The sequence below is a fragment of the Burkholderia sp. AU33423 genome, assembly GCF_002223135.1.
Classification (GTDB): domain Bacteria; phylum Pseudomonadota; class Gammaproteobacteria; order Burkholderiales; family Burkholderiaceae; genus Burkholderia; species Burkholderia lata_D.
Map to the genome: position 1 here is coordinate 113,892 of NZ_NKFH01000010.1, position 56,794 is coordinate 170,685.

General features: G+C 67.2%; 51 protein-coding genes and 1 pseudogene (2 of these 52 only partly in view). 20 read left to right on the plus strand and 32 right to left on the minus strand.

The window, feature by feature from the left end:
• The 4 genes in view from CFB50_RS35915 to CFB50_RS35930 are tightly spaced (each overlapping or abutting the next) and all read right to left on the minus strand, a layout consistent with a single transcriptional unit that may run on beyond the window.
• Positions 1-93, minus strand: the 5' end (the start) of a protein-coding gene (locus CFB50_RS35915; protein ID WP_089449156.1) for an endonuclease/exonuclease/phosphatase family protein. 717 nt of this gene lie to the left of the window's left edge; 93 of the gene's 810 nt are visible here — the first part of the coding sequence; the start codon lies at positions 91-93; its stop codon lies beyond the left edge, outside the window.
• Positions 84-2,282 (minus strand): VTT domain-containing protein, encoded by a 2,199-nt coding sequence (locus tag CFB50_RS35920; protein ID WP_089449157.1) that lies wholly within the window; start codon positions 2,280-2,282, stop codon positions 84-86. Before CFB50_RS35920 ends, CFB50_RS35915 begins: the two co-directional genes overlap by 10 nt.
• A complete protein-coding gene (locus CFB50_RS35925) occupies positions 2,279-2,617 on the minus strand; it encodes a hypothetical protein (protein ID WP_089449158.1) in 339 nt (112 codons plus the stop codon). The genes CFB50_RS35920 and CFB50_RS35925 overlap by 4 nt, the downstream gene beginning before the upstream one ends.
• Positions 2,614-2,754 (minus strand): hypothetical protein, encoded by a 141-nt coding sequence (locus CFB50_RS35930; protein WP_235986630.1) that lies wholly within the window; start codon positions 2,752-2,754, stop codon positions 2,614-2,616. Before CFB50_RS35930 ends, CFB50_RS35925 begins: the two co-directional genes overlap by 4 nt.
• 176 nt (positions 2,755-2,930) lie before the next feature.
• Between CFB50_RS35930 and CFB50_RS35935 the strand changes: the two genes are divergently transcribed.
• A complete protein-coding gene (locus CFB50_RS35935; protein WP_089449159.1) occupies positions 2,931-3,173 on the plus strand; it encodes a DUF6566 family protein in 243 nt (80 codons plus the stop codon).
• A gap of 36 nt (positions 3,174-3,209) precedes the next feature.
• On the opposite strand, the gene CFB50_RS35940 is transcribed toward CFB50_RS35935, so the two are convergent.
• The 4 genes from CFB50_RS35940 to coxB are packed head-to-tail and all read right to left on the minus strand — an operon-like array spanning position 3,210 to position 8,890.
• Positions 3,210-4,829: a cytochrome c gene (locus CFB50_RS35940; RefSeq protein ID WP_089449160.1), complete on the minus strand. Its 1,620-nt coding sequence runs from the start codon at positions 4,827-4,829 to the stop codon at positions 3,210-3,212.
• Positions 4,820-5,221 (minus strand): cytochrome C oxidase subunit I, encoded by a 402-nt coding sequence (locus CFB50_RS35945; protein WP_089449161.1) that lies wholly within the window; start codon positions 5,219-5,221, stop codon positions 4,820-4,822. The genes CFB50_RS35940 and CFB50_RS35945 overlap by 10 nt, the downstream gene beginning before the upstream one ends.
• The gene (gene ctaD / locus CFB50_RS35950; RefSeq protein WP_089449545.1) at positions 5,218-7,851 is read right to left on the minus strand and encodes a cytochrome c oxidase subunit I; all 2,634 of its coding nucleotides are present in this window, start codon (positions 7,849-7,851) and stop codon (positions 5,218-5,220) included. Before ctaD ends, CFB50_RS35945 begins: the two co-directional genes overlap by 4 nt.
• A gap of 13 nt (positions 7,852-7,864) precedes the next feature.
• Positions 7,865-8,890, minus strand: coding sequence for a cytochrome c oxidase subunit II (coxB, locus tag CFB50_RS35955; RefSeq protein WP_373452994.1), 1,026 nt, complete (start codon positions 8,888-8,890; stop codon positions 7,865-7,867).
• Positions 8,891-9,207: 317 nt separating this feature from the next.
• Here coxB and CFB50_RS35960 point away from each other — a divergent pair.
• Positions 9,208-9,860, plus strand: a pseudogene (locus CFB50_RS35960) (efflux transporter outer membrane subunit); the annotation flags it as partial.
• Positions 9,861-9,905: 45 nt separating this feature from the next.
• Here CFB50_RS35960 and CFB50_RS35965 read toward each other — a convergent pair.
• The 3 genes from CFB50_RS35965 to CFB50_RS35975 form a co-directional block, all read right to left on the minus strand.
• A complete protein-coding gene (locus CFB50_RS35965; protein WP_089449163.1) occupies positions 9,906-10,460 on the minus strand; it encodes a phasin family protein in 555 nt (184 codons plus the stop codon).
• Positions 10,461-10,544: 84 nt separating this feature from the next.
• The gene (locus CFB50_RS35970) at positions 10,545-10,742 is read right to left on the minus strand and encodes a hypothetical protein (RefSeq protein WP_089449164.1); all 198 of its coding nucleotides are present in this window, start codon (positions 10,740-10,742) and stop codon (positions 10,545-10,547) included.
• Between the two features lie 101 nt (positions 10,743-10,843).
• Complete coding sequence (locus tag CFB50_RS35975; RefSeq protein ID WP_144020750.1) at positions 10,844-11,233, minus strand: hypothetical protein; 390 nt, start codon at positions 11,231-11,233, stop codon at positions 10,844-10,846.
• Between the two features lie 303 nt (positions 11,234-11,536).
• Between CFB50_RS35975 and CFB50_RS39315 the strand changes: the two genes are divergently transcribed.
• The 3 genes from CFB50_RS39315 (at position 11,537) to CFB50_RS35985 (ending at position 12,859) form a co-directional block, all read left to right on the plus strand.
• A complete protein-coding gene (locus CFB50_RS39315) occupies positions 11,537-11,791 on the plus strand; it encodes a chemotaxis protein CheB (RefSeq protein WP_143751035.1) in 255 nt (84 codons plus the stop codon).
• Entirely contained in the window at positions 11,716-11,907 is a 192-nt protein-coding gene (locus CFB50_RS40385; protein ID WP_256979410.1) for a helix-turn-helix domain-containing protein, read from the plus strand. Before CFB50_RS39315 ends, CFB50_RS40385 begins: the two co-directional genes overlap by 76 nt.
• Before the next feature lie 376 nt (positions 11,908-12,283).
• Complete coding sequence (locus CFB50_RS35985; protein ID WP_089449167.1) at positions 12,284-12,859, plus strand: YbhB/YbcL family Raf kinase inhibitor-like protein; 576 nt, start codon at positions 12,284-12,286, stop codon at positions 12,857-12,859.
• A gap of 157 nt (positions 12,860-13,016) precedes the next feature.
• On the opposite strand, the gene CFB50_RS35990 is transcribed toward CFB50_RS35985, so the two are convergent.
• From CFB50_RS35990 to CFB50_RS36010, 5 genes are all read right to left on the minus strand, one after another.
• Complete coding sequence (locus tag CFB50_RS35990; RefSeq protein WP_089449168.1) at positions 13,017-13,673, minus strand: hypothetical protein; 657 nt, start codon at positions 13,671-13,673, stop codon at positions 13,017-13,019.
• A gap of 173 nt (positions 13,674-13,846) precedes the next feature.
• Positions 13,847-14,677 (minus strand): lysozyme inhibitor LprI family protein, encoded by an 831-nt coding sequence (locus CFB50_RS35995; protein WP_089449169.1) that lies wholly within the window; start codon positions 14,675-14,677, stop codon positions 13,847-13,849.
• A gap of 99 nt (positions 14,678-14,776) precedes the next feature.
• Positions 14,777-16,648 (minus strand): hypothetical protein, encoded by a 1,872-nt coding sequence (locus CFB50_RS36000; protein WP_144020751.1) that lies wholly within the window; start codon positions 16,646-16,648, stop codon positions 14,777-14,779.
• A 172-nt stretch (positions 16,649-16,820) separates the two neighbouring features.
• The gene (locus tag CFB50_RS36005; protein ID WP_144020752.1) at positions 16,821-17,651 is read right to left on the minus strand and encodes a hypothetical protein; all 831 of its coding nucleotides are present in this window, start codon (positions 17,649-17,651) and stop codon (positions 16,821-16,823) included.
• Complete coding sequence (locus tag CFB50_RS36010) at positions 17,642-18,748, minus strand: hypothetical protein (RefSeq protein WP_217481566.1); 1,107 nt, start codon at positions 18,746-18,748, stop codon at positions 17,642-17,644. Before CFB50_RS36010 ends, CFB50_RS36005 begins: the two co-directional genes overlap by 10 nt.
• A 112-nt stretch (positions 18,749-18,860) precedes the next feature.
• On the opposite strand from CFB50_RS36010, the gene CFB50_RS36015 reads away from it, so the two are divergent.
• The 3 genes from CFB50_RS36015 (at position 18,861) to CFB50_RS36025 (ending at position 21,368) form a co-directional block, all read left to right on the plus strand.
• Entirely contained in the window at positions 18,861-19,232 is a 372-nt protein-coding gene (locus CFB50_RS36015) for a hypothetical protein (protein ID WP_144020753.1), read from the plus strand.
• Entirely contained in the window at positions 19,232-20,179 is a 948-nt protein-coding gene (locus tag CFB50_RS36020) for a hypothetical protein (protein WP_256979411.1), read from the plus strand. The genes CFB50_RS36015 and CFB50_RS36020 overlap by 1 nt, the downstream gene beginning before the upstream one ends.
• Before the next feature lie 586 nt (positions 20,180-20,765).
• The gene (locus tag CFB50_RS36025) at positions 20,766-21,368 is read left to right on the plus strand and encodes a TetR/AcrR family transcriptional regulator (RefSeq protein WP_089449173.1); all 603 of its coding nucleotides are present in this window, start codon (positions 20,766-20,768) and stop codon (positions 21,366-21,368) included.
• Between the two features lie 150 nt (positions 21,369-21,518).
• On the opposite strand, the gene CFB50_RS36030 is transcribed toward CFB50_RS36025, so the two are convergent.
• Together CFB50_RS36030 and CFB50_RS39320 are read right to left on the minus strand one after the other, a co-directional pair.
• Entirely contained in the window at positions 21,519-22,121 is a 603-nt protein-coding gene (locus CFB50_RS36030; RefSeq protein WP_089449174.1) for a LysE family translocator, read from the minus strand.
• A 224-nt stretch (positions 22,122-22,345) separates the two neighbouring features.
• Complete coding sequence (locus CFB50_RS39320) at positions 22,346-22,636, minus strand: hypothetical protein (protein WP_144020754.1); 291 nt, start codon at positions 22,634-22,636, stop codon at positions 22,346-22,348.
• Between the two features lie 233 nt (positions 22,637-22,869).
• Between CFB50_RS39320 and CFB50_RS36035 the strand changes: the two genes are divergently transcribed.
• The 4 genes from CFB50_RS36035 to CFB50_RS36050 are packed head-to-tail and all read left to right on the plus strand — an operon-like array spanning position 22,870 to position 28,468.
• A complete protein-coding gene (locus tag CFB50_RS36035; RefSeq protein ID WP_089449175.1) occupies positions 22,870-24,486 on the plus strand; it encodes a tryptophan halogenase family protein in 1,617 nt (538 codons plus the stop codon).
• Positions 24,486-25,571 (plus strand): monodechloroaminopyrrolnitrin synthase PrnB family protein, encoded by a 1,086-nt coding sequence (locus CFB50_RS36040; RefSeq protein ID WP_089449176.1) that lies wholly within the window; start codon positions 24,486-24,488, stop codon positions 25,569-25,571. The genes CFB50_RS36035 and CFB50_RS36040 overlap by 1 nt, the downstream gene beginning before the upstream one ends.
• Positions 25,572-25,622: 51 nt before the next feature.
• On the plus strand, positions 25,623-27,323 hold the full coding sequence (locus tag CFB50_RS36045) for an NAD(P)/FAD-dependent oxidoreductase (RefSeq protein ID WP_089449177.1): 1,701 nt from the start codon (positions 25,623-25,625) through the stop codon (positions 27,321-27,323).
• 23 nt (positions 27,324-27,346) lie between these two features.
• Positions 27,347-28,468, plus strand: coding sequence for a Rieske 2Fe-2S domain-containing protein (locus tag CFB50_RS36050; protein ID WP_089449178.1), 1,122 nt, complete (start codon positions 27,347-27,349; stop codon positions 28,466-28,468).
• 41 nt (positions 28,469-28,509) lie between these two features.
• On the opposite strand, the gene CFB50_RS36055 is transcribed toward CFB50_RS36050, so the two are convergent.
• The 12 genes from CFB50_RS36055 to CFB50_RS36110 form a co-directional block, all read right to left on the minus strand.
• Positions 28,510-30,525 carry a glycoside hydrolase family 3 protein gene (locus CFB50_RS36055; RefSeq protein ID WP_089449179.1) on the minus strand — a complete coding sequence of 672 codons (2,016 nt, stop codon included), beginning with the start codon at positions 30,523-30,525 and terminating at the stop codon, positions 28,510-28,512.
• Positions 30,526-30,658: 133 nt separating this feature from the next.
• Entirely contained in the window at positions 30,659-31,588 is a 930-nt protein-coding gene (locus tag CFB50_RS36060; RefSeq protein WP_089449180.1) for a LysR substrate-binding domain-containing protein, read from the minus strand.
• 49 nt (positions 31,589-31,637) lie between these two features.
• A complete protein-coding gene (locus CFB50_RS36065) occupies positions 31,638-32,363 on the minus strand; it encodes an amino acid ABC transporter ATP-binding protein (protein ID WP_089449181.1) in 726 nt (241 codons plus the stop codon).
• A 40-nt stretch (positions 32,364-32,403) separates the two neighbouring features.
• Positions 32,404-33,060 carry an amino acid ABC transporter permease gene (locus CFB50_RS36070; protein WP_089449182.1) on the minus strand — a complete coding sequence of 219 codons (657 nt, stop codon included), beginning with the start codon at positions 33,058-33,060 and terminating at the stop codon, positions 32,404-32,406.
• Complete coding sequence (locus CFB50_RS36075; RefSeq protein WP_089449183.1) at positions 33,057-33,821, minus strand: amino acid ABC transporter permease; 765 nt, start codon at positions 33,819-33,821, stop codon at positions 33,057-33,059. Before CFB50_RS36075 ends, CFB50_RS36070 begins: the two co-directional genes overlap by 4 nt.
• Before the next feature lie 43 nt (positions 33,822-33,864).
• Positions 33,865-34,689 carry a transporter substrate-binding domain-containing protein gene (locus CFB50_RS36080; protein ID WP_089449184.1) on the minus strand — a complete coding sequence of 275 codons (825 nt, stop codon included), beginning with the start codon at positions 34,687-34,689 and terminating at the stop codon, positions 33,865-33,867.
• 49 nt (positions 34,690-34,738) lie between these two features.
• A complete protein-coding gene (locus CFB50_RS36085; protein WP_069250050.1) occupies positions 34,739-35,809 on the minus strand; it encodes an ABC transporter ATP-binding protein in 1,071 nt (356 codons plus the stop codon).
• Between the two features lie 40 nt (positions 35,810-35,849).
• On the minus strand, positions 35,850-36,692 hold the full coding sequence (locus CFB50_RS36090; protein ID WP_089449185.1) for an ABC transporter permease: 843 nt from the start codon (positions 36,690-36,692) through the stop codon (positions 35,850-35,852).
• Positions 36,689-37,612: an ABC transporter permease gene (locus tag CFB50_RS36095; protein ID WP_166887088.1), complete on the minus strand. Its 924-nt coding sequence runs from the start codon at positions 37,610-37,612 to the stop codon at positions 36,689-36,691. The genes CFB50_RS36090 and CFB50_RS36095 overlap by 4 nt, the downstream gene beginning before the upstream one ends.
• Before the next feature lie 4 nt (positions 37,613-37,616).
• Positions 37,617-38,714, minus strand: a complete 1,098-nt coding sequence (locus CFB50_RS36100) for an ABC transporter substrate-binding protein (protein WP_089449187.1) — start codon at positions 38,712-38,714, stop codon at positions 37,617-37,619.
• A gap of 148 nt (positions 38,715-38,862) precedes the next feature.
• Positions 38,863-40,335 (minus strand): aldehyde dehydrogenase family protein, encoded by a 1,473-nt coding sequence (locus CFB50_RS36105; RefSeq protein ID WP_089449188.1) that lies wholly within the window; start codon positions 40,333-40,335, stop codon positions 38,863-38,865.
• Entirely contained in the window at positions 40,332-42,026 is a 1,695-nt protein-coding gene (locus tag CFB50_RS36110; protein WP_218829180.1) for a 5-guanidino-2-oxopentanoate decarboxylase, read from the minus strand. Before CFB50_RS36110 ends, CFB50_RS36105 begins: the two co-directional genes overlap by 4 nt.
• A 263-nt stretch (positions 42,027-42,289) precedes the next feature.
• Here CFB50_RS36110 and CFB50_RS36115 point away from each other — a divergent pair, with 263 nt between their 5' ends.
• The 3 genes from CFB50_RS36115 (at position 42,290) to CFB50_RS36125 (ending at position 47,549) form a co-directional block, all read left to right on the plus strand.
• Positions 42,290-45,745, plus strand: coding sequence for an adenylate/guanylate cyclase domain-containing protein (locus CFB50_RS36115; protein ID WP_089449189.1), 3,456 nt, complete (start codon positions 42,290-42,292; stop codon positions 45,743-45,745).
• A 76-nt stretch (positions 45,746-45,821) separates the two neighbouring features.
• Positions 45,822-46,871, plus strand: a complete 1,050-nt coding sequence (locus CFB50_RS36120; protein ID WP_089449190.1) for a patatin-like phospholipase family protein — start codon at positions 45,822-45,824, stop codon at positions 46,869-46,871.
• A 63-nt stretch (positions 46,872-46,934) separates the two neighbouring features.
• Positions 46,935-47,549, plus strand: coding sequence for an HD domain-containing protein (locus tag CFB50_RS36125; RefSeq protein ID WP_089449191.1), 615 nt, complete (start codon positions 46,935-46,937; stop codon positions 47,547-47,549).
• 186 nt (positions 47,550-47,735) lie between these two features.
• Here the strand turns inward: CFB50_RS36125 and CFB50_RS36130 are convergent, their stop codons facing one another.
• Both CFB50_RS36130 and CFB50_RS36135 read right to left on the minus strand, forming a co-directional pair.
• The gene (locus CFB50_RS36130) at positions 47,736-48,824 is read right to left on the minus strand and encodes an aldose epimerase family protein (RefSeq protein WP_089449192.1); all 1,089 of its coding nucleotides are present in this window, start codon (positions 48,822-48,824) and stop codon (positions 47,736-47,738) included.
• 27 nt (positions 48,825-48,851) lie between these two features.
• Positions 48,852-50,051, minus strand: coding sequence for a XylR family transcriptional regulator (locus CFB50_RS36135; protein WP_089449193.1), 1,200 nt, complete (start codon positions 50,049-50,051; stop codon positions 48,852-48,854).
• A 265-nt stretch (positions 50,052-50,316) separates the two neighbouring features.
• Here CFB50_RS36135 and xylA point away from each other — a divergent pair, with 265 nt between their 5' ends.
• From xylA to CFB50_RS36160, 5 genes are all read left to right on the plus strand, one after another.
• The gene (gene xylA, locus CFB50_RS36140; protein WP_089449194.1) at positions 50,317-51,639 is read left to right on the plus strand and encodes a xylose isomerase; all 1,323 of its coding nucleotides are present in this window, start codon (positions 50,317-50,319) and stop codon (positions 51,637-51,639) included.
• A gap of 4 nt (positions 51,640-51,643) precedes the next feature.
• Positions 51,644-53,122, plus strand: a complete 1,479-nt coding sequence (xylB, locus tag CFB50_RS36145) for a xylulokinase (protein ID WP_089449195.1) — start codon at positions 51,644-51,646, stop codon at positions 53,120-53,122.
• 123 nt (positions 53,123-53,245) lie between these two features.
• A complete protein-coding gene (xylF, locus tag CFB50_RS36150) occupies positions 53,246-54,274 on the plus strand; it encodes a D-xylose ABC transporter substrate-binding protein (protein ID WP_069250061.1) in 1,029 nt (342 codons plus the stop codon).
• 66 nt (positions 54,275-54,340) lie between these two features.
• Positions 54,341-55,900 carry a D-xylose ABC transporter ATP-binding protein gene (xylG, locus tag CFB50_RS36155; RefSeq protein ID WP_089449196.1) on the plus strand — a complete coding sequence of 520 codons (1,560 nt, stop codon included), beginning with the start codon at positions 54,341-54,343 and terminating at the stop codon, positions 55,898-55,900.
• Positions 55,897-56,794 carry the 5' portion of a sugar ABC transporter permease gene (locus CFB50_RS36160; RefSeq protein WP_089449197.1) on the plus strand. It continues 314 nt past the right edge of the window, so only the first 898 of its 1,212 coding nucleotides appear in the window; the start codon lies at positions 55,897-55,899; its stop codon lies beyond the right edge, outside the window. Before xylG ends, CFB50_RS36160 begins: the two co-directional genes overlap by 4 nt.

The window sequence follows — 56,794 nt, forward strand, 5'->3', positions numbered from 1 at the left end:
GATCCGCAGGTCGCGTCCGCCCGGCGCGGCGGCCGGCGCGTCGTCGGTGGCGATGACTTGTGGCGGCGGCGCCGCACGCGTGCTCAGCGCCATCGTCGCAACACCCTGACGAGCAGCACCGACACGCCGACCAGCGCGAGGCCGATCGCCGCGAGCCACGCGAATGCGCCGGGCCGGGGATGGCTCAGCGCGGCCGTCAGCTGGTGCGCGAACGTGACGGTCAGCACGATGCCGGGCAGCATGCCGATCGCGGTGCCGACCAGGTAGTCGCGCAGGCCGATATGCGACGCGCCGGCGACGAGGTTCACGACGGTAAACGGCGCGATCGGCAACAGCCGCAGCACGGCCATCGCGAGCACGCCGCGCCGGCCGATGTGTTCGCTGAGCCGGTTCGCGCGTGCGCCGGCGAGCCGGCGCACCGCATCCCGCCCGAGCCAGCGGCCGATCCCGTAGTTCGCGGCCGCGGCCGCCATCGAGCCGACGGCCGCGTAAGCCACCCCCGGCCACGCGCCGAACACGAGCCCCGTCGCGGTGATCAGCAGCGTGACCGGCACCGCGAAGGTGGCCGCGACCACGTAGCCGGCCAGCAGCAGCGCAGGCGCGGCGGGCCGTTGCGCGAGCGTGGCCAGTGCATGCGCGAGCGACGCGACGTTCACCCGTTCGCCGAGCGGCGTGACGCGCCATGCGAGCGCGAGCGCGGCGACCAGCAGCACGGCCAGGCCGAGCGCGAGAAACCGCGCGGTCAGCGGGCGATGGCGGTCGTGCGGCACGAATTCGCGGACGAACCGGTCAGGTTCGATCGGCTGCTCGGGGTCGAGCCACGCGCTGACCGGCACGAGTGCGTCGAGTTGCGGCGCGACGGCCGGGTCGAGCGTGCGCAGCGTGCGGCCCGGTTTCGCGCGCAGCCGGTCGAGTGCGGCGTTCGGCCGCTCGATGCACGCGAATGCGTCGGCCACGGCCTCGGGCGTCGTGCCGAGATGTTCGGCCAGCAGCCGCTCGCGCAGAGCGGCGATCGCGGCGCGGATGCGCGCGTCGCCGGCCGCGACGAGCGCGACGCAGCATTCGGTGTCGAGCAGCATCGAGCGGTTGTTCAGGTTCGCGCTGCCGATCACGAGGCATTCGTCGTCGGCGATCGCGAGCTTGCTGTGGACGTTCACGCACGCGTCGCCGAGCCCGTCGACGTGCGGATACAGCAGACGGTATCGGCCGAAGCGGTCCGCCGACACGAGCGCCGCGTGCAGCCGCGCGCGCAGCACGCCCATCGTCGCTTCCTGCAGCCAGCCGCTCTGCACGCGCGGCGCGACGACGGTCACGTCGGGCCCGTGCGCGTCGGCGAGGCGGGCGGACAACGTTTCGCGGACGACCGCCGCGGTGAAATACTGGTTTTCGACATACAGGTGCCGGCGCGCCGCACGGATCGTGTCCGCGACGAGCGCGCGTACCTGCCGCACCGGCTCGCGGCCGTCGTGGCGCGGCGCCGTGCAGGCGATGCCGAGCCGCACGTCGCGCACGTCGACGCGGGTGTCGGGCGGCCACGGATCGTCGTCGTCCGGCCGCTCGAGGTGGCGTTGCGCGCGGATCGCGATCGGGCGGCCGCACGCCTGCAGCCAGCGCGCACGCGCCTGCTCGCCGATCGCGGCGGCCGCCTCGCCGTCGAACATCGCCTGCACGTCGTGAAACGGCGCGTACGGCGCGCCGTGTTCGTCGTGGCGGCGCGGATCGCCGGCCGCATGCGCAGGCGTGTCCCAGCGCGCGCGCGTCAGGTCGAGGCCGCCGACGAACGCGAGCCGGTCGTCGATCGCGACCAGCTTCTGGTGATGCGACGCGCCGCGGGGATGCGTGCCGTCGAGCCGGAACACGATGCCGCGATGGGCACGCCAGCCGGCGCGATACACGGGCGGCCAGTCGCGCTCCAGCGCGTAGATCATCGCGAAATCCCACGCGAGCACATAGATGCGCAGGTTGTGCCGCCGGGCGGCAAGCGCGTGCAGGAACGCCGCGAGCGTGTCGGGGAGCGTGTCGTCGGGGCCGCCCGGCGCGAGCCGCATCCGGCTGTCGACGTCCCAGCCGACGATGAACACCGTATGGCGTGCGCGCAGCAGCGCGGCGCGCAGCGTCGAGAAGTACGCATCGCCGTCGACGAGCATCGTGAAGCGGTCCGCATGGCGGATCGTGTCGCAGTTGCGGCCGCGTTCGAGCAGGCCATGCCGCGGGATATCGCTCGCCTGCGTGGCGTCGATGGTCGTCTCGTCGGTGCGTGTCGTGCGTTCCGCCACGGTCATCGGATGCGGACCTCCCGGTTGCCGTCGAGCTGCAGCAGCAGCGTATCGCCGTGCACGCACGGTGCCCGCAGCCCGGGCGAATGCGCATCGAGCCGTACGCGTTTGCTGTGGTCGCCATTGCCGCGCATGACGGCGACGTCGTCGATGCCTTGCGCCAGCATCGTCGCTGCATGGGCGACGCGGATTCGCTCGAGGCACCCGCACTCGGCGTGATGACGCGCGCGCCACGCACGCGGCGTGGTGATCGGCCGGCTGGTGGCGAACCGCGCGCCGGACCGCATGCGGGTGGCAAGCCGGCGCGTCACGAGATAACCGGGCAAATGGGTCTGGGTCACGCGAAGCTCCTTGACGAGGATTCGGGTTGACAGGTGCGGACGCAGGCGATGTTTCTCAGCGTCTCGCAGATGGCGTCGAACTCCGGGCCGCTCGTGCGCGAGAAGGACACCGAAATGGGTTCGAGATGGCCGATCATGACGTGTCCTCCTTCCGGTGGGCACGAGCCGTGCCCGGCGGCGATTCGACCCGCACAAGGCACGCAAGCCGCGTGCCGGCCGGGAACGGCGCATGCGCAGAGGGCGGGGGCGCACACCGCGACAGGTGGCGTGCATTTTTTGCATCGACATCGCAGATATGGACAGGAGACCCACCGTGGAGCATCAACAGGACGCGCAGGTTCGCAACCCGTATCGGGGTCACGAGATCCTCGTCTGGGCACGGCTCGACGAACGCGGCGCATGGCGTGACGAGGTGCAGGTGTATGTCGACGGCGCACGCATCGAGTTGACCGTGCCGGCGCCGGCGGGCCGCGCGTGGTCGACCGAGCTCGAGGCGCTGCGCGGCGGCATCGAGCGCGGCCGCGACCTGATCGACCGGCGCCTGGACGGCCAGTGACGGCATGGCGCTTGGCGCTTGCGCGCCGCCCATCGCTCATCGGTGGATGGCTCCCCGCAACCGCCTGACGTCCTGCTCCGACACGGGGGCGGCACGATTGCCCCACCCGCCGCGCACATAGCTGACCACCGCTGCGATTTGGTTGCTGGTCAGCGTGTCGCGCATGGCCGGCATCCGCGTCGACGGGTCGTCCTTGCCGGGCGCCGGCCGTGCCCCTTCGACGACGATCCGGATCGTGCTGGTCGGATCGGCCGCGAGCACGACCGGATTGTCGGCGAGCGGCGGCCCGTGATCGCGCACGCCCTTGCCGTCCGCGCCGTGGCAGCGCGCACAGAATCCCGCATACACGCCGGCCCCCGGCGCCTGCTGGCCGCCTTCCGGGCGTGGGCCGGCCGCGGTCAGCCGCGCGGTGCCGACGCCGAGCGGGTTCGTCGCGGCGGTGGGTCGCGCCGGCAGCGATTTCAGGTAGACGGCGATCGCGTGGCGATCCGCGTCGGTAAGCAACGCGGTGCTCTCGCCGACGACGGGCGCCATCGCGCCGAACACCGCGCCGCGCGCCGCATGGCCGCTGCGCAGGAACGTGGCGATGTCGTCGGCCGACCAGCGGCCGAGGCCGTCCGCTTCCGCGCCCGTGAGGTTCGGTGCGAACCAGTGGTCGTTGATGCCGCCGGTCAGGAACGCCGCACTGCGCTCGTCGTAGCCGCGCTCGTTGAAACCGGGGCCGCGCGGCGTATGACACGCGCCGCAGTGGCCGAGCCCCTGCACGAGATACGCGCCGCGATTCCATTCCGTCGATCGCGACGGCTGCGGCTCGAACCGGTCGCCGCGCGCGAATGCGACGCGCCACAGCGCGAGCGCCCAGCGCTGGTTGAACGGGAACGGCAGGCGGGTGGCCCGCACCACGTTCGCGGACGGCGCGACACCGCGCATGAAATACGCATACAGCGCGCGCACGTCGTCGGCGCTCAGCCGCGCGAACGACGGGTACGGCATCGCCGGATAGAGCCGGCTGCCGTCCGCGCGCACGCCGCGCCGCAACGCGTCGTCGAATTGTTGCAGCGTGTAGTGGCCGATCCCGTGGGTCGGGTCCGGCGTGATGTTCGGCGCATAGATCGGTCCGAACGGCGAGTTCACCGGCTGGCCGCCTGCGTACGGCGTGTGGTCGGCCGCGTCGTGGCAGGCCGCGCAGTCACCGGCGTGCGCGAGGTAACGGCCGCGCGCGAGCGTCGCGGCGTCGGTGTCCGCGGCGGCAGCCTTGACGACCGGGCGGCGGGTTGCGGCATCCGACGGTGCCGCGAGCGGTGCGGATGCTGCCGCGGCACCCGGTTGCGCGAGCCACGGATCCTGGCTCGCACGCGCGGACATCGACGCAGGGGGCGCTACGGCGTCTGCGGCCGATGCGCGAATCCGGATGTATCGCCAGCCGGTGTCGGGCTCGTCCGTCGGCACCGAAGCCGACGACGCGGCTTCCGGCGTATCGTCGGTCCGCGCGGTGTCGTCCTGCGGGCTGCAGCCCGCGAGCACGCCGCAAACGGCGAGCGCCGCAAGCGCGCCGAGCGCGACGCCGGCGCGACGGCCCGGCGCATCAGGCCGCGCGAACCGGAGCGGGTCGAGGATCAGGTTCAGGTTCAGGATCAGGATCAGGATCAGTGCCATGGGCTGCAAGGCCCCACGAAAGCCGTGACGATCCCCGTGAACACGAGGCCGATCACGAAGCCGAGCGCGGCGAGCATCCCGCAGCGCGCGAGAAAGCGCGTGCTGTCGTCGCGGGTCGCGCCGGATGCATCGGTATCGTGCCGATGCCGCCAGGCGCGCGCGACCCACGTCGCGAAGGCAGTCGCCAATGCGAACGCGCACGCGGCGATCAGCGCAAGCCACACGCCCACGTGCGCCCAGCGCGGCACGGCTTGCGCGACGCCGAGCGGATAGCACGCGGTCGATGCTAGCGTCTCGGAGACGAGCATCTGCGCGAACCACAGCGCCGGCGCACCGACGAGGCCCGCCGCGATCGCGAGCAGCGGGGTCCATGAACGTCGTACGCCGTTCATCCCGGTCTCCTGAGCCAGTACGGCGACACGTACAGCGCGGTGAAGATGAACAGCCACACGATGTCGACGAAGTGCCAGTAGAGCCCGCCGACCGTCAGCGCGACCCGCCGCTCGCGGCCGAAGAAACCGGCGGCCGTCCACCCGGCCAGCAGCGCGAGGATCGCGAGCCCGGCGACGACGTGCGCAAGGTGGAACCCGGTGATCGTGAAGTAGAGGCTGCCATACAGGTGCGCGGTCGGGCCATAGGGATGGTCGCGCCATTCGTGCAGCTGGACGAGCGCGAACGCGGTGCCGAGCGCCAGCGCGACGGCGAGTGCGGCCACCGCGCGCGGCCGCCGGCCGGCCCGCACGGCGCGCTCGGCGAGCCACACGAATACGCTGCTCGACAGCAGCACGACCGTATTGACGGCCGCGAGCCCGATCTTCGGCATGCCTTCGGGCGGCCAGGGCGCGGCCGATTGCGACTGCAGGTAGAAGTAGGAGAACAGCAGGTAGCCGAACAGCCCGGCTTCGGTCACGACGAGCGTGATCACGCCCCACCAGCCGCCTGCGCGCTCGCCGCAACTGCCGACCGGCAGCGGTGCGATGCAGGCGGCCGGCGCGTCGTGCGGCACCGGGGCCGGCAGCGGCTCGTCGGGGCGGATCGCGGCGGCGGGCGGGGCCGGCGCCGGTTCGCGACGGGGCGGCTCGTCGCGCTGCCACAGCGTGCGCCGCGGCCACAGCCACGCGGCGGTGGCGATCGCGCAGCCGGCCACGGCCGCGCAGACGAGCGCGGGCGAGCGCACCAGCATCGCCGCGAACACGGCCGTCGCGAGCAGCGCGAGCACGAACGGGAGGCACGTATCGTCGGGCATCTTCAGGATCGCGTCCGGCGTGGCTGCGAGCGGCGTCACGGCGAGCGCCTCGCGACCGTCGGCGAGCCGGTAGCCGACGCGCACGCTGGTGCGGCGCGCATCGTCGCGCGTTTCCCACAGCGGATGCCGCGACGCGACGAGCGGCAGCACCGCGAAGTTGTAGACGGGCGTCGGCGACGCGACCGACCATTCGAGGCCGGCCGCGCGCCACGGATTGGCGCCGGCACGCGCGCCGCGCCGCGCACTCACGAGGGCATTGACGACGAACATCACGATGCCGATGCCGAAGATGAACGAGCCGATCGTCGTCAGCAGGTTCGACGTATCCCAGCCCATCCCGGGCGGATAGGTGTAGATGCGGCGCGGCATCCCGAGCAGCCCCGAGACATGCATCGGGAAGAAGCCGACGTTGAAGCCGATCAGGACGACCCAGAAGGTCCAGCGGCCGAACCGTTCGTTCATCATCCGCCCGGTGAACTTCGGGAACCAGTACGTGATCCCGCCGAGCACCGGGAACACGTTGATGCCGAGCAGCACGTAGTGCAGGTGCGCGACGATGAAGTACGTGTCGGTGAGCTGCCAGTCGAGCGGCACGGCGGCCGTCATCACGCCCGATACGCCGCCGATCACGAACATCAGCACGAAGCCCGCGAAATACAGGAACGGCGTCCGGAATACCGGGCGGCCGGTCCAGATCGTCGCGATCCACGCGAATACCGCGACCGCGCTCGGGATCGAGATCAGCATGCTCGCCGCGCCGAAGAACGCGAGCGCGAGCGGCGCGATGCCGGTCGCGAACATGTGGTGAACCCACACCTCGAAGCCGATCAGCATCGTCGCGACGGTCGAGACCGCGACCGCCTCGTACGCGACGAGCGGCCGCCGGCAGAACGCCGGCAACGCGTCGGACACGATCCCCATCGCGGGCAGCACGACCACGTAGACCCACGGGTGCGCGAACATCCAGAACAGGTGCTGCCAGAGCAGCGGCCGGCCGTCGTGCGCGACGTCGAAGAAATGCGTGCCCGCATTGCGGTCGAGCCACAGCAGCAGGAACGCGAGGCTGACCGACGGCACCGCGACGAGGTTCGCAACCGATGCCGTCAGCGTGCCCCACACGATGATCGGCAGCCGGTCGATCGACATCCCGTGCGCGCGCATGCGCAGCAGCGTGACGACGAAGTTCGCGGCACCGCCGGTCGTCGAGATGCCGAGCAGGATCATCCCGAGCGCGTAGATGTCGATGTTCGCGCCGGCGCTGTAGTCGAGCGACGTGAGCGGCACGTAGTTGAACCAGCCGCCGTCGGGCACCGCGCCGAGGGGAAAGCTCGCATAGAGGAACAGCCCGGCGAACAGGAACGCCCAGTACGAGAACGCGTTCAGCCGCGGGAACGCCATGTCGCGCGAGCCGAGCATCAGCGGCCACAGGTAGTTCGCGAAACCGGACAGCACGGGCAGCGCGTACAGGAAGATCATCGTGACGCCGTGCATCGTGAACAGCGCGTCGTATTGCGCGGGCGTCAGCAGGGTCGCGTTCGGCCGCGCGAGCTGGATGCGCATCACGAGCGCCTCGACGCCGCCGAGCAGCAGGAACGCGAACGCGGTGACGATGTAGCGCAGCCCGATGCGCTTGTGGTCGACCGTGCCGAGCCAGCCGCGCCAGCCGGGCGCCGATTCCCACAGCTCGGCGAGCGCGCGCTCGTGCGCCGAGCCGGGCGGCGCGTCGCCGAGATCCGGCACACGGGCGGGGGCTGGCATGTCGCGGGCGATGGCCATCGGCATCCTCCGTTCAGTGCAGTGTCGCGAGATAGGCGGCGAGATCGTCGGCATCGCGCGGCGCGAGCGCGATCGACGGCATCAGCGTGTCAGGCTTGATCTGCTGCGCCTGCGCGATCCAGCGGCGCAGGTTGTCGGGGGTGTTGTCGAGCGTGCCGGCCGCGAGCAGCCGGCGCGACGCGACGTGCGTGAGATCGGGGCCCGCGTCGCCCGCCGCGTCGGTGCCGAGCACCGCGTGGCAACCCGCGCAGCGCGACCCGAAGACGCGCTGGCCGCGCCATGCCGCATCGGTGCCGGGTGCGGGGGCCGGCTGGCGTTGCGCGGCGAGCCACGCGTGAAACGCGGCGGACGGCTCGGCCACGACTTCGAGCGCCATGTGCGCATGCTGCGCGCCGCAGTATTGCGAGCACTGGCCGCGATAGACGCCCGGCCGGTCGGCCTGCAGCCATTGCCGGTTGGTCTGGCCGGGAATCGTCTGCGTCTTGCCCGCAAGCTGCGGCACCCAGAATGCATGGATCACGTCGGCGCTCTTCAGCTCGATCGCCACGGGCTCGCCCACCGGGATGTGCAGTTCGTTCGCGGTGACGAAACCGGTGCCGCTCGCGGGGTCCGGATAGCGCGCGGCCCACCACCAGTCGTGCGCGGTGACGACGATCGTCAGCGTGGGCGGGCGTGGTGGCGTCGCGACCGCGCCGAGCACGCGCAGCATGTAGACGAGCGCGCCGAACAGCAGCACGATCGACACGGCGCTGCCGGCGGCCACGAACATGACGCCATCGCGCCGGCCGCCGGCGCGGGTGCGGCGATGGAACAGCGCGACCAGCAGCAGCGCCGCGATCACGAGGCTCACCGCCATGCACAGCGCGAGCAGCGCCCAGCCGAGCACGAACACGGGCTGCGCGGCCGGCCCGGCCGCGTGCGCGACGTACGCGAGCGGCAGCGGTTCGCCGGCCGCGCATGCGGCGGCCGGCGCGGCAACGCACGCGCTTCCGGCGAGGCGCGTGACGCGGCGCGCTGTCGATGGCGGCGGGACGGGCAACACGGCTCCTGCGAAAGGCGACGACATGGGTCGACGGCACCCGGCACCTGAGCAATTCCCGTGCGCGGCGGGCGAACACGCGTGCCGCCGCGCGTTGCGTGTGCACGTCGTGCGCGTTACAGCCCCGTTGTAATTCGGCTGACCGTATGCGGCAGGTAGGTCGACCCGGCGGCCGACGCGGGGTGTGGCACGTCGCATGCTACGGATACGCCGAGACATCGACCATCCGGGCGAACGGAGCCCCCACGTGAAGACCGTCGCGATCACGCGCGAGCGCCGGCGTCGGCCGTGCAACCGCCCACGCTTTTGCGCGATGCGGCGCGAATGTCGCGCTGCTCGCACGCGATCCACGTGCGCTGCACGATACCGCGTGCGAAGTGCGCGCCTATGGCGTGCAGGCGCTGCCGATTGCCGTCGACGTCAGCGATGCCGCCGCGCACGGGCTGGCGAGGGACCTCGATGTGCGCAGCGCGGACGCGCGATTCGCACAGATCCGCGCGCAACTGCCGCAGTTCGACCAGCAGATCGTACTGCTGAGCAACGGCCTCGCCTACCTGGTCGGCGGCGCGCCGGGCGGGCTCGACGACTGCGTGCGTCGCACGTGCGCGAGCTTGCGCACTGGTCGCACCTGTTCTACGCATTCGGGCCGGCCGTGTCGCTGCCGATCTTTTCCGGCGGCGCGCTCGTGTCGAACCTGCGGCTATCGCAGGCGCGCCAGGCCGAAGCGGCGCTGGCCTACCGGCTGGCCGTGCTGGTCGCGCTGCGCGACGTCGACAATGCGCTGGCCGTGTATCGCACCGACCTGGCGCGCGACCGCTATCGCAAGGGGTTGTCGCCGTTTCTCGACGTGCTCGACGCCGAGCGGCAATGGTCACAGGGGCGGCAACAGGCCGAGCAGGGCGCGCTGCAGACGACGACCGATCTCGTCGCGTTGTACAAGGCGCTGGGCGGCGGATGGCGGTCGCCGTAGATTCGATCCGCCTGCGGCAATCGGTCCCGCCGCCCGCATCGACCGTTATCGTTTGGCCGCCTGCTGTTCCTGGTCGACCGCACGTTTGGCCTGCTTCGACGCTGCGAGGGCGGCGACGTCGAAGTTGCTGCGCGCGACTTCGACGGCTTGCTGCCCCGTGCTGCCGAGGGTCTGGTAGAGCGTGTTCGCGGCGACGATCGCGGAGTTCCAGGCCGCGACGGTCGCCTCGGAGCCGGACGGCGCGAATTTCACCGCATCATCGACGAACGCCTGGATCCCGTGCACGTATTGATCGCTGCCCGCCTGGGCGACCTTGATCACGTCGGCGTGGCCGGACGACACGATCTCGAGCCACTCGCGGCTGTAGGACTGCAGCTTCTCGGCCAGCGGCTCGGTGAACGCGCGCTGGACGGGCGTCCAGTCCTGCGGTTTGTCGATCGCGCTTTCCGCGACCGCCCACGCGTCCTTCAGGGCCGACCGTGTAAATCGTGCATTGAGTTCGGCCAGTTTCCCGACTTCATCGAGTAACGCACCGGCCAGACCGAATGCGAAGTCGAAATTGGCGCGCTGCGCGCTCGAAACCCGCTCCCGGGTTTTCATGATCTACGCTCTCCTGAATGGAAATAGCCACCGTGGTTTGATCGCCTCGTCGGCACATGCGTCGCTGCACCGTCAGGGCGCCTTTCAATACGTTTGCGTCACGATGCGAAGCAGCGTTTCGCCGTTGTGCGTCATGCGCAGGCGATGCGCGCCGGAAGCCAGGGTCTCGAGTTCCACGAGCCGCTGCGTGCGCAGCGTATCGAGTTCCTCGCTGCTCATGTCGATCTGGTCGGGCGCAGCCTTGACCAGCATGAGCGCCGCGATTTCGTGAGGGCTCAGCATGTTTGTCTCCTGGATTGCTTGACAGGCAATCTTTACCGTTTCGTTCTGAATGGGGGTGAGACGGTATTGCGTGGCGGACGCGGCTTGCGCGTCGAACGCAATCAGTCTCGTTCGATGCGTGCGACGTGCCGGGTGATATCCCTGACCAGCGTCAGCTTTGGATGCGGGCGAGCGGTGGCGACCGAATTCGCTGCCTCGCGCAACCGTTCCTTGCCGCGTCCCTGCACGACTGCCGAATTCGGCACCACGGCCATATGAAACGACGTGACAGTCAATTTCAAGGATGAATCGCCGAGCATCACCATGACGTCGTCGGCCAGCAGCGAATCCGGTCCGACGATATCGACCGTCATCGATTCGACGCCCGACCGCTGGTCGACATGCATGCTCCAGCGGCACACACGTACGCCGCTTCGCCACAGGCATCGCCATACCGTGATGACTTGCAGCTTGCCCGCGACAGCGCGAAATGAAAGTCTCTGGACGACCATTCTTTCACCTGTGAAGTAATGAACCTGACTGGGAAATGACGGTAGCCAAGCTTATGTCAGGGACGACGGGAAAGTAAATCGGGGGAAGCATGTCCGTATATCGAGCTTGACGGACAGGCCCGACGAACCGTGGACGTGAGCGGAATGCGATCCGACACCACGGCCTGGGCAGTGCGGCACAGGAATTGCGCGTCCAATTCCTCCGGGCCGACCGGGCGCGCGGTGAATACGTTTTCAATGAAATGAAGAATGCGCGGGCGATGCGGGTCTACCGCTTGAAGTAGCGGGAATATCGGAGGCACATTGGCTCATCGGGACTTCATCGCAATCGGTACGTCGTCGGGCGGCGTCGACACGCTTCGCACCCTCGTTTCGCGACTTCCGCGCGACTTGCAGGCGACGATCGCGATCGTTCTGCACGTCGGGGCGCATGACAGATCCGGCTGGAGACCGCGGCCCGGAGCCAGCGCGGTAAAGCGGGCGTGCAATCCGCACAAGCGAGCGGGCAGCACGTCGGTCGGCCCACCTCGCTTGCGCGGCACGATCGAGAACGTGTGATGCGCTCACTCGACAAGGGGCTGTCGGTCAGTGAAGTCGCGCGCAGGTTCGGGACGTCCCGTCAGACCATCATGCGGATCCGCGCATCGCTTGCACTCGCCGCCGAAGAGAGTTGATCGATTTCGCGCGGCGTCCCGTGAAGCAAGCATTGGTCAGCGATCCTGAATGATCGCGCGCACGATCTCATGATCGTCACGAATGCGCTCGACATCATCCGCGAGTGCTACGAGAGAAGATCCGGCATACGGTCGCGGATTGTTCTGTTTCACGCAACATGCTTATGTTGTCTGCCGACCTACTGCCGAATTCACGATGAACCTAGGATGTGTCGCGCAGGCTGTCGCACAGGCAATCGGGTGAGCACGTCCTTGGTGCTACCCGTGTTTGAAGCGCGAGCCTGGAAACCGTGTCGGCGATCGTGGCATGCACTGCATATCGCGTGTCAATCCGGTCGTACGGAACACCACACCGCACCTATCTTGGGATCGTGCCATGAGATTTGGTCTTTTTCTGCGAGCGAGTATCTGCTCCACGGTACTTTTCGCAGTCGTGCCCGCTGTTGCTTTTGCTGATCCGCTTACTGTAACGGTTGACGATCTCGACCATGGCGGTCAGTTCGCGAATGCTCAGGTGTACAACGGATTTGGATGTCGTGGCGACAACGTCTCGCCTCGCGTCTCGTGGGCACACGTTCCGTCTGGAACCAGAAGCATCGTCGTCACCATGTACGATCCTGATGCCCCGACCGGCGGGCTCGGGTGGACGCATTGGGCAGTCGTCAATATCCCGCCTTCGGAAACGTCGATTCGGAAAGGGGCATCGGGAGATGTGCGACTCATGCCGGTGGGCGCGCTCGAGACGCTGACCGATTTTGGCGAATCCCGGTACGGTGGGCCATGCCCGCCGCAAGGCGAGTCTCATCGATATATCGTGACGGTTTCCGCATTGTCCATTCCGCGTGTCGACGTGAAATCGACGTCGAGTCCGGCGGTCGTTGCCTATCAGATGCATGGAAACATTCTTGGACAGGCGCGATATGTCGCGACCTACCACCGATCATCGAATTGACAGTGTGCGCCGGTTCGCTCGCGGGACGATGTTTCGTTTCAGGGGCCGCAGAGGAAAGCCTGACAGGCATTGGCTGACCGTACAGCCGCGATTCAAGGTTCAATGAATTGCGACGGTTTTCAGGCTGATCCGGCCGGCGCAAAGCACGTGGTTTGCCCTATCGCACCAATACCGCCTTCACGCAGGCCGGACCCAATGGCTCGCCGTTGTCGGAGAACGCCCTGAACGGATAGACCCGGATATCCATGCGTGGCCGCTCGAAAGCATCGAAGACCCACCGGCCGTGTTCGCCGTAATGGGTGTGGCGACTGAACCCCATGGACTCCAGTGCCTCCGTGAATTGAGCGAATGTGGGTTCACACGTCGTCAACGCAGAAGCCTGCGTACCGGGAATCGGATCAAATATCAGATCCACGCGCGGACCGGTATCACCGACCGTCACCCGCTGGAGACTGAATGCCCAGTTGCCCGGCAAGCGTTGACCATAGCCGAACTGATCCTTGCCGATCGCCGTGGGCTGCACGCCAAAGATGCGGTGTACCGTTTCGGGCGTGATGTCGGGGACCTGGCCGCTTGCCTGAATCAGCGCCAGCATGCGTTGTAGCGCTTGCGTCGTGCTCAGGTTGGCTGGCGCCCGGGATTCGGCAGGCGATTTGCCTGCGGGGTCCGGCATGGTCACGCTCGCAGGCTGTCCGTGCACGCTGCCAAACGGGATGCATAAACTCAATGCCGCCACGACGATCCCCCGCGTGACGAACATGCTGTCGATGCGCCGAACTGAACATTCCGGAATGCTGCTTCGGAGCGACATCATGCTGAATCCTTGTGGCGGGTGATGATTGGTAAAAGGAGCGCTTCGCACTCCCGATGGCTGATAAGAGCCGACTTGTTCAGTTCATGTGCCGGGATGCTTCGCACCAGCAGAATCGTGCATGTCTTCATCCTGCGTGGGAATGACATCGCCGACGCAACCGATGCGCGCGGTACTCAGCGTGCCGCGCGAGGGTAGCGGCTGTCGGTCAGGCAGGCACGTAGCCAGCCCGTGTCTTCCGTGCCCAGTTCGGCTTCGGCATCCAGCTTGGGCAGGGCCGTTGGCGTCAAGGCCGGGCGCCCTGGATGGAGATTCCAGCCGGCGGCCGACTTGCGCGACTCATCCGCGTCCGGACACGGGCTGCCGCCTTCGGAGCCGTCGCCGCATGCAGCAACGGTTTCCAGCCTGCCCTGGACGACGTTGCCGACCAGGCGTGTCACGTAGTAACCGCCGCTCGCCCAATCGTCCTGCAGGGTGCAGATCCTGTCGTGGTTCTGATAGCGGCGTTCGCTGAAGCATCCGTAGCTGAGTTGACCATCGTGGGGCAGGAAGTCGCATCGGGTCTCGAATCCGGCGAACGGGCCGCCCGTGAACTGCGTCAGAAAGGTGCGTTGCGCCAGGGCCGTTTCAAGCAGGCGCGGCGCGGCCTTGCCGCGTTCACTCAAGGTCTCGGTGCGCTGGCGGATCGCCTGGAGCAGGCTCGCACGCAGGGTCTTGGCATTCGGTGCGCCGGGGAAATCGACCGGATCCGCGAAACGCTTGTCACGCGCCGCGAGCCAGCGTTTCTGACTGCGGACCAGCATCGCGCGCAATTCGCTATCGTTGCCCGCCTGCTGCATGACGGCCGTATAGGTTTTGCCCATTTCCGCATCGGCGGCCTTGAGCTTTTCATCGGCACAGATCGTGTGCTCGACGCGGTTGCCGGCCTTCTTGCAGTCGATTGCATGTGCGGAAGCCGCGGTGACGAGCAGGGCGATACAGGCGACGCGCTGGAGGGTGGGTTTCATGCTGGTTTCCGTGCGATTCGGTTGTTCAAGGCCGGGTGAGGCCTCGCTTCAGGTCTGGGTGGTCGTGGCGATGGTCGGAGCGATGGTCGGGGCATGCGCTCAACGCACGCCGAGCGAATAGTCCTGACCGTACACCGAGCGAAGTTCACCCGGCTTGCCCAGGAGCTTGAGCGGGCGATACCTGGCGTTGGACAGAATGCGCGTGGCGCGCGGGTAGAACCCCGGGTCGGATGCCAGGCCCTGCACGTGTGCCATGTCGGCCGGGATGCGCGTGAGGGTATAGCGCGTCAGGTCGCACTGGATCTGGCCGCCGACGATCTCGCAGGCTTGCTTGTCGTAGTCCGCGTTGGGCGGCGTGGGGTACAGCCCGTCAATCACGACGGCTTCGCCCGCCGCGACGCTGAACGAAGCAAACTCGCGCTTGAGCCGGGTCGAGACCGCCAGCCCGTCGACGGACTTCTCCCGGGTGACGGTCTTCCAGCCCGCGGGCTCGGTCATCTCCGATACCGTTCTCTTCTCCGTCGCCCAGAATGCGCAGCCGCCGCTCTGGACGAAGACCGACGAGCAGTACGTATCCGTGACCTCACGGTCACGAAACTGTGCGTTGAACCATTCCTGCGACTGGATGAAGTCGGTGTTCTTCTTGGGCAGCAACGCGATCTGCCCCAGCGGCGAACGCCCCGGCTTCTGCTGGGTGCCGAGCTGCGACATCGCGTCGGCGGTCGTCTCGTAGGTGTTGCCGGCGACCGTGTAGGTACCCGGATTGACGATGTAGACGAAGTACTGCGCGTTGCCCGCCACGAAGGTCGAGACATAGCCGTGCAGCCCCACTTCGTTGAAGGGTTCGTCCGGCCCCACGCGTATCACGTCACGGGCGTTGGCCTTGTTTTGCCAGATGGTGGTGGCGGTCACGTCGGTACGGAACGCCCATTTCTTCTCGTTGACGGCTTCGTCGCCGGTGTACTTTCTGTCGAGATTGATGGCGGGCACGATCACGAGGGACTTGCCGGCCACCACGGCGCGGTTGATCAGCCAGTCGATGCCGGCGTGCCAGCGTTCCAGCTTCCGCTCACGGGGCAGCGCCGGCGGCTCTTTCGATTCGCCGGGCGGCGCCGCGGTGGCGGCCGCGACGAGCGAGCAGATTTCCTTGCGCAGCGTGTCGTCGTCCATCTCCTGCTTCGGGTTGAGTCGGGCGACCACGGAGATCACGCCCAGCGACTCTTCCAGCATGAAGCGGATCGGGAACGCGCGCTTCTCGCCCTGGTCCGGGAGCGGCTGGACGAGCGTGACTTCGGTCAGTGTGCCGTGCCGTTCGTTCGACGTCACGCTCAGGTTTGCCGCGGCGGCCGCTTGTGTCAGCCGGGCGGCCGCGTCGGCCGGGCTCAGCGCCTTGATCGGCAACCAGGTGGTGTAGTGGCGGCCGGTGACGCCATCCAGCGCGGGGCGGAAGTTGTAGGTGCAGGTGGTAAAGGCGGGCGCGCCCGGAAAGGCGTCGCCGGACGACGCGGGCGCCGTAGCCGCCACGCCGGTGCTCACGGCGCTGCGGCTCATGTCGACGCGGCCGAGCATGCCGCACATGCCGCCCCGGATGGCTTCGGGTGCTGCCTGCATGCCTGGGGGCAACGTGGTCGCCACGGAAAGGGTTTTCGAGTCCTGATCGGCCGTCAGCGTAATGGCGAATCCGCGGGCGCGGTCACTTTGCTGTTGCTGGATCGTCAGCTGGCCGGTCGAACCGGCGTAGTGCTCGTCGCCGATCAGGAAGCCGTCGCCCGCGGCGATCTGCTTGAGTTGCGCGATGGCGTTGCGTGCATCCAGGCCCGGCACCGTGGCGAACGTCGAGAAGCGGGTGCCGGCACCGGTGTCGGCTTCACGCTTGAAATTGGCCTCGCAGCCGGCCGCAGCCGCGGCGTGGTGCCAGCCGAGACCCAGCATGAGCCCAAGAAAGGTCAGGCGCAGGCGTGCGGAATTCATGATGGTGCTTCCCCCGTGTAGTGATGGCGTCAAGCCGATGTCTTCCATTCGATCAGCAGTCCGGATGGGCAGCGATGCGCCGGAAACTCACTGCTTCGGCCGCCTTTGCGGCGGCAGGCAGGCGCTGGCATGCAGAGCCCGTGCGAGTGCCCTGACGCCCGCGCACGCTTGCTCAGGCGTCGGCGCCCTTGCACTTCATGCTCGCGATACGTTGGTCCGGCCGGGTGCGGTAGAACACGAAGTTCGTCGCCCCCGGGCCCTGATTGCCGCCCTCTTCATCGACGTAGGTTTCCGCAAACACCGGCACGGCGGCGTTGGCGATGCTGACCCGGAAGAACACGTTATTTTGTGTGTTCGGCGCGGTCGTGCCGTAGTCGAGCGCGCATCGGCCGGCGATGCGCTTGACCGTGGCACGGCGGCCGAGCTGGCGCAGCAGGATGTCCTGCGTGTCGTCGCTCGGGTAGAACTTGCGCAGCGCGATCGACAGGACGGTGGTCGCGTTGCCGTTGAGGACGACGCCGACGTGGCCTTCGTTGTCCATTTTGATGCCGGCTTCCTCGCCGACCTTGCCGTCCGGCACATCCACGTCGCCGAAGCCGGTGAGCAGCGTGCTGCCGCTACGGGTATGCGTGGCCTCGGGGGAATGACCGTCCGGATTGCCGAGCGGCTTCGCGTCGCGCCATTGCACGCCGGGCAGGTTGTCGAACGCCGGCCAGGTTGCCGGCTTCGTCCCGCCGAATACGCCCAGCAGCGTTTGCAGCGGCGATGCCGGGGCTGTTTCCGGCACGTGGGCGGCCGGCAACGACACCGCGGATGCGGGGTCCGCCGTCAGGCTGGCGGGCGGCGTGGCGCGCTCGCACGCGCTCAGGCCCATCAGCAGGACGCCGGCGGATAGCGCACGCCGGACGGGGGGCGGGGGGCGCATGGGCAGACGTTGCATGAGGCGCTCCTGGTTGGCGCGGCGGCCCGGGTGAAGCAGCCGACGACGGGCGATCAGCGGCATTTGACGTCGTAATCCGTGACGGACGGGAAGTCCCCTTCGCCGACGGTGGTCAACGTCAGCGTGCCGGCAGCGCCTGCGTACCCGAAGTCGCAATAGCCGAGGCCGGTGCCCGCGCAGGATCCGGTCTCGACGATGCCGCGCCTGACCAGGGCGGAATGTCGCGCCTCTCCGCTGGCGCTGCCTCGCACCGGTTTCCATCCATGGGCGACCAGCACCTTGCGGGCCTTGTCGATCGGCATGTTGTAGACGTTCGGCACCTTGGCGAGGCCTTTGCACACGGCGTCTTCGTCGGCCACCCTGGACAGGCGCAGCGTACCGTCGGCGTCAACGTGCAGGTCGCCGGCGGGCGAGGGGGGGATGTCGCCATCCCAGACGCGTACGGCACCGCCTTCGAGCGGGGCCAGTCGGCCGATGGCGGTTTCTTCCGCCGATTTGCCGTAGGCCAGTGCGATCAGCTTGCCGTTCTCGAATACGGCCACGTTGCCTTGCGTGATGCTGCAGGTACCGCTGGTTGCGGGCGCCAGCCGGCCTGCGAAGCTGACCGCGCGGTAGGGGCCCAGCGGCACGTCCGACATGACGGCCCAACCTTGCGCGACGACCAGTCTGGCTGCTGGCGACGTCGGCTGGATGACGCGTTGCCAGCAGCTTTCGCGATCGGTTGGGCTCGCTGCCCTGGGCAGATTCGCGAGCGCCTTCATGCGGATGTCCTTCAACTCGGACACCACGCGTGGCGCGGAGGCATGCGTTTGTGCGGCGGCCGGCACGGTGAGCGCGAGTCCAAGCACCAGGCCGGCGCCGTACAGGCCCTTCGATGCGAACGATGCGGCAAGAAGCGGCAGAAAAGCGGCACGCGGCATGACAGAAGATCCGGAGAGATCGGTGGAAGCGGACTTCAAGGTACGGCGCACAGGTATCTGCCTGTCGCTGGCATGGCGGGCGTGTATTAACCGCCGAATAATTAACCGCCGAATAACACTTTTGTGAAACGTGTTCATTTCCCAAATATTAGGAACGGAAAATATATCGAGAAGTAGAAACACGGCGGCCGTCGTGCGTGCGCCGATTGCCTCGGCCTTGCTGATCGCGATTCTAGTCAAAGTAGATCGACTAGTATACATTCATCATATCGTTCTTCACGCGTCGCCAAGGTGTGGACCGGAGGCCAAGCGGTGCAAGGGCGCCGAGCGTGGTTTGGGCAGGAATTTCACCATGACGCTGACAGCCAGTATCAATGAGATTGCCCGTAGCCTGAACGGGTTGGAGCCACCTTGGCTGCCCGCCTACGACATGCGGGCCTATGCAGAAAAGGTGGATTCGGAATGCGGATATAGCGCCGAAATGATGGTCGCCCTCGAGATCAATACGAGAATGTTCGAGGAAGTCGTCGCATACGTGCATTTGTGCGGCGCGTTTGCTTCGCTGCATCCATCCCCTGCGCGGCAGTACGAATGCGTGCGCAACGACCGGGCCGAAATCGACGATGTGCTCGCACACCATGCGACCGGCGCATGCCCGACGTACACGGGGTTGCTGACGTCGTTCGTCGATCGGGGCATCGTCGTGCGATGTGCGCCAGGTTGATGTCCAGCCCCAATAACGGCTTTGTGCCGCTTTCCTTTCGACGGCGACGCATCGCGTTCGCAGTCGCGAACAAGACCCAGCTCAAGATGATCACGCCTTCCGGACGCCCTGCCATGCAGACAAGAGCCATCAAGAAATCCACTGTTTTGTTCGCCCGGGTCAACCAGGCGACCGCCGACAGGTCGCGTCAATACCCGACGGCGGTTCGCGCGACGGTCGGGCTATTGCTCGTCGCCAGCGTGCTTTCGGGGTGTGCGCCGCTAACGGCGTCCGCGCCGGCCGATCCTCAACAACAGGCTGTCGCGGAGCAGCGGAATGCGAATGCGTTGTATAGCCAGAAGGTATTGGCATACAAGCCGATGTTCGAGAATCCTGGCGGCTATGGTCGAGCGCAGATACTGGACACGTACGAGGCGGTCCTCCAGCAGTACTCCGTCGCGGCTATCGTGTATGCCCGCATCATTTATCCGGAGGCTCGACAGACGCTTCCGCCGGCCCTGCAGCCATTGCCGGCGCCGTCGGGGCCGGTCACGCTGGCGGTCGTCAATCGCGACTACGAACATGTACTCGGCATGAGCGCTGCGTTGTGGGAAATGGATATGGCGGCGAAATTTGGCCGGCCATCCAAATTGCCGATACCGAAATACACCGGCCCGGTGCTGATCATGCCGCCTTTGCCACCGTTTCCGCCGCTGCAGGATGTTCGCGATCCCAAGTTCGCGCGGCTCGTGACCATGACGAAGAAAGTGGACGATGCGCAGAAGGCGGATCTGGCACGAGAGCACGCCGCGATCGAGCAACAGTATGCCGAGCAGGCCGCGTGGCGGGCTCGGCACCCCATGGGGCAGTATGACAACATCGATCCGAGGACCGGACTACCGTACGCGCCCCCGCCACAGGAGACGCAGCGATGGTGCATGATGGGCGGTGGCCGGGTGCCCTGCTGAAAACGCTGCGCGCAACGGCAATGGTGGCATCCATTGGATGCCGGCCGGGCTGGCACCGGCTCCCTAGGTGGGGCCATCTGCTTCAAAACCCGTACTTGTGTTGGCCCGGGTGACGCTGTTCGCCAGTGGCGTATCGGTTGCGTATCCTGGTCAGTCGAGGCCGTAGCGGTGCCGCGATCGCGTGATGCTGAAGCTCGCAGTTTCCGTCGACGTCGCGGTAGCTGATGATGCTTTTCCGGTTTGCACGGCGCGCTCCGTCGCGGCGTTCCTGCCCGCGGACAGTCCGGACATCGTGCGTGACCGTGTTGCCCCAGGTACCCGGTACCGACGACTTGCTGTCCAGCCCACGACCCGCCGTGTCGCACGAACAGGTACCCACGTTGCCCCGTCCGGTGTTTCGCCGGGATTCCTGAACGACATTCTTCCAGTCTGGCATAAGACGAATGAGAGGCGCGAGGAGGACGCAGGATTCACTGCCCTGAAGCGCGGGATCGTATCCGGCAGCGGGCACACGTGCCTGACAGGCTGAAAGGAGCGGTGCTGGCGGCGGTGCTAAGATGCCGCCCTGTAGTCAGGAGATGCATGAATGCGCGCGAGCAAACGCCAGCAGGTGGTCGACAAGGCCGGTGAGTTGTTTTCCCTCCATGGCTTTCATCCGGTCGGCATCGACCGGATCATCGCCGAAGCGGACGTGGCCCGCATGACGCTCTACCATCACTTCGCGGGCAAGGACGATCTGATCAAGGCAGTGCTGGAACAGCGCTACACCTTCATCATGGAGAGCATCGCCGCCAAGCTCGGCCCCATGCCGCACGCCGCTGCGCGCCTGAAGGGGATTTTCGACTGGTACGGCACCTGGTTCAGCAGCCCGGAGTTCGCGGGTTGCCTGTTCGAGCGGGCGCTGGCCGAGTTTGGCGCGACCTGCCCGAAGGTGACCGACGTGGCGGTGCGCTATCGGGATGACTTGCTGGCCCTGATGGAGCAACTGCTCGCCGAGATCGTTCCGCGTCGCCGGGCACGTCAGCTGGCAGGCGTGTACGTGATGTTGCTGAGCGGGGCCACTGCGGACGCGCGTGCGATCGGAGATCCGCGGGCTGCCGCAAGAGCATGGCAGGCGGCGGAGATGCTGCTGAACGAGTCCAAAGCCGCAGCTGAAAGCATGCGTAAAGCCCGGAGCCGTCGCGCTTGATCGTTGGTGGTCCTTGTCTTTGGTCTTGGCGCACCGTCGGCCGTAGCGGGTACGAACGCGGGCCAACGCCGGCAAGCATTCGGCGAATGCGGTGCAAGGTGCGCCCGGCATCCATGCCGATGGGTTCCGCGAGAACGCGCCGGGCCCCCCTCATCGATTGAGCACCGAACTGGCCAGCGTTGCTGCGAACGTCAGCAACACCAGCGAGGAGCACCGCAACACGATGGAAGCCAGTCGGCCCTCCGAGCGATTCATCACCAGCAGCCGCCCCGACCGAGACCACAGCAGTCCGATCGGAATCAGGGTGATCAGAAATACACCTGTCGACGTCAAGAAAATCTCGAGCGACCTGAACGCTGCCTCCGGGAAAATCGCGCTTGAAAACAACAAGGCCTTGGGATTCATCAAGGTCGCAAAGAACAGCCCTCGGAACCCCAGCGGCGGCGAGTCGGTGGCGTCGAAGTCGGCACCTTTGAACCACATGTTCACCGCGAGATAGAAGATGAACGTGGAGCTGATCAACTTGACGCAACTGACAATCCACGGATAGTGCGTCGCCAACGACCAGAGAAAAAATCCCCATACGGTGATGGCGATCACATAGCCTGACGCCTCCGCCGCGACCAGCCTGCACGCACCACGCAGATTCAGCTTGAGCCCGGCAGACAGTAGCAGCGTGTTCGTTGGCCCGGGGACCAGCAGCACAAGGGCGGCGTAGAACGACATTTTCAGCATGGGACTCAATGTCAACATGGGCTAACCCCGTCTGACCAACGATTGGCTGGGTGAAATGGCCGATTACTGGCGAAGCGTGAATCTGTATGGGTCGTCGGAAGGCGACCCCGGCAGGATGGCGCCGGCAAAGCAGAAAGTGGCATGCAAGGCGACGGTGTCGGAACCCATCCTTGTCAGGTCAAGTAGCGTCCCGAAATACCTGCCGGATAATCATAAGTCGTGGAAATTATCACTGACAACTCTTATTCATCTTGTTTGAAATTCTGAAATTCCACGGGCGATTGCTTCATCCGCTCATCATGATATTCGAGTTTTTGGCGTGCTTTATCCGGTTCAAAAATAAAACCCTGGAATCTGAAATTATCGTTGTTATTGGGCCGGGAATTTGAAGGTTCCAGGTCGAAGTTACCGCAATAAGTCTGCTCATATTTTAATGGCGTAATTTTTGCGAGGCCACGTTCGTTAATGTAATGGCGGCTACCGATGCGCCTGGCCGGGGGCAGGGCGAAAAATAGGGATAATTTAATGGTCATGCACTAACCATTAAATTGACAACAAATACAGCGTCTAATATGAAAACGGTTTGTTGTCCGCGCACATCGTATTCAGTATTTGGATCGCACAACGAAACCCTATGTAAAACAAATCAAAATCCTGTCAAACATGCCAGTTTGATTTAATTAATCGACGGCCTATTCTAAACGCGGATCAATTGAGCACCCTCGCGGAAGTCCATTCGGGTTTTAAATCCTATGGGAAGCGTGTCATGAGCAATCCGATCAAGCATATCGTCATCGTGGGCGGCGGCACCGCGGGCTGGATGTCCGCCTCGTACCTCGTCCGGGCGCTCCAGCAGCAGGCGAGCATTACGCTCATCGAGTCCGAGGCGATCCCCCGGATCGGGGTGGGCGAGGCGACCATCCCCAATTTGCAGAAGGTGTTCTTCGACTTCCTCGGGATACCGGAGCGGGAGTGGATGCCCCAGGTGAACGGCGCGTTCAAGTCCGCCATCAAGTTCGTGAACTGGAGGAAGTCCCCCGACCGCTCGCGCGACGATCACTTCTACCATTTGTTCGGCAGCGTGCCGAACTGCGACGGCGTGCCGCTGACCCATTACTGGCTGCGCAAGCGCGAACAGGGCTTCCAGCAGCCGATGGAGTACGCGTGCTACCCGCAGCCCGACGCGCTCGACGCCAAGCTGGCACCGTGCCTGCTCGACGGCACCCGCCAGATGCCCCACGCGTGGCACTTCGACGCGCACCTGGTGGCCGATTTCCTGAAGCGCTGGGCCGTCGCGCGCGGGGTGAAACGCGTGGTCGACGAGGTCGTGGAGGTTCACCTGAACGAGCGCGGCGACATCGCCAGCCTGTCCACCAAGGCGGATCGGACGCTGGAGGCGGACCTGTTCATCGACTGCTCCGGCATGCGGGGGCTCCTGATCAACCAGGCCCTGAAAGAGCCCTTCATCGACATGTCCGACTACCTGCTGTGCGACAGTGCGGTCGCCAGCGCGGTGCCCAACGACGACGCGCGCATGGGGATCGAGCCGTACACCTCCGCGATCGCGATGAACGCGGGCTGGACCTGGAAGATTCCGATGCTGGGCCGGTTCGGCAGCGGCTACGTGTTCTCGAGCAAGTTCACGTCGCGCGACCAGGCCACGGCCGACTTCCTCAAGCTCTGGGGCCTCTCGGACAAGCAGCCGCTCAACCAGATCAAGTTCCGGGTCGGGCGCAACGGGCGGGCGTGGGTCAACAACTGCGTCGCGATCGGGCTGTCGTCGTGCTTTCTGGAGCCGCTGGAATCGACGGGGATCTACTTCATCTACGCAGCGCTTTACCAGCTCGTGAAGCACTTCCCCGACACCGGGTTCGATCCGCGGTTGAGAGACGCGTTCAACGCCGAGATCGTCTACATGTTCGACGACTGCCGGGATTTCGTCCAGGCGCACTATTTCACCGCGTCGCGTGACGACACACCGTTCTGGCTCGCGAACCGGCACGACCTGCGGCTCTCGGACGCCATCAAGGACAAGGTCGAACGCTACAAGGCGGGGCTGCCGCTGACCACCACGTCGTTCGACGACGCCACGTACTACGAAACGTTCGACTACGAATTCAAGAACTTCTGGCTGAACGGAAACTACTACTGCATCTTTGCCGGCCTGGGGCTGCTGCCCGACCGGTCGCTGCCGCTCTTGCGGCACCGGCCGGAGTCGATCGACAAGGCCGAGGCGATGTTCGCCCGCATCCGGCGCGAGGCCGAGCGTCTGCGGACGAGCCTGCCGACGAACTACGACTACCTGCGGTCGCTGCGTGACGGCGATGCAGGGCGGGCGCGCAGCCAGCCCGGGCCGGCGGTGGTGGCGCCGGAGACCCTGTAGTGGAGCGCGCCCTGGGCCGGGTAGGCGAATTCGCGGCCGCGCACGCCGCGGTGGCGGCCTGCGATCCGCTGCAGGCGAGGGCGCTCGTGCTGCAGCTGCCGGGCCTGAATCGCAAGAAGGACGTGCCCGGCATCGTCGGCCTGTTGCGCGCGTTCCTTCCGGCGCATGGCGTGCCGTCCGGCTGGGGCTTCGTCGAAGCGGCCGCCGCGATGCGGGACATCGGGTTCTTCCTGGGGTCGCTCAAGCGGCACGGACACGAGCCCGTGGACGTGGTGCCCGGGCTCGAGCCGGTGCTGCTCGACCTCGCGCGCGTGACCGACCTGCCGCCGCGCGAGACGCTCCTGCATGTGACGGTCTGGAACCCCGCGGCGGCCGACGCGCAGCGGAGCTACAGCGGGCTCGACGACGAGGCGCATCTGCTCGAGAGCGTGCGCATCTCGATGGCGTCCCTCGAGGCGGCCATCGCGTTGACGGTGGGGCTGTGCGACGTGCCGCTGCGGTCGCCCGCGTTCGAGGAAGGGTGCGTCGAGCTGGCGGCCCATCTTCAGAAAATGGTCGAGTCCATCGTCTACGCCTACCGCTTCATCTCGCCGCAAGTCTTCTACGACGAGCTTCGCCCCTTCTACGACCCGATCCGGGTCGGGGGCCAAAGCTACCTCGGCCCCGGTGCCGTGGAAATGCCCCTCTTCGTGCTGGAGCACGTCCTGTGGGGCGCGCAATCGGACCACCCGGCGTATCTGGAATTCAAGGAGACGTACCTGCCTTATGTGCTTCCCGCGTTCAGGGCCGTCTACGCCCGGTTCGCCGGGGAGCCGTCGCTCGTCGACCGCGCGCTCGCCGACGCGCAACAGGCCCGCGCGCGGGGCGAGCCCGTCGGGGCAGGGCTGGCGGCCCTCGAGCGGATCTTCGAGGTCCTGCTGCACTTCCGGGCGCCCCACCTCAAATTGGCGGAGCGGACGTACGAAGCCGGGCAGAGCGGCCCCACGATCGGCAGCGGGGGGTACGCGCCCAGCATGCTCGGCGATCTGCTCACGCTCACGCGTGCCGCGCGGTTCCGCCTGCGCGCCGCGCTCGCCGAACCCTGACGCCTGACGCGCTTGGCCATGTGTTCCATCTCACTAGGAGAGCTTGCCCCCATGACTCAGAAGAGCACTGCAAACGAGCGCGACGACAACCACTTCGACGTGATCATCCTCGGCTCGGGCATGTCCGGCACCCAGATGGGGGCCATCCTGGCCAAACAACGGTTTCGTGTCCTGATCATCGAGGAGTCGTCGCACCCGCGGTTCACGATCGGCGAATCGTCGATCCCCGAGACGTCCCTGATGAACCGCATCATCGCCGATCGCTACGGCATTCCGGAGCTGGACCACATCACGTCGTTCTATGCGACGCAGCGTTACGTCGCGTCGAGCACGGGCATCAAGCGCAACTTCGGCTTCGTGTTCCACAAGCCCGGCGAGGAGCACGACCCGAAGGAGTTCACGCAGTGCGTCATTCCCGAGCTGCCGTGGGGGCCGGAGAGCCATTATTACCGGCAGGACGTCGACGCCTACCTGCTGCAGGCCGCCATCAAATACGGCTGCACGGTCCGCCAGAAGACGAGCGTGACCGACTACCACGCCGACAAGGACGGCGTCGCGGTGGCCACCGCCCAGGGCGAACGGTTCACCGGCCGGTACATGATCGACTGCGGGGGCCCCCGCGCGCCGCTCGCGACCAAGTTCAACCTCCGCGAAGAGCCGTGCCGTTTCAAGACGCACTCGCGAAGCCTCTACACGCACATGCTCGGGGTCAAGCCGTTCGACGACATCTTCAAGGTCAAGGGGCAGCGCTGGCGCTGGCACGAGGGGACCTTGCACCACATGTTCGAGGGCGGCTGGCTCTGGGTGATTCCGTTCAACAACCACGCGCGGTCGACCAACAACCTGGTGAGCGTCGGCCTGCAGCTCGACCCGCGTATTTACCCGAAAACGGACATCCCCGCGCAGCAGGAGTTCGATGAATTCCTCGCGCGGTTCCCGAGCATCGCGGCGCAGTTCCGCGATGCCGTGCCGGTGCGCGACTGGGTCAAGACCGATCGCCTGCAGTTCTCGTCGCGCGCCTGCGTCGGCGACCGCTATTGCCTGATGCTGCACGCGAACGGGTTCATCGACCCGCTCTTCTCCCGGGGGCTCGAGAACACCGCGGTGACCATTCACGCGCTCGCGGCGCGCCTCATCAAGGCGCTGCGCGACGACGATTTTTCCCCCGAGCGCTTCGAGTACATCGAGCGCCTGCAGCAGAAGCTGCTGGACCACAACGACGACTTCGTCAGCTGCTGTTACACGGCGTTCTCGGATTTCCGCCTGTGGGACGCGTTCCACCGGCTGTGGGCGGTCGGCACGATCCTCGGGCAGTTCCGGCTCGTGCAGGCCCACGCGAGGTTCCGCGCATCGCGCAACGAGTGTGACCTCGATCACCTCGACGACAACGCCCCGTATCTCGGCTTCCTGTGCGCGGACATGGAGGGGTACTACCAGTTGTTCAACGACGCCAAGGCCGAGGTCGAAGCCGTGAGCGCCGGGCGCAAGACGGCCGGGGAGGCCGCCGCGCGGATTCACGTCCTCATCAACGAACGGGAATTCGCGAAGCCGATGTTCGGCTTCGGGTACTGCATCACCGGGGCCAAACCGCAGCTCAACAACTCGAAGTACAGCCTGGTGCCGGCGATGAAGCTGCTGCACTGGACGCAGACGAGCGCGCCGGCCGAGGTGAAAAAGTACTTCGACTACAACCCGATGTTCGCGCTGCTCAGGGCGTACGTCACCACCCGCATCGGCCTGGCGCTGAAGTAGTCGGCCGACACAGCCACGAAAACATGGACGACGTTCAATTTCAATTGCATCAAGCGGATGCCAGGGAGCAACCGTCGGGGGCGTACGACGCGACCACGCGCGTGGCCGCGAGCTGGTACGTCGCGATGCGTTCGGACGACCTCAAGGACAAGCCGCTGGCGCTGACGCTCTTCGGCCGGCCGTGCGTGGCGTGGCGCGGCACGACGGGGCGGGCCGTGGTGATGGACCGCCACTGCTCGCACCTCGGCGCGAACCTGGCCGACGGGCAGGTCAAGGACGGGTGCATCCAGTGCCCGTTTCACCACTGGCGGTACGACGAGCAGGGCCAGTGCGTTCACATTCCCGGCCACAGCCAGGCGGTGCACCGGCTGGAGCCCGTCCCGCGCGCGGCGCGCCAGCCGACGCTGGTCACCGCCGAGCGGTACGGCTACGTGTGGGTCTGGTACGGCTCCCCGCAGCCGCTGCACCCGCTGCCCGAGATCGCCGCGGCCGATGTCGACAACGGCGATTTCATGCACCTGCACTTCGCGTTCGAGACGACGACGGCGGTCCTGCGGATCGTCGAGAACTTCTACGACGCGCAGCACGCGCACCCCGTCCACGCGCTGCCGATCTCGGCGTTCGAGCTCAAGCTCCACGACGACTGGCGCCCGTGGCCGGAGGTCGAGTCGCTGGCCCGGGCGGGCGCGTGGTTCGGCGCCGGGATCGACTTCACCGTGAACCGGTACTTCGGGCCCCTCGGCATGCTGTCGCGCGCGCTCGGCCTGAACATGTCGCAGATGAACCTGCACTTCGACGGCTATCCCGGCGGGTGCGTCATGACCGTCGCGCTGGACGGACACGCCAAATACAAGCTGCTCCAGTGTGTGACGCCGGTGAGCGACGGCAAGAACGTCATGCACATGCTCATCTCGATCAGGAAGGCGGGCAGCCCCTTGCGCCGCGCGATCGACTACGTGCTGTTCGGGCTCCAGACGAAGCAGGCCGCGGGGTACGACGTCAAGATCTGGAACGGGATGAAGCCGGACGGCGGCGGCGCATACAGCAAGTACGACAAGCTCGTGCTCAAGTACCGCGCGTTCTACCGGGGCTGGGTCGATCGCGTCGCCGCAACCGAGCGGCCAGGCGTGAGTCGGCGGCCCTAGTCGATGCCGGCCCCGATCGGCGAGCCGGCATCGACGACGCATCAATATGTGAGACCGAATCCGAACGGATACAACGGATGCGCGGTATCGTGCGGCACGTCTTCCCGCTGCGCCGCGACCTCCGCCATCGACGACGGCAGCTCGAACGGCAGCTTCCCTTGCGGTTGACCTTTCCCGGTCAGCACGTCGAACAGCGCGGCATCGGTCACGCCGAAATTGGCGAGGATCGCGGTGGCCTTGTCCTGCACGTTGGTCAGGATCGCGGGACGATCCATGTACACCGAGACGATCGACTTCGGCGCAAGCGCGGCCTGCTTGATGGCCTCGTAGTCCGCACTGCCGTCGACGAACGCAAGACTGCCTTCATGCTGCATCGAGCCGAACATGTAGTTCGGGTGCAGCGTTTGATAGGGCGTGCTCACGCGGAGAATCGCGACGTCCGCGGCTTGCGGCGTATCGACGACCTGATAGCCATATTGCCGTGCGACGGCGGGGTCGATGCCGTACAGCCAGACTTTCTTGCCCGACGCCGTCATCGGCAGCAGCTTGCCGTTGTTCTGCAGCAGCACCATCGAGCGGCGCTGCGCATCGAGCGCCTGGGCCTGGAAGTCGGCGTTACCGACGATCTTGCCGGCCGCGTCCGCATCGACATACGGATGGTCGAACAGGCCTTGCTGGAATTTCTGCAGCAGGACGCGATAGGCCGACTCCGACAAGCGGTCTTCCGACAACTGCCCGCGGTTGACGGCGTCGATGAGGTCGCTCGGATCGTCGTCTCCGCCGAACTGGTCGATGCCGGCGTTGACCGCTCGCGCGAAACGCTGCACGCGGGTCGCGCCCTCCATCCCCCAGGGCATGCCCAGCCCGACGAACGACGGGGACCCCGACGACACGCCGTTGATGCAGTTCGCGTCGCAGTCGTCGGCGATCAGCCAGTCGGACACGATCACGCCCTTGAAGCCGTATTTCCCGCGCAGCAGGTCGGTCAGCAACGCCTTGTCGTAAGCCCCGCCGACCGGCTCCAGCGTGATACCGTCGACCGTCACCGTCGTGTCGGGTTCGGAATAGGTAGGCATGACCGAGCCGACGTTGGCGGCAAAGGCGCCTTCGAACGGTTTCAGGTGATAGGCGAAATTGTTGCCCGGATAGGTCGCATAGCGGCCGTAGTAATTGTGGCTGTCGAAGCCGAGTTTCTGCGCGCCATATCCGGCCCAGTGCTTGACGACGGCGATGACGCTCTTGGCCTGGATGCCGTTGCTGCCGCCCTGGAAGCCTTCGATATAGGCCTGGACTTGCGTGCGGGCGAGATCGGCGTCCTCGCCGAAGGTGCCGTTGATGCGTGCCCAGCGCGGCTCGGTCGCCAGGTCGGCTTGCGGCGAGAGCGCTTCGGTGATGCCGACCGCGCGATACTCCTGGCGCGCGATATCGCCGAAGTTTCGCGTGAGTGCCGCGTCGCCGATCGCGGCGAAGCCGAGCGTTTCCGGCCACTGCGAGAAGCCGCTGCCGCCCGCGCTTGCGCCGAGCGTGTACTGGAAATGGTTGCGCGGGTCGGAACTGATCGACACCGGGATGCCGAGCCGGGACTGCTCCGCCAGCGTCTGAATCTGGTTGCTCTGGTCGGCCATGGTGTGCGCATCGGCACTCATGCGCGTGATGTAGGTGTTGACGCCCCGCTGATTGATGAGCGTCTTGAGCGCGGCCAGGTCGTACGCGGAGCCGGTGCCCGCACCGGTCGTGTCGTTCAGCACCGGCGCGGTGCCGTGCATCATCAGGCCGGCTTTCTCGGCCAGCGTGAGGCGGCCGACCAGGTCCCGTGCACGCACTTCGGCACTCAGCCGCCAGTCTTCGTAGGGTTCGAGCTGGCCGCTCTTGTCCATGTCCTTGAACTTCAGGCCGTCCCGGGTGATCAGGTTCAACGTCGTGTAGCCGAAGTCCTGCTGCGTGACAGGCGTGGAAGAGGAGTCGACACCGCCGCAGGCATACAGCCCCAGGGTGAGCGCTGTGCCGGATGCGGCCCATGCCGATCGGCGAATGGCGGATCTCGTGATGCGTTGCATTGCTTGTCTCCTGAATCGGATTTTTTTGGCGCGGCCGTGATGCATGACGCATGGCCGCCGGCCACTTTACCGAGCTGTTTCAGGGGACGTTTTGCCGCCGGGTGCAGTTTTTGCCCCGCTGGGGCGCGATGTGTCAGGTGGCGTGCGGCGCCGAGGTGTCGGGGCGGGCAGGCGTGCCACCCGACGACGCGCCCTTGCGTTCGTCCGCGATCCAGCCGCCGAACAGCTGGATCTTCTGCTGCTGTTCCGCACCGTCCGGATACACGAAGTAATAGCCCATCCCCGTCGGCAACGAGATGTCGAACGGCATCACCAGCCGGTGCGCGGCCACGCTTTCGTCCGCGAGCGTCCGGTCGCCGATCGCGACGCCGTAGCCGTCGATCGCCGCGTGCGTCGCGAGATCCAGCGTTTCGAAGCTCAAGCCGCGTGTCGAGTCGACGTGCGGCGCGCCCGCATGGTCGAGCCACCGCTTCCAGTCGCGATGATCGCGCGTCGGATGCAGCAGCGTGTGACCGGCCAGGTCGTCGAGGCTTGCGAGCGGCTGCCGCGCCGGCAGGCTCGGGGCACAGACCGGCGTGAGCCGTTCCTCGAACAACGGGATCGCATGCGTGTCGGGGCCGGCGCCGGCCGCGTAGATCACCGCGGCGTCGAACGGCTCCATGCGGAAGTCGACCTGGTGATCCCAGGTGGTGGTGATCTGCACCTGCAGTTCGGGGTGCTCGGCCTGGAACCGCATGATGCGCGGCAGCATCCACTGCATCATGCAGGTCGGCACCTTCAGTGCGAGTTCGGTCCGCCGGCGCGACAGGCGCATCGAGACCTCCTCGATGCGCGCGAAGCTTTCGCGCACGGTCGGCAGCAGGAGTTCGCCTTCGGCCGTCAGCGTCAGCCCCTTGGGCGTGCGCTTGAACAGCGCGAACTGATAGAAGCTCTCGAGCGCGAGGATCTGCCGGCTCACGGCCCCCTGGGTCAGGCACAGATGCTCGGCAGCGCGCGTGAAGCTGCCGTGACGGGCAACGATGTCGAAGACCTGCAGCGCGTTGAGGGAGGGAAGTCGTTTCATCGGGAGAGTCGGGGTGGAACGGGCGCGCGACGGCGCGCCACGGTATCGCTCAGTGCAGGATCTTCGCGAGGAAGTCCTTCGCGCGTTCCGATTTCGGATTCGAGAAGAAATCGTCCTTGCGGTCGTCCTCGACGATCGCGCCCTTGTCCATGAAGATCACGCGGTGGGCGACCTTTTTCGCGAAGCCCATCTCGTGCGTGACGACCATCATCGTCATCCCTTCCTGCGCGAGTTCGACCATCACGTCGAGCACTTCGTTGATCATCTCGGGGTCGAGCGCGGACGTCGGCTCGTCGAACAGCATCGCGATCGGGTCCATCGACAGCGCACGCGCGATCGCGACACGCTGCTGCTGGCCGCCCGACAGCTGGCCCGGAAACTTGTGCGCGTGCGCCTTCAGGCCGACGCGGTCGAGCAGCTTCAGGCCCTTCTCGTTCGCTTCATCCTTGCCGCGGCCGAGCACCTTGACCTGTGCGAGCGTCAGGTTCTCGGTGATCGACAGGTGCGGGAACAGCTCGAAATGCTGGAACACCATCCCGACCTTCGAACGCAGCTTCGACAGGTTCGTCTTCCTGTCACCGACCGACTGGCCGTTCACGAGGATCCCGCCCTGCTGGAACGGCTCGAGGCCGTTCACGGTCTTGATCAGCGTCGACTTGCCCGAACCCGACGGACCGCACACGACGACCACTTCGCCTTTCCTGACCTCGGTCGTGCAATCGGTGAGGACCTGAAACGGGCCGTACCACTTCGAAACGTTGCTGATGGAAATCATGGAAGTTCCTGGATCGTAATGAAGCGCGCGCGGCGCCGGTTCAGCGTGCCTTCGCGACGCGATAGCGACGTTCGAGCACGCGGGCATACCACGTCAGCGGGAAGCACGTCGCGAAGTAGAGCAGCGCGACCATCGCGTAGATCGGAAACGGCTTGAATACCGCGTTGGTGATGATGTTGCCCGTCTTGGTCAGTTCGGTCAGCCCGATGATCGACGTCAGCGCGGTGCTCTTGACTGCCTGTACGAGGAAGCCGACGGTCGGCGGCAGCGCGATCTTCCACGCCTGCGGCCACACCACGTAGCGCAGTTGCTGGGCCCACGTCATGCCGAGGCTGGCTGCCGCGTTCCACTGGCCGCGCGGTACCGCGTCCACGCAGCCGCGCCAGATGTCGGTCAGGTACGCGCTGGCGTTCAGCGTCAGCACGACCGACGCGGCAACCCAGGGCGTCACGTCGATGCCGACGAGCGGCAGGCCGAAGAAGCCGAGGAACAGCTGCATCAGCAACGGCGTGCCCTGGAACACCTCGACGTACAGGATTACGAAGCGACGCAGCGCGGCCGACGCCGAGATGCGCATTGCCAGCAGCGCGAACCCGGCGACGCTGCCGCCGACGAACGTGATCAGCGACAGCAGCAGGGTCCAGCGCGCGGCGAGCAGCAGGTTCCACGCGATGTCCTGGAAGGTGAATTCGATCATCGTGCACGCTCCGTCGACAGGCGGGTTTCAGGGGAACGGGCCCGCCACGCGAGGCGGCCAAGACAGCCGCGCCGAGGCGCGGCCGCCGCGCCGCGCTGCGTGCGGCCCGAGAACAGGCGCCGGCCGATACGATTGAGCAGCATGCGCAGCGCGATCGACAGCAGCAGGTAGATCGCGGTCACGACGATGTAGATCTCGAACGCACGGAAATTGCGCGACTGGATGAAGTTCGCCGCATAGGTCAGGTCGGGCACCGAGATCTGCGAGACGACCGCGGAGCCGAGCATCACGATCAGCACCTGCCCGAGCAGCGCGGGATACACGTTCGCGAGCGCCTGCGGCAGCACGACATGACCGAACACCTGCCGGCCGTGCAGCCCGAGCGCGCGCGCCGCCTGCACCTGCCCGTGCGGCACCGATTCGATGCCGGCGCGCAGGATCTCGACCGCGTACGCGCCCAGGTTGACCGTCATCGCCAGCACGGCCGCCTGGGCTTCGTCGATGTGCATGCCGATCCCGGGCAATCCGAAGAAGATGAAGAACAGCTGGACCAGGAACGGCGTATTGCGGATCAGCTCGACGTAGGCCGCGACGAGCATGCGCGCCCAGCGCGGGCCGGCGAGCGCGACCCACGCGCCGGTGGTGCCGATCAGGCCGCCCAGCACGGTGGCGGCCGCGGTGAGGCCGAGCGTCACGCCGATGCCGCGCGCGAGCATGCCGGCGTACAGGCCGAAATCGCTGAAGTCGAACACGTAGGTCATCGCGATGCCTTTCGTCGTGAATGCGGGGCGGAGGCGGCGCGCATTACAGGTCGGCCGGCAGTGCCGCGTGCAGCCACTTCTGCGACAACGCATTCAGCGTGCCGCTCTTGCGGGCGCCGGCGATCGCGTCGTTGACCTTCTGCATCAGGCGCGGCTCGTTCTTGTTCAGGCCGACGTGGTCGGGCGAGCTGAACAGCGAGAACTTCTGCTCCGGATCGATCGACGGATGGCGCGCGATGATCGTCGCGCCGACGTCGTTGCCGACCACGAGCAGTTGCGCCTGCCCCGACAGGAACGCCGCGATCGCGCCGTTCGGGTCGTCGAAGCGCTTGATCGTCGCGCTCGGTGGCGCGACCTTGCTGACGCTCAGATCCTCGAGCGTGCCGCGCGCGACCGCGACCGATTTGCCGGCGAGATCTGCGTTGCCCTTCACGGCCAGCGATTTCGGGCCGAACACCGCGAGGTAGTACGGTGCATACGCGCTCGAGAAGTCGATCACCTTCGCGCGTTCCGGCGTCTGCCCGACCGACAGCAGCATGTCGGTCTTGCGGTCGGCGAGATAGGCCATCCGGTTGTCGCCGGTGACCTGCACGAGTTCGACTTTCGCGTTGAGCGCCTTGCCGATCAGGTTCGCCATGTCGATGTCGTAGCCTTGCGGCTTCATGTCCGGGCCGATCGAGCCGAACGGCGGGTAGTCCTCGAACACGCCGATGCGCACGACGCCCGATTTCGCGATCGTGTCGAGTGCGTCGGCATGCGCGAGCGGCGCGAACGCGGCAAGACTTGCGGCGCCGGCGCAGGCGCAGAGGAGGACGGTACGGGCGAGCAGGCGCTGCACGTGGCGGGTGGCTTGGGACGTTGCGTTCATGGTGAGATCCTCGTGGCTGTGCTGGAGTGCGCGGGAGAAAGGAAGGGATTCAGGCGCCGCGGGCGGCGATGAGCTTGCAGGCATGGGCGGGCAGTTCCGCGAGCACCGGCATGCCGACGTGGAGGTCGGGCGTCTCGCGTGGCGTCGTCGCGGCCGTCAGCGTGAAGCCGCGGCAATCGATCGTCGCTTCGATCGACGCGCCGACGTCGCGCACGAACGTGATTGTGCCGGCCAGCGTATTCGGTGCCGAAGCCGGCTGGCCGGGGCGCACGCAGACGTCCTCGGGACGAATCAGCAGGCGCACGGCGTCGGTTGCGCGCGGCGTGTCCGGTGCACGCCGGATCGCGAGACGCTGTCCGCCGGGCAGTACGATCGCGTCGTCGCCGTCGCACGCGACCGGCAGGATGTTGCCGAGGCCGATGAAGTCGGCGACGAATTCGTTGACCGGATCGCGATAGATGTCGAGCGGCCGGCCGACCTGCTGGATCCGGCCTTTTTCCATCACGACGATCTCGTCGGCCATCGTCATCGCTTCGCGCTGGTCGTGCGTGACCATGATCGTCGTGATGCCGAGCCGTTGCTGGAGCAGCCGGATCTCGACCTGCATCGCCTCGCGCAGCTTCGCGTCGAGTGCCGACAGCGGTTCGTCGAGCAGCAGCAGGCGCGGCGACGATGCGATCGCGCGCGCAATCGCGACGCGCTGGCGCTGCCCGCCCGACAGTTGCGTGACGAGCCGGTCGGCCATGTGTGGCAGCTGGATCAGCTCGAGCAGCTCCGCCACGCGCCGTGCCTGCGCGGCCTTGTCCGTCTTGCGCAGCCGCAGCGGATACGCGATGTTCTGCGCGACCGTCATGTGCGGAAACAGCGCGAGCGACTGGAACACCATGCCGAAGTCGCGCCGGTTGGCGGGTACGTGCGTGAGGTCGCGGCCGGCGAACGTCAGCGTGCCGGAGGTCGGCGTTTCGAGGCCGGCGATGATCCGCATCAGCGTGGTCTTGCCGCAGCCGGACGGGCCGAGAAAGCAGACGAGCTTGCCGTCCGGCACCGACAGGTCGACGTGATCGACCGCATACGCGTGATGGAAGCGCTTCGTCACGTTCTGGAGGATGAGCTGGGTCATGAGGGTTCCTTGCACGGGCGAGGGCGGGGCGGCGTGCGCGTCAGAGCGCGACACCCTTGTCGCCGACGAGTTTTTCGAGCATCCAGATCAGCGCGAAGTCGATCGCGACGGTGAACACGGCGAAGCAGAACACGGTCGGGTCGAGCGACGAGACGGTGCGGCTGTAGAGCCAGACCGGCAGCGTCATCGTGTCGATGCTGTACAGGAAGAACGTCACCGTGAATTCGTTGAACGACACGATGAAGGCGAACAGCATCCCGGCGAGGATGCCGGGCCGCATCAGCGGCAGCACGACGTCGACGAGCGCGCGGCGCGGGCTTGCGCCCATCAGGCACGCGGCTTCCTCGAAATCGGGGCCGATCGATGCGACCGAGGCCGCGCAGTTCTTCACCGTGAACGGCAGCGTCAGGATCACGTGCGCGACGACGAGCCGCACGATGCCGAGTTCGACCGGCAGCGCGTTGAACACGATCAGCAGTGCGAGGCCGAGCATCACGAGCGGATAGACGATCGGCAACGCGACGAGCTGCTCGACGAGCGTCCTGCCGCGGAAGCGGTAGCGGGACAGCGCGTAAGCAGCGGGCACCGACACGGCGGTCGCGATCAGCATCGTCGCGACCGCGACGACGAGGCTCGTCGTCAGCGCGGCGCCCATCGATTGCGCGCTGCCCGCATCGGACGACACGAACGTCTGCCACGCGGCGCGATACCAGTGCAGGCTGAATTCGCGCGGCGGGAATTCGAGCGTGCCCGATGCGCCGAACGACATCGTGATCATCGTCAGGATCGGCAGCGACGCGAGCAGCAGCACGAGCGTCGCGAGCGCGCCGGTCACGCGTCCGAGGCGGCCGGGCATGGGCGCGCGCAGGAGCAGGGCATTCATCGGTTCACCTCGTCGGCACGTTGCAGGGTGCGCACGAGGCGCTGCGAAACCGCCATCACGACGAGCGTCGCGCCCATCAGCACGACGCCGGATGCCGACGCGGCGGGCCAGTTGAGCAGCGGTGCGACCTGGTCGTGCACGAGCACGGCGAGCATCGGCACGCGCCGGCCGCCGAGCAGCAGCGGCACCGCGAACGCGCTGGCGTTGTACGCGAACACCAGCAGCGCACCGGAGACGAGGCCGGGCATCGCGAGCGGCAAGGTCACGTGCCGCAGCGTCTGCCAGCGGCTCGCGCCGAGCGTGGCGGCGGCTTCGTCGTAGGCGCGGGACACCGCGCGCAGCGCGCTCGACAGCGGCAGCACGGCGAGCGGGAACGCGGTCTGGATCAGGCCGAGCAGCACGCCGTGCTCGCGGTACAGCAACTGCAGCGGCCGCCCGATCACGCCGCTGGCCAGCAGCGCGCGGTTGAGCAACCCGGCCGGCCCGAGCATCACGAGCCAGCCGTAGCCTTGCAGCAGCAGGTTCACGAGCAGCGGCAACAGGACACCGGCGAGCAGCAACCGGCGCGCAAGCCGCGATTCGGTCCGCGCCATCGCGAGCGCCACCGGGATCGCCAGCAGCACCGCGCACACCATGCTCTGGAACGCGAGGCGCAGCGTGAGCCACAACGACGTCGTGAAGTACGGGTCCGCGAGGTCGACGTAGTTCTGCAGCGTGAAGGTCCGCCATTCGTCACCGGACACGCCGACGCTCATGCGCAATACCGTGACCGTCGCGGCGGCGAGCACCGCGAGGAACGCGAGGATCGGCGCGAGCAGCAGCCAGGGCGGCACGCCGGGCAGCGCGGGCGCATCGGCGCCCGCGCCGGCCGTGCCGGCGACGGCCGGCGCGGCGTCTCGGGGAGAGGGCAGGGAGGCCATGTCGTTACGCCGAGAAGAGGCCCGTGTAGCGCTTGATCCAGGCCGGCTGGACGGCCGCGAGCGCCTTGTCGTCATGCAGCACGGCTTTCTCCGCGATCTGCTGCGGCGACGGCACGAACGCGCGGCTTTCCGCGGGAATCACGGCCTTGCCGTTCACGGGGCCGTTCAGGACGTCGGCCGCCATCCGGCCCTGTACGCCGGCGTCGAGCGAATGATTGATGAACGCGTGGATCAGGTCGAGGTCGCCCGGGTGCGCCTTCGGGATCACGGTGAACATCAGCTGCGTCGCGAAGCCTTCCTTCATCCCGTACGTCACGCCCATCTTGTAGTCGGGCTTGCGGATCTGGTCCGGGAAGAACGCGGGCGAATAGATGCCGCCGAGGTCGAGCGAGCCCGTGCGGAACAGGTCGGCGACCTGGTTCGGGTTTTCGCCGAGGGTCATCACGCGGTCCTTCAGTTGCGCGAGCTTCCGGAATCCCGGGTCGATGTTCTGCTGCGACCCGCCGGCCAGCTTCGCCGCGATGATCGCGAGGTCGACCGCTTCCGCCCACTCGGGCGGCGGCAGGAACAGGCGGCCCGCATACTTCGGATCCCACAGCGCCTCGTAGCTCGATGGTGCGCTCTTCACGGTCGCCGTGTTGTAGATCAGCCCGTCCGACCACAGCAGGTAGCCGATGCCGAAGCCGTTCGCGCCGGTACGGTATTGCGGCGCGACGTCCTTCAGGTTCGGCAGCCGGTTCAGGTCGGGCTTCGCGAGCAGGCCCGCTTCCGCGAGACCGGCCGCGCCGACGCCGGCCAGCGTGATGACGTCGTAGGTCGGCCGCTCGCCCGCGGCCTTGACCTTCGCGACCATCCCCGACGTGCCGTCCGCGCGATCGGCGATCACGCGTGCGCCGGTCTGCTTGCTGAAGCTCTCCGCGATGTTGCGCAGCGCGGCCGAACCGGTATCGTCGGACCACGTGAGCAGGCGCAGCGTCTTGCCCGCGAAGCGGGTCGTCTGTGCCTTCGCAGTACTGATGAATGGCATTGGAAGGGCGGATGCAGCGAGCGCCGTGCCGAGGGTTTTGATCACCTGCCTTCTGCCCGCCTTGAAGTGTTGCATGGCCGTCTCCTGATGAACGATGCCGTGTGGTTCGATGCCGGGCGCCGACTGCGGCGCGGGGTGTGGATGAACTGTAGGGAGGTCAAATTTCCGCAACAAACGAAATATCCGCATGCGCGGCATGACATAAACGCATGGCCCGGCGACCTCAGCCGGCCGGCATCATGACCTGCTTGATCTCCTGAAACGCGGCGAGCCCGAACGGGCCGAGTTCGCGTCCGATGCTGCTGCGCTTGTAGCCGCCCCATGAGGTTTGCGGATAGATCAGCTGCGGCGTGTTGATCCACACGACGCCCGCCTCGAGCGCGGCGGCGACCCGCCTGGCGCGTGCCGTGTCACGCGTGACGACGGTGGCGACGAGCCCGTATTCGGTATCGTTGGCGGCTGCGATCGCATCGTCCTCGGTGTCGAATGCGCGGACACACAGCACCGGGCCGAAGATTTCTTCACACCATAGCGGGCTGTCGGCCGGCACGTCGGCGAACAGTGCCGGTCGGATGAAATAGCCGGGGCCGTCGAGCGCATGGCCGCCCGTCACGAGCCGCGCGCCGTCGGCCCGGCCCCGCGCGATGTGGCGCTTCACGCGTTCGTATTGCGCGCGATTCGTCAACGGGCCCATCTGCACGCCGAGGGCGAACGGCGGGCCGACGACGGTCGCGTCGATGCGCCGTGCGACGCGCGCGATCAGCTCGTCGGCGAGCGGCGCGGCGACGAGTACGCGCGAGGTCGCCGAGCACATCTGCCCGGCGTTGAACAGGCCGCCGCCCGTGACGAGTTCGACCGTGTGATCGAGATCGGCGTCGTCGAACACGATGATCGACGACTTGCCGCCGAGTTCGAGGCCGACGCCCTTGATCGTGTCGGCGGCCGTCTTCATGACCTGCGTACCGACTGCGGTGCTGCCGGTGAACGACACCTTCGCGACGAGCGGATGCGCGCACAGTCGGGCGCCGACGTCGTGGCCGGTGCCCGTCACGACGTTCAGCACGCCGGGCGGCAGCCCCGCTTCGGCGGCGATCGCGGCGAGTTCGAGCTCGGGCAGCGGCGTGATCTCGGACGGCTTCAGCACCACGGTGCAGCCGGCCGCGAGCGCGGGCGCGAGCTTCCACGCCGTCGTCACCATCGGGAAATTCCACGGCACGATCAGCGCGGCGACGCCGGCCGGCTCGCGCCGGATCCACGCGCGATGGTCGGCATCGGGCAGCGCGATCTCGGTTTCGCCGTCGGTGTCGAGGCGGTCCGCGAGGCTTGCGTAGTAGTCGAAGGTGGCGATCACGTCCGCGACGTCGATCGCGGCTTCGGCGAACGGCTTGCCGTTGTTGAGCGACTGCAGGGTGGCGAGCCGCGAGCGACGGGCGTCGACGCCGCGCGCGATCGCGCGGAGCAGCGCCGCACGCGTGGCGCCCGTCGTGCGTTTCCAGCCGGGAAACGCGCGCGATGCGGCCTGCACGGCGTGCTCGACGTCCGCCTTGCCGCCTGCGCTGACGTTGGCGAGCACGGCTTCCGTCGACGGATCGACGACGGGCAACGTCGCGCCGTCGACGCTCGCACGCCAGGACCCGTCGATGAAGTGGCGCGTGTGCAGCCGCGGCTCGAATGCGAGATCGGGGGTCGTGCTCATCGCTGCACCTGTCCGAACCAGGTTGCCTCGTCGATTTCGATCACGGTCGGGATCGCGCGCGCCGCGGCGTCGCGCAGCGCGGCGGCCAGCGCGCCGGGTGTCGCGGCCGTGTGCGCCGCGCAGCCGAAGCCGCGTGCGAGCATCTGGAAATCGGGCGTATACGGATCGACGCCGACCGGCGTGATGTCGCGCGCCACCATGTATTTGCGGATCTCGCCGTAGCCGCGGTTGTTCCAGACGATCACGATCACCGGCAGCCGCGCCTCGACCGCGCTCGCGAGTTCCGGCAGCGTGAACTGCAGGCCGCCGTCGCCGATCAGGCACACGACCGGGCGCGCGGGCGCCGCGAGCTTGGCGCCGATCGCGGCGGGCAGCCCGTAGCCGAGCGTACCGTAGCCGGTCGACGAGTTGAACCAGCTGCGCGGCACCGGTGCGTCGTGGGTGAAATTGCCGACGTAGACGGGGCTCGTCGAATCGCCGGCGATGATCGCGCCGGGCAGCGTGGCGACGATCGTATCGATCAGCCGCGCCTGCGACTGCGCGGCGCCGTCGTGCATGGACGCGATCGCGGCGCGCACGGCGGCCACCCGCGGCGCGCCCCAGTCGGCGTCGGGTGTCGGCGCCGGCGTTTCGTGCAGGCGGGTCGACAGCGCGCCGAGCGCCAGCTGAGCATCGCCGGCGATGGCAATCTCGGCGCGGGCGTTGCGCATCAGCTGTTGCGCGTCGATGTCGATGCGGATCAGCCGGCCGTCGATCGCGAAGCCGCCGTCGAACGTGACGTCGTAATCGGTTTCGCCCAGCTCGGTGCCGACGGCGAGTACCACGTCGGCATCGCGGATCGCCGCACGGGTGGCCGGCAGCGACTGGGTCGAGCCGATCAGCAGCGGGTGGCCGGCCGGCAGCAGCCCTTTCGCGTTGATCGTCAGCGCGACCGGCGCGTGCAGGCGCTCGGCGAGTTCGCGCAATTCCGCCGCCGCGTGGATCGCGCCGCCGCCGGCGAGGATCAGCGGCCGGCGCGCGTGCGCGAGCAGGTCGGCGGCCGCGGCGAGCGCGTTCGCATCCGGCGCGGGCCGCGCCGGCAGCGCGGGCGCGGCGTCGGACAGCGCGGGCGCCGGCATCACGCTCACGTCGAGCGGAATCTCGATATGCACGGGCCGCGGCCGCGCGCTGGCGAAGACCGCGAAGGCGCGCGCGAGGACTTGCGGCAGATCGGCCGCGTCGAGCAGCGTGTGCGAGAACGCGGTGAGTCCCGCGAACACGTCGCGCTGGGACGGCAGCTCGTGCAGGCGCCCGTCGCCGCGGCCGAGTTCGCGCCGTGCGTTGACGCTCGAGATCACCAGCATCGGGATCGAATCCGCGTAGGCCTGTGCCATCGCGGTCGCGATATTGGTCATCCCCGGCCCGGTGATGATGAAGCAGACGCCCGGCCGGCCCGTGACGCGTGCATAGCCGTCGGCCATGAAGCCGGCCCCCTGTTCGTGGCGCGGCGTCACGTGGCGGATCGACGATGCGGCGAGACCGCGATAGAGCTCGACGGTATGCACGCCGGGAATGCCGAACACGCATTCGACGCCGTGGCGTTCGAGGAGGTCGACGAGCGCTTCGCCGCAGGTGCGGGAGCGGGCGTGGCAGGGCGCTGCCGTGGCCTTGCGGGCCCCGGCGATGGAGGAAACGGTGGCGGGATGGTTCATGGATCGTGGTGTGTCGATTGGGAGGGTGAATGGCCCGAACCGCAAACGAGGGGGCATGACGCGGATTGTCGGCGTCGATCCGGGGTGCCAACAATCGATTAGTTTTCATGCGCGGCATGAGTGCCGTGCATGGCGCAGTCGCGTGCGCGCGGGCGCTGTGCACGCGACGCCGGTCGCCATGCGAAATCGCATAGTCACCCTGAATATCCCCGGAGAGTGGCGCATAATATTTTGATGTCGACCCTTGGCTGGAAGAGGGTTTTATGCGCTGCGCCCTATGCGGTTCCGAGAATCCTCCCGGTGCGAGGTTCTGCCAGGAATGCCAGGCCGTGCTGTCCCGCACGTGTCCGCAATGCGGACACGACGTGGCGCCGGCGGCCCGCTTCTGCAGCCACTGCGGTGTGCCGCTGGCCGCGCCCACGGCGGCATCGACGCCGTCCTGGCCATCGGGACGGGAGCCACCGCCCACGCCCGTTCATTACACGCCCGACCATCTTGCCGAGCGCATCCGTGCCGAACATGCGGCCATGGCCGCGCGCGGCGAACCCGCGGGTGAGCGCAAGACGGTGACCGCGCTGTTTGCGGACATGGCCGGGTCGACCGCGCTGATCCACGATCTCGATCCCGAAGTGGCGCATCGCCTGATCGTGCCCGTGGTCGAGCTGATGATGGAAGCGGTCCATTACTACGAAGGGTACGTCGCCAAATCGCTCGGCGACGGCATCCTCGCGCTGTTCGGCGCACCGATTGCCCACGAAGACCATGCGCAGCGCGCGCTGTTCGCGGCATTGCGCATGCAGCAGGCGATGCGGCAGCACGGCGATCGCATTCGTCTGCAGGAAGGCATTCCGCTGCAGATTCGCGTCGGCGTCCATACCGGCGAGGTCGTCGTGCGTTCGATCCGCACCGACGACCTGCACACCGATTACGATCCGCTCGGGCATACGATCCACATCGCGTCGCGGATCGAGGGCATCGCCGCGCCGACGTCGATTCTCGTCAGCGAGTCCACGCACAAGCTGGCCGAAGGCTATTTCGAGTTCAAGGCGCTGGGCGCGACGCAGCTCAAGGGTATTCCCGCACCGTTGCGCGTCTACGAGGTGCTTGGCCTCGGTGCGTTGCGCACGCGCCTGCAGCTGGCGGCGCACCGCGGTCTCGCGCGCTTCGTCGGCCGTGAGACGGAAATGGAACACCTGAACCGGGCGCGGGAGACCGTGAGCGCCGGGCAGGGGCGCGTGGTCGGCGTGGCGGGGGAAGCCGGCGTCGGAAAATCCCGCCTGTTCCACGAGTTCAAGGAGCGATCGCGGCGTGGCGCGCTGGTGCTGGAGACGTTTTCCGTATCGCACGGCAAGGCGTATTCGAATCTGCCGCTCATCGAACTCCTGAAGAACTATTTCCAGATCACGACTCAGGACGACGAGCGGCGCTGCCGGGAAAAGGTCATCGGCAAGGCGCTCGCGCTCGAGCGCAGCTTCGAGGATCTCGTACCGTACGTCCTCTACCTGCTCGGCATCGGCGAAGGCGAGCCGGTACTCGTCGAGATGGATCCGCAGATCCGCCGCGAGCGTACCTTCGACGCGATCAGGCAGCTGCTCGCGCGGGAGAGCCGGAATCAGCCGGTCCACCTGCTGTTCGAGGATCTGCAATGGCTGGACCGTGAAACGGAAGCATTTCTCACCGGCCTGATCGATCACGTGCCGGACGCACGCATCCTGCTTCTGGTGAACTACCGGCCCGAGTATCAGCCCGCGTGGGCGCGCGCGGCGCATTGCAGCACGCTGCGGCTCGAACCGCTCGGCCCCGCCGATGCGCAAGGACTGCTCGCGGCGCTGCTCGGCGACGATCGCACGCTCGTGCCGCTGAAACAGCGCATCCTGGAGAAGACGGAGGGCAACCCGTTCTTCATGGAGGAAGTGGTCCAGACGCTCGTCGAGGAGCGGTCGCTGCTCGGCGAGCCCGGCCGCTATCGCGTCGTGGAGACGCCGGCCACGCTGCACATTCCGACCACCGTGCAGGGCGTGCTCGCGGCTCGGATCGACCGGCTTCCGGTCGACGAAAAGGAACTGCTGCAGGCACTCGCGGTGATCGGCCACGAGTTTCCGTTCAGCCTGATCCGGCGCATTTGCGGCGAGGCACCGGCGCGGGACGACGAACTGCGGCGACTCCTCGCCCATCTGGAAGCGGCGGAGTTCATCTACGAGTGCCCCGCCTTCCCCGAAGTCAATTACTCGTTCAAGCACGCGCTGACCCAGGAAGTGGCAGGGCGCTCGCTGCTCACGGAGCGGCGTACCACGCTGCACGAGCGCACCGCGCAGGCGATCGAGCTGCTGTTCCCGACACGCATCGCCGATTACTGCAGCGAACTCGCGCATCACTACAGTCAGAGCGGAAACATTCCGAAGGCGGTCGAATACCTGCATCGAGCGGCTCAGCAGGCGTTGCGCCATGCCGCCCATCACGATGCGATGAATCACCTCGAAGCGGCGCTGGCGCTATTGAAGGGCATGCCGGACACACCGCTGCGCGCGCATTGGGAACTGACACTGCTGCTGTCCCTCGGGCCGGTCCTGATGGATGTGCGCGGGTATGGCGCGAACGAGGTGGGGCGGATCTACCGGCGCGCGCTCGCGTTGTGCGAGCACACCGGCGACGCATCGCAGCGCTTCGCGACGCAGTTGGGATTGCGGATGCATCACGTGGTGCGGGGCGAGTATGCGCTCGCCATCGAGCTGGGCATGCAGATGCTCAGTACGGCGCGGGATGCGAACGATTCAGGCTTCCTCACCGAGGCCCATAGCGCGCTGGGTTCGTGCCTTTTCCTGCAGGGCGACTTCGACGCGGCCCGCACCCAGATGGAACGGGCGCTCGCGCTCTACGATCCCGAGCAGCATCAGGCGCATGTCTTTGCACACGGGGTGGATCCCGGCATCCGGGCGCTCAGTTTCCTGGTGCTGATTCTGTGGATACAGGGGTACCCCGACCAGGCGCTCAAACGCAGTGCCGAAGCGCTTGCGCTCGCACGGAACTTTTCCTATGGCCCCTCCCTGGCGTTCAGCCTGACCTATACGGCGCACCTGCATCAACTGCGGCGGGAGCCGATGCTGGCCGCCGAGCGCGCGGAAGCGGTCATTGCCGTATCGACCGAGCACGGATTGCCGTACTGGCTCGCATGGGGAACGCTGCTGCGGGGCTGGGCGACGAGCGCGCAAGGCAACCTCCCGGACGGCATCGCGCAGATGCGGCTGGGCCTCGACGCGCAGCGGGCGGCCGGGGGCGAAGACCAGCGCCCTTATTCCCTCGCGTTGCTCGCCGACAGTTACTGGCGCGCGGGTGACAGGGAGGCGGCACTGGGCATGCTGGACGAGGCCATGGCGGTCGTCGAGCAATCCGGCGAGCACTGCTACGAGGCCGAACTGTTCCGTCTCACGGGCCTCTATCTGGCCGGCGGGGCCGACCAGGAAGGCACGGAGCCCGAATGCGTCGACGCAGCCATCGACTGTTTTCACCGGGCGATCGCGCGAGCGCGCCGGCAGGGCGCCCGGGCGCTGGAGCTGCGGGCAGCGTCGGACTTCGCGCGGCTGTTGCAACGGCAGGGGAAGACCGCGGAGGCCACGCAAGTGCTGCGCGACGTCTATACCTGGTTCACCGAAGGCTTCGATACACGCGACCTGCAAGAAGCAAAAGCGCTGCTGGACGCATTGGGCGCGCAGGCAGAATGAATGAACCCGCGGCGAACGACGGCGCATCGTGTGACCCCGTGCCGTCCGCGAACCGCCGCTGCTCGAGGAGACGGGCATGACAACCACGCACGCGAGACGCCGCCACGATGGTCCGCGCAAACCGATCGCGCTGGCGCTGCAGGGTGGCGGGATGCACGGCGCATTCACCTGGGGCGTGCTCGACCGGCTGCTCGAAGACGGCCGGCTCGACATCGAGGGCGTCTGTGCGACCAGCGCCGGCGCGATGAATGCGGCCGTGCTCGCGTGCGGGCTGCTGAAGGGCGGCGAGGACGGTGCGCGCGAGGCGCTGCACGACTTCTGGCAGGCGGTCGCGCGATCGGCGGAGCGCTACAACCCGTTGCGCTGGGTGCCGTGGCTGAAGGGGACGCACAGCTTCGGGCTCGATCATTCGCCGCTTTATGCGTTCACCGACATGATGCTGCGCGTGTTCTCGCCGTATCAGTTCAATCCGAACAACCTGAATCCGCTGCGCGAAGTGCTCGAGCGCCAGGTCGACTTCGACGCGCTGCGCAAGCACTGTCCGATCCGGCTGTATCTCTGCGCAACCAACGTCGAGACGGGGAAGATTCGCGTCTTCACGGGAGCGGATGTGTCTGCCGACGCGGTGCTGGCGTCGGCCTGCGTGCCGACCTTGTTCCAGGCGGTCTCGATCGACGGCGAGTACTACTGGGATGGCGGCTACATGGGCAATCCGGCCATCTATCCGCTGATCTACAACTGCACGACGCGCGACGTCGTGATCGTGCACATCAATCCGCTCGTGCGTCGCGGGGTGCCCGTCACGGCGGCGGAAATCCTGAACCGGATCAGCGAGATCAGTTTCAACTCGTCGCTGATGCGCGAGATGCGCGCCATCGCGTTCGTCACCGACCTGATCCAGCAAGGCACGATCAAGCGCGGCGAGATGAAGGAAATGCTGATCCATTCCATTCGCGCCGACGATGCGCTGAGCGCGTTGAGCGTATCGAGCAAGTACAACGCGGACTGGGGCTTTCTGAGCGAGCTGCATGACCACGGGCGACGCGAAGCGGATACATGGCTCGCGCATCACTACGGCAACATCGGACAGCGGTCGAGCATCGACATACGCCGGGAATTTCTCTGAGCGCAGGGCGGTAACGTCGGCGCGGGGCGCACCGGTGCCGCCGCCACGGGCCAAGGAGCGAACGTGAACCAGACGCAGGCGCGGTTCGTCGCGTTGTGGTCGGGCAGCGGCGGAGCCCATGCCGAGGAGGTCTATCGCTTGGTGGCGGGAGGCTATTCGGAGCCGATGCGGCATTACCATACGCTCGCACATGTGAAACGCTGCTTGCGTCAGGTCGACCTCGCGCGCGGCGCGATGCCCGATCCGGATGCGGTCGAACTCGCGCTCTGGTTCCACGACGTGATCTACGTCCCGGGCGCGAAGAACAACGAGCAGCGCAGCGCCGACTGGTTCCGGCACCTGGCCGCGGGGCGAATCGATGCGTGCGACCGGATCTGCGCGATGATTCTCGCGACGACCCACGTCGGAATCGCCGCAGATCCGGACACCCGTTTCGTGTGCGACATCGACCTGGCCGAGCTGGGCGCGTCTCACCGGCGATTTCGCGAAGACGGCCGCCTGCTCCGGGCAGAGCGCCCCGATCTCGACGATCGGGCCTACGACCTTCATGAACGAATGATTCTTCGCTGGCTGCTCGTCCGCCCGCGCATCTATCAGACCGATTTTTTCCATACGCGGTGCGAGGCACCTGCGCGCAGGAATCTGAGCTGGCGGCTGGGCTTGCCGATTCAGGCGTGACGACGGGCAAGCTGTCGGGCACCGCAAGCGCCGTGTGCGTTGACGGGAAGCGGGCACCGCGAGCACCCGGTGCGCGCGTGCCCGCTTCGGCCGTGGTGGGCACGCTGCCTGTCGATCCGGCGGGTGGGGCGATCGACCGAAGCCGGCGCGAAGCGGACGGGGACGCGACGATGCGGCCCGCGCACACTATGCGTGAACGGCTACCCGATACCGCGTGGTCTGCCGATAGACGGCGTCCGGATGAAGGATCACGTCGCCGCTCAGGCCGGCCATGTTCACCTGGTCCGGAAAGCCGCCCGCCTCCAGGCACAGCGCCGCGTGTTGCGTGCACCGTGTACCGCCGCTCACGCGGACGCCGTCGAGATAGTTGCCCGTATAGAGTTGCAGGCCCCGCTGATCGGTCGACACGATCAGTTCTCGGCCGCTTTCCGGATCGTAGACGCGTGCGACGGGCCGGGCCTCGTGCGCACCGTCGCCCAGGACGAAGCAATGATCGAAGCCGCGCGCGCGGGCCAGTTGCGCGTTCGGCCAGTCGAGGCGCGCGCCGATCGGTGCGCTGTGCCGGAAATCGAACGCGGTACCCGTCACGTCGGCCGTGCCGGTCGGGATCAGCGCATCGTCCACTTCGAGAAACGCGTCGGCGTCGATCTGCAGCAGATGGCCGCGCACGTCGCTGCCCGGGCGCCCGTTCAGGTTGAAGTAGCTGTGATTCGTCAGGTTCAACGGCGTCGGTGCATCGGTCCACCCCGCATAGTCGATTGTCAGCGTGCCGTCGTCGTCGAGCGTGTAGCGAACCTGCACGGTCACGTTGCCCGGAAAACCCGCGTCGCCTTCCGGCGAATCGAGCCGAAGCGTCAGCCCGCCGCAGTCGTCGATCACGTCCCAGCGCGCACGATGAAAGCCGTTCGCGCCGCCGTGCAGCAGGTTGCCGTTCTCGTTGCGGTCGAGCGGGTAGCCGATGCCGTCGAGTTCGAAGCGCGCACCGGCGATCCGGTTCGCCCATCGGCCGACCGTCGCGCCGAGGTAGGCACCGGATTCGAGGTACTCGGCCGGCGTGTCGTGTGCGAGCACGATATCGGCAAAGCGCCCCGTGCGGTCGGGAGCGAGCCACGACACGACGGTCGCGCCGAGGTCGCTGATGCCGACGCGCATGCCGTGCGCGTTGCGCAGCGTGTAGCGCCGAACGGGCTCGCCGTCGGGCAGCGTGCCCCACGGCTCGGAAGGCACGCGCGCCGCGCCGTGCGTCAGGGAGGAAGAATCGGTATCGATGTGCATGGGAGGAGGTCAGATGGGCGGCGGCCGTCAGTATGACGCTGAGGCGGCCGCGCGTTCCTGGTGTTCGCGCGGCGTGCAGCCCAGCTCGCGCCTGAACACTGCGTACATGTACTGGAGCGACGTGAACCCGCAACGGATCGCGACCTCGGCGCTCGACGCCTGCCTGCCGGCGAGCAGCGCCTGCGCGGCTTCGAGCTTGTGGCGCAGGATTTCCTGGTGCACGGTGCGCTGCAATTCGCGCCGGAAGTGCTCCTCGAGCAGCGAACGCGATACGCCGACATAGTCGGCGACCTGTTCGGTCTTGATCCCCTGGCACGCGTACTGGCGGATGAAATGCCGCGCGCGCATCACGTGCGGGCTCGCCAGCGGCTGGTGGCGCGTCGACTCGAGCACGTTGATGCCGACCGGCGGCACGAGAATGCGCTGCCCGGGAAAGCGCGCACCGCGCAGCATCCGGTGCAGCAGGTGCGCGGCGGTGCGGCCCATTTCCTCGGTGCCCTGGATGACCGACGACAGCGGAATGCGCGTCAGCGTGCGCGTGAGCGGATCGTTGTCGATGCCGATGATCGCCACCTGTTCCGGCACCGCGATCCCGGCGATCAGGCAGGCCTGCAGCAGGTGCCGCGCACGCGCATCGGTCACGGCAATCACGCCGACCGGCTTCGGCAGCGCATGCAGCCAGCCGATCAGCTGTTCGATCGCGTGATTCCAGCCCGATGCGCTCGTCGACAGCCCGCGGTAGATCGGCGCATCGAGCCCGTCCGCGCGCGCGAGCCGGTCGAATGCGAGCTCGCGCTGCTGCGCCCAGCGGTTTTCCTGCGCGATCGGCAGGCTGTACATCGCGAAATGCGCGAGTCCCGCACCGATCAGGTGCGTGTACGCGAGCGACACGAGCTTCGGGTTGTCCGTCGCAATATATGGGACATCGTCAGGATACTGGGCCGGATCCTCGTACGACGAGCCGACCGCGACGATCGGCAGCGGCGAGCCGGCGAGCGCGTCGGCAACGGCGGGATCGTCGAAGTCCGCGATGATGCCGTCGCCGTCGAAGCGCTCGATGCCGGTGAGCCGGCAGCGGAAGTCGTCTTCGAGGAACAGGTCCCACACCACGCGCGTCGTGTGCAGGTACTGGCCGATGCCGCTGATGATCTCGCGGTCGTAGACCTTGTTCGCGTTGAACAGCAGCGCGATGCGATGCGGTGTCTGGGCGGAAGGGACGCGTGTCATCTCGATCTCGGGGCACGCGCGTCGGGGGCGCCGTGCCGTTGTCTCCGGGGCGCGCCCGGGTCGGCGGCGCGCGGTGTCTGGTGTTCGGCGATTGTAGGGCGGAACGTGCGCCGCGCGCAGCGGCTGGCAAGAAACATTAAGCGTGCTGCGCAATTTCGCAATTGCCGCCCGGCAGGGGCGCGGGCACGATCCAGCCTACCGAATTCGGCCGCGTGCGTCACCACGACGCGCGTTGCGCCGCAACAAGACCCTGCACGGAGACGCCATGTCGTATTTCGAACACATTCCCGCGATTCGCTACGAAGGCCCGCAGTCGGACAATCCGCTCGCGTACCACCATTACGACCCCGAGCGGCGCGTGCTGGGCAAGACGCTCGCCGAGCATCTGCGGATCGCCGTCTGCTACTGGCACACGTTCGTGTGGCCGGGGCACGACATCTTCGGGCAGGGCGCGTTCCAGCGGCCGTGGCAGCAGCCGGGCGATGCGCTCGAGCGGGCGCGGATGAAGGCCGATGCGGCGTTCGAGTTCTTCACGAAGCTCGGCACGCCTTTCTATACGTTCCATGACACCGACGTCGCACCGGAAGGCGACAGCCTGCGGGAATATGCGGCGAATTTCGCGCGGATGGTCGACTATCTCGGCGAGCGTCAGCAGGCGAGCGGCGTGCGGCTCCTGTGGGGCACCGCGAACCTGTTCTCGCACCCGCGCTTCGCGGCCGGCGCCGCGACGAATCCGAACCCCGACGTGTTCGCGTGGGCCGCGACCCAGGTATGTCATGCGCTCGATGCGACGCACCGGCTCGGCGGCGAGAACTATGTGCTGTGGGGCGGGCGGGAAGGGTACGAGACGCTGCTCAATACGGACCTGAAGCGCGAACGCGAGCAGTTTGCCCGCTTCCTGTCGATGGTCGTCGAGCACAAGCACCGGATCGGCTTCAAGGGCGCGCTGCTGATCGAGCCGAAGCCGCAGGAGCCGACCAAGCACCAGTACGACTACGACGTCGCGACGGTGCACGGCTTTCTCGTGCAGTACGGATTGCAGAACGAAATCCGCGTGAACATCGAGGCGAACCACGCGACGCTCGCCGGCCACTCGTTCCATCACGAGATCGCGAATGCGTTCGCGCTCGGCGTGTTCGGCAGCGTCGATGCGAACCGCGGCGATCCGCAGAACGGCTGGGACACCGACCAGTTCCCGAACAGCGTCGAGGAGCTGACGCTCGCGTTCTACGAAATCCTGCGTCACGGCGGCTTCACGACCGGCGGGATGAACTTCGATGCGAAGGTGCGCCGCCAGAGCATCGATCCGGAAGATCTGTTCTATGGCCACGTCGGCGCGATCGACGTGCTCGCGCTCGCGCTCGAACGCGCGGCGGTGCTGGTCGAGAACGACCGGCTCGACGCGCTGCGCCGGCAACGCTATGCGCAGTGGGACGACGCGTTCGGCCGCAAGATCCTGTCGGGCGACTATACGCTGGAGTCGCTCGCGGCCGAGGCGCTCGCGCGCGGCGTGAACCCGCGGCACGCGAGCGGCGCGCAGGAGCGGTGCGAGAACATCGTGAACCAGGCGATCTACGGGCTGCGCTGACGCCATGTACATCGGACTCGATCTCGGCACGTCGGGCGTGAAGGCGGTGCTGCTCGACCGCGACGGCGCGGTGCGCGCGAGCGCGAGCCGCCCGCTCGCGGTGAGCCGGCCGCGGCCGCGCTGGTCCGAGCAGGCCCCGCGTGACTGGTGGGACGCTGCCTGCAGCGTGCTGGCCGCACTCGTCTCGGATGCGCGCACGGCGGGTATCGATCCGCGCGACATCGACGCACTCGGACTGACCGGCCAGATGCATGGCGCGACACTGCTCGACGTGCACGGCGCCGTGCTGCGCCCCGCGATTCTGTGGAACGACGGCCGCGCGGACGCCGAGTGCGCGGAACTCGAACGACTCGCGCCCACGCTGCGCGCCGTGGCCGGCAACATCGCGATGCCGGGTTTCACCGCACCGAAGCTGCTGTGGGTGCGTCGTCACGAACCTGACGTGTTCGCGCGCATCGCCCATGTGTTGCTGCCGAAGGACTACCTGCGCTACCGGCTGACCGGCGCGTTCGCGACCGATCCGTCGGATGCCGCCGGCACGCTGTGGCTCGACGTCGCGAAGCGCGACTACGACGACACGCTGCTTGCCGCATGCGGGCTGTCGCGCGCGCAGATGCCGGCCGTGTTCGAGGGCAATCGCGTCACCGGCACCCTGTTGCCGGCCGTCGCGCGCGCGCTCGGGCTGCGCGAGATCCCGGTGGTGGCGGGCGGCGGCGACAACGCGGCCGGCGCGGTGGGCGTCGGCATCGTGCGGCCCGGCGATGCGCTGCTGTCGCTCGGGACGTCGGGTGTCTATTTCGCGGTGTCCGACGGGTTCCGCGCGAATCCCGAATCGGCCGTGCACAGCTTCTGTCACGCGCTGCCGGAGACGTGGCACCTGATGTCCGTGATGCTGAACGCGGCCGGCTGTATCGACTTCACCGCGCAACTGGCCGGCTATGACGGCGTCGCGGCGCTGCTCGACGATGCCGAGACGAATGCACGCGCGAGCCGCCCGTGGTTTTTGCCTTACCTGAGCGGCGAGCGTACGCCGCACAACGACGTGAATGCGAAGGGCGTGTTCTATGGGCTCACGCCCGACACGCAGCGCGCGGATCTCGCGAACGCGACGCTCGAAGGCGTCGGCTTCGCGCTGCTCGACGGCATCGACGCGTTGCATGCGGCCGGGCTCGCGCCCGACAGCATCACGGTGATCGGCGGCGGCTCGCGTAGCGCGTACTGGACGCAGATGCTCGCCGACCTGAGCGGCCGTGCGCTGACCTTGCGCGCGGGCGGCGAGGTGGGGCCGGCGCTGGGCGCCGCGCGCCTCGCGCATCTCGCGCTCGAACCGGATGCGCCGCTCGACGACGTGTGCCCGCAGCCGCCGATCATCGCGGTGCGCGAGCCGGACATGGCGCGCCACGCGCGGTATCGCGACGTGCGGCGGCCGACGTTTCGCGCGCTTTACCGTGCGCTCGAACCGGTGTTTGCCACGGGCGTTTGACGTGCGGATCGCTGACGCGATGCTCGTCGCACGATGCCGTGCTTTGCAGTGACTCGATGCGGGCGGCGCATTTCGGCGCTCGCCCGGCGTTCGTGAGGTTGTCCAAAAACAAGGAGTGGAGACATGAGATCCGTGACGCGTCGTACCGTATTGAGTTCGCTTGCCGGCGCTGCTGCGCTGGCGATCCTCGCGCTGGGCACGCCGCTCGCGCATGCGAGCAAGGACAAGCCCGAAATCGGCTTCTGCATCGACGACCTGCGCGTCGAGCGCTGGTCGCGCGATCGCGACTATTTCGTCGCGGCCGCGACGAAGCTCGGCGCGAAGGTGTCGGTGCAGTCGGCCGACGCGAGCGAGGAGCGGCAGATTTCGCAGATCGAGAACCTGATCTCGCGCGGCGTCGACGTGATCGTGATCGTGCCGTTCAACTCGAAGACGCTCGGCAACGTCGTCGCCGAAGCGAGGAAGGCCGGCATCAAGGTCGTGTCGTACGACCGGCTGATCCTCGACGCGGACGTCGACGCGTATATCTCGTTCGACAACGAGAAGGTCGGCGAGCTGCAGGCGCAGGGCGTGTTCGATGCGAAGCCGAAGGGCAACTACTTCCTGCTCGGCGGCGCGCCGACCGACAACAACGCGAAGATGCTGCGCGAAGGACAACTGAAGGTGCTGAAGCCCGCGATCGATCGCGGCGACATCAAGATCGTCGGCCAGCAGTGGGTGCCCGAATGGAGCGCGTCGACCGCGCTGCGCATCACCGAGGATGCGCTGACCGCGAACAACAACCGGATCGACGCGATCGTCGCGTCGAACGACGGTACGGCCGGCGGCGCGATCCAGGCGCTCGCCGCGCAGCATCTGGCCGGCAAGGTGCCGGTATCCGGGCAGGACGCGGATCTCGCGGCGGTCAAGCGTGTGATCGCCGGCACGCAGACGATGACCGTCTACAAGCCGCTCAAGCTGATCGCGAGCGAAGCGGCGAAGCTTGCCGTGGATCTCGCGAAGGGCGCGAAGCCCGCGTTCAACGCGCAATACGACAACGGCAAGAAGAAGGTCGACACGGTGCTGCTGCAGCCGACGCTGCTGACCAAGCGCAACGTCGACGTCGTCGTGAAGGACGGCTTCTATACCCAGGCGCAGCTGGCGAGCCAGTAAGCGTACGACGGACGCGACGCGCGGCCGCCGAGACGGCGGCCGCGCTTACTGCGAGGCAATGAACGAATGACGGAACCCTTGCTGACGATGCGCGGCATCGTCAAGGCATTCGACGGCGTGAAAGCGCTCGACGGCATCGACCTCACCGTGCGGCCCGGCGAATGCGTCGGGCTGTGCGGCGAGAACGGCGCGGGCAAGTCGACGCTGATGAAGGTGCTGTCGGGTGTCTATCCGCACGGCACGTGGGACGGCGAAATCCGCTGGGAAGGCGCGCCGCTCGCGGCAACCGGCGTGCGCGACACGGAGCGGGCGGGCATCGTGATCATCCACCAGGAGCTGATGCTCGTGCCCGAACTGTCGGTTGCCGAGAACATCTTCCTCGGCAACGAGATCACGCTGCCGGGCGGGCGCATGAACTTCGCCGCGATGGTCCGGCGCGCCGAGGCGCTGCTGCACGAATTGCGGATCGACTCGATCAACGTCGCGCAGCCGGTCATGAATTATGGCGGCGGCCACCAGCAGTTGATCGAGATCGCGAAGGCCTTGAACAAGGACGCGAAGCTGCTGATCCTCGACGAACCGTCGTCGTCGCTGAGCGCGGCCGAAACGCGCATCCTGCTCGACATCGTGCGCGACCTGAAGCGCCGCGGCGTCGCGTGCGTGTACATCTCGCACAAGCTCGACGAGGTCGCGGCCGTCTGCGATACGGTCACCGTGATCCGCGACGGCCGGCATGTCGCGACCGAGCCGATGCGCGCGCTGACCACCGACCGGATCATCGCGATGATGGTCGGCCGCGAGATCCGCGACCTGTATCCGCGCGAGCCGCACGAGATCGGCGCGGTCGTGCTGGAGGCGCGGAACGTGACCTGTCGCGACGTGACGAACGCGCGCCGCAAGCGGGTCGACGACGTGTCGTTCAGCGTGCGGCGCGGCGAGATCCTCGGCGTCGCCGGGCTCGTGGGCGCGGGCCGCACCGAGCTGATGCAGGCGATCTTCGGCGCGTATCCGGGCGCGTGCACGGCGACCGTGCTGATGAACGGCCGGGTGCTGCAGATTCGTTCGCCGGCCGACGCGATCCGCGCCGGGATCGCGATGGTGCCGGAGGACCGCAAGCGCCACGGCATCGTGCCGCAGCTCGGCGTGGGCCACAACATCACGCTGGCGGTGCTGCGGCGCTTCGCGGCGCGCGGGCGGATCGACGCGGCCGCCGAACTCGATGCGATCCGCACCGAGATGCAGCGGCTCTCGGTGCGCGCCGCGCATCCTTTCCTGCCGATCGCGAGCCTGTCGGGCGGCAACCAGCAGAAGGCGGTGCTCGCCAAGATGCTGCTGGCCGAGCCGCAGGTGCTGATCCTCGACGAGCCGACGCGCGGCGTCGACGTGGGCGCGAAGGTGGAGATCTACCGGCTGATCTTCGCGCTGGCGAAGCGGGGCGTCGCGCTGATCGTCGTATCGTCGGAGCTGCCCGAGGTGCTCGGGCTGGCCGATCGCGTGCTGGTGATCGGCGAAGGCGAGCTGCGCGGCGATTTCGTCAACCAGGGCCTCACGCAGGAACAGATTCTCGGCGCCGCGCTGAAGCCCGCGCGACTGTCCACCGAACCCACCGCAATGAGCGCGACATGAATTCCGAACTCTCTTCATCGACCCCGGCGACGCCGGATGCCGAAGCGCATCGTTCCGCCGGCCGCCCGGCGGGGCTGCCGCTTCGCCAGATCTTCGCGCGCTACAAGCTGCTCGCGCTGCTGCTGGCGGTCGTCGTGATCTGGACGTTCTTCTCGGTGCTGACGGACGGCGCGTTCGTCACACCACGCAACGTATCGAACCTGCTGCGGCAGATGTCGATCACCGGCATGCTCGCGTGCGGGATGGTGTTCGTCATCATCGCGGGCGAGATCGACCTGTCGGTCGGCTCGCTGCTCGGGCTGCTCGGCGGCGTCGCGGCGATCCTCGACGTCAACCGCCACTGGCCGGTCGCGGCGACGATCCCGGCCGTGCTCGCGCTCGGCGTGCTGATCGGGCTCTTCAACGGCTGGTGGTCGACCTATCGGCGCGTGCCGTCGTTCATCGTCGGGCTGGGCGGGATGCTCGCGTTTCGCGGGATCCTGCTCGGCGTGACGGGCGGCTCGACGATCGCGCCGGTGTCGGACGGCTTCGTGTTCATCGGGCAGGGCTATCTGCCGCGCCTGGTGGGGGACGGCCTCGCGATCCTGCTGTTCGCACTCGTGTTGCTGCTGGTGGTGCGGCAGCGCGCGACGCGGCGGCGCTACCGGCTCGCGGTCGCGCCGCGGTGGCAGGACGTCGCGAAGGTCGTCGGCGCCGGCGCGGTGCTGTTCGCCTTCGTCGCGACGCTCGACCGCTACGGCGGCATCCCGGTGCCCGTGCTGCTGCTGCTCGTGCTGCTCGGTGCGTTCACGTGGATCGCGACGCAGACCGTGTTCGGCCGGCGCATCTACGCCGTCGGTTCCAACCTGGAGGCGACGCGGCTGTCGGGCGTCGATACCGATCGCGTGAAGCTCG

Excerpts from the sequence above, each read along its gene's own strand:
- CFB50_RS39320 (WP_144020754.1), bottom strand. The coding sequence starts at position 22,636 with ATGACCATTAAATTATCCCTATTTTTCGCCCTGCCCCCGGCCAGGCGC.
- CFB50_RS35975 (WP_144020750.1), bottom strand. The coding sequence starts at position 11,233 with ATGGTCGTCCAGAGACTTTCATTTCGCGCTGTCGCGGGCAAGCTGCAA.
- CFB50_RS36030 (WP_089449174.1), bottom strand. The coding sequence starts at position 22,121 with ATGTTGACATTGAGTCCCATGCTGAAAATGTCGTTCTACGCCGCCCTT.
- CFB50_RS35940 (WP_089449160.1), bottom strand. The coding sequence starts at position 4,829 with ATGGCACTGATCCTGATCCTGATCCTGAACCTGAACCTGATCCTCGAC.
- CFB50_RS36055 (WP_089449179.1), bottom strand. The coding sequence starts at position 30,525 with ATGCAACGCATCACGAGATCCGCCATTCGCCGATCGGCATGGGCCGCA.
- CFB50_RS35930 (WP_235986630.1), bottom strand. The coding sequence starts at position 2,754 with ATGATCGGCCATCTCGAACCCATTTCGGTGTCCTTCTCGCGCACGAGC.
- CFB50_RS35985 (WP_089449167.1), top strand. The coding sequence starts at position 12,284 with ATGAGATTTGGTCTTTTTCTGCGAGCGAGTATCTGCTCCACGGTACTT.
- CFB50_RS36050 (WP_089449178.1), top strand. The coding sequence starts at position 27,347 with ATGGACGACGTTCAATTTCAATTGCATCAAGCGGATGCCAGGGAGCAA.
- CFB50_RS36100 (WP_089449187.1), bottom strand. The coding sequence starts at position 38,714 with ATGCAACACTTCAAGGCGGGCAGAAGGCAGGTGATCAAAACCCTCGGC.
- xylA (WP_089449194.1), top strand. The coding sequence starts at position 50,317 with ATGTCGTATTTCGAACACATTCCCGCGATTCGCTACGAAGGCCCGCAG.
- CFB50_RS36110 (WP_218829180.1), bottom strand. The coding sequence starts at position 42,026 with ATGAACCATCCCGCCACCGTTTCCTCCATCGCCGGGGCCCGCAAGGCC.
- CFB50_RS36135 (WP_089449193.1), bottom strand. The coding sequence starts at position 50,051 with ATGACACGCGTCCCTTCCGCCCAGACACCGCATCGCATCGCGCTGCTG.
- CFB50_RS35920 (WP_089449157.1), bottom strand. The coding sequence starts at position 2,282 with ATGACCGTGGCGGAACGCACGACACGCACCGACGAGACGACCATCGAC.
- CFB50_RS36005 (WP_144020752.1), bottom strand. The coding sequence starts at position 17,651 with ATGCCGCTGATCGCCCGTCGTCGGCTGCTTCACCCGGGCCGCCGCGCC.
- CFB50_RS35965 (WP_089449163.1), bottom strand. The coding sequence starts at position 10,460 with ATGAAAACCCGGGAGCGGGTTTCGAGCGCGCAGCGCGCCAATTTCGAC.
- CFB50_RS36015 (WP_144020753.1), top strand. The coding sequence starts at position 18,861 with ATGACGCTGACAGCCAGTATCAATGAGATTGCCCGTAGCCTGAACGGG.
- CFB50_RS36060 (WP_089449180.1), bottom strand. The coding sequence starts at position 31,588 with ATGAAACGACTTCCCTCCCTCAACGCGCTGCAGGTCTTCGACATCGTT.
- CFB50_RS36020 (WP_256979411.1), top strand. The coding sequence starts at position 19,232 with ATGTCCAGCCCCAATAACGGCTTTGTGCCGCTTTCCTTTCGACGGCGA.
- CFB50_RS36095 (WP_166887088.1), bottom strand. The coding sequence starts at position 37,612 with ATGGCCTCCCTGCCCTCTCCCCGAGACGCCGCGCCGGCCGTCGCCGGC.
- CFB50_RS36085 (WP_069250050.1), bottom strand. The coding sequence starts at position 35,809 with ATGACCCAGCTCATCCTCCAGAACGTGACGAAGCGCTTCCATCACGCG.
- xylG (WP_089449196.1), top strand. The coding sequence starts at position 54,341 with ATGACGGAACCCTTGCTGACGATGCGCGGCATCGTCAAGGCATTCGAC.
- CFB50_RS36120 (WP_089449190.1), top strand. The coding sequence starts at position 45,822 with ATGACAACCACGCACGCGAGACGCCGCCACGATGGTCCGCGCAAACCG.
- CFB50_RS36035 (WP_089449175.1), top strand. The coding sequence starts at position 22,870 with ATGAGCAATCCGATCAAGCATATCGTCATCGTGGGCGGCGGCACCGCG.
- ctaD (WP_089449545.1), bottom strand. The coding sequence starts at position 7,851 with ATGGCCATCGCCCGCGACATGCCAGCCCCCGCCCGTGTGCCGGATCTC.
- CFB50_RS36080 (WP_089449184.1), bottom strand. The coding sequence starts at position 34,689 with ATGAACGCAACGTCCCAAGCCACCCGCCACGTGCAGCGCCTGCTCGCC.
- CFB50_RS35995 (WP_089449169.1), bottom strand. The coding sequence starts at position 14,677 with ATGAAACCCACCCTCCAGCGCGTCGCCTGTATCGCCCTGCTCGTCACC.
- CFB50_RS36000 (WP_144020751.1), bottom strand. The coding sequence starts at position 16,648 with ATGAATTCCGCACGCCTGCGCCTGACCTTTCTTGGGCTCATGCTGGGT.
- CFB50_RS35945 (WP_089449161.1), bottom strand. The coding sequence starts at position 5,221 with ATGAACGGCGTACGACGTTCATGGACCCCGCTGCTCGCGATCGCGGCG.
- CFB50_RS36090 (WP_089449185.1), bottom strand. The coding sequence starts at position 36,692 with ATGAATGCCCTGCTCCTGCGCGCGCCCATGCCCGGCCGCCTCGGACGC.
- CFB50_RS35990 (WP_089449168.1), bottom strand. The coding sequence starts at position 13,673 with ATGATGTCGCTCCGAAGCAGCATTCCGGAATGTTCAGTTCGGCGCATC.
- CFB50_RS36065 (WP_089449181.1), bottom strand. The coding sequence starts at position 32,363 with ATGATTTCCATCAGCAACGTTTCGAAGTGGTACGGCCCGTTTCAGGTC.
- CFB50_RS35970 (WP_089449164.1), bottom strand. The coding sequence starts at position 10,742 with ATGCTGAGCCCTCACGAAATCGCGGCGCTCATGCTGGTCAAGGCTGCG.
- xylB (WP_089449195.1), top strand. The coding sequence starts at position 51,644 with ATGTACATCGGACTCGATCTCGGCACGTCGGGCGTGAAGGCGGTGCTG.
- CFB50_RS36045 (WP_089449177.1), top strand. The coding sequence starts at position 25,623 with ATGACTCAGAAGAGCACTGCAAACGAGCGCGACGACAACCACTTCGAC.
- CFB50_RS36075 (WP_089449183.1), bottom strand. The coding sequence starts at position 33,821 with ATGACCTACGTGTTCGACTTCAGCGATTTCGGCCTGTACGCCGGCATG.
- xylF (WP_069250061.1), top strand. The coding sequence starts at position 53,246 with ATGAGATCCGTGACGCGTCGTACCGTATTGAGTTCGCTTGCCGGCGCT.
- CFB50_RS36130 (WP_089449192.1), bottom strand. The coding sequence starts at position 48,824 with ATGCACATCGATACCGATTCTTCCTCCCTGACGCACGGCGCGGCGCGC.
- CFB50_RS36070 (WP_089449182.1), bottom strand. The coding sequence starts at position 33,060 with ATGATCGAATTCACCTTCCAGGACATCGCGTGGAACCTGCTGCTCGCC.
- CFB50_RS36025 (WP_089449173.1), top strand. The coding sequence starts at position 20,766 with ATGCGCGCGAGCAAACGCCAGCAGGTGGTCGACAAGGCCGGTGAGTTG.
- CFB50_RS36105 (WP_089449188.1), bottom strand. The coding sequence starts at position 40,335 with ATGAGCACGACCCCCGATCTCGCATTCGAGCCGCGGCTGCACACGCGC.
- CFB50_RS36115 (WP_089449189.1), top strand. The coding sequence starts at position 42,290 with ATGCGCTGCGCCCTATGCGGTTCCGAGAATCCTCCCGGTGCGAGGTTC.